The sequence below is a fragment of the Paracoccus sulfuroxidans genome, assembly GCF_007830335.1.
Lineage (GTDB): Bacteria > Pseudomonadota > Alphaproteobacteria > Rhodobacterales > Rhodobacteraceae > Paracoccus > Paracoccus sulfuroxidans.
The window spans coordinates 168,112-223,067 of the sequence record NZ_VLKU01000002.1 but is presented as its reverse complement, the minus strand read 5'-3'; the positions used below and the strand labels follow the sequence as shown (position 1 = coordinate 223,067).

The window sequence follows — 54,956 nt, the reverse complement described above, 5'->3', positions numbered from 1 at the left end:
CCGCAGGGCAAGGCGACCTTTCGGCCTGACAGCCTGCGGCGTGCGGTGGAAAACCTGATCGGCAATGCCGTGCGCTATGGCAGCCGGGCCGAGGTCTCGGGCGCGCTTGGACCGGGGTATTTCCGCATCTCGGTCGAGGATGACGGTCCGGGCATTCCGGCCGAGAGGCGCGAGGAGGCGATGAAGCCCTTCACCCGTCTGGATCCGGCGCGCAACCAGAACCAGGGGCAGGGCGTGGGCCTGGGGCTGGCGATTGCCGTCGACATTGCCCGCGCGCATGGCGGGCAGTTGCGACTGGGCGAGGGGCAGCATCTGGGCGGGCTTCTGGCCGAGATCGTCATTCCCCGTTAAGGCGCGCATTCCCCGCAAATTGTTGCGGCAGGGCGCGCTGCGGGCTAAGCGTGTCTGCAACGAGACAACAAAGCAGAGGTTCCGCATGCGGGCATTCGTTTTTCCGGGGCAGGGTGCGCAGGTCATCGGCATGGGGCGTGAGCTGGCCGAGGCCAGCCCGGCCGCCGCAGAGGTCTTTCGCGAGGTCGATGACGCTCTGGGTGAGAAGCTTTCCGATCTGATCTGGAATGGCGATATCGAGACCCTGACGCTGACCCAGAATGCCCAGCCTGCGCTGATGGCGACCTCGATGGCCGCGATGCGCGCACTAGAGGCCGAGGGCTATGCGATCACCGATGCCGATTTCGTCGCCGGGCACAGCCTTGGCGAATATTCCGCGCTTTGCGCGGCAGGCGCGCTGAGCCTTGCCGATACCGCGCGTCTTTTGCGCCTGCGCGGCACCGCAATGCAGGAGGCGGTGCCCGTCGGGCAGGGCGCGATGGCGGCGATCCTGGGGCTGGATTTTGCGACGGTCGACGAGATTGCCCGCAAGGCCGCCGGGGATGAGGTCTGTCAGGCCGCCAATGACAATGATCCGGCGCAGGTCGTGATCTCGGGTCACAAGGCGGCGGTCGAGCGGGCGGCGGCTTTGGCGAAGGAACAGGGAGCAAAACGTGCGCTGATGCTGCCGGTGTCGGCCCCCTTCCATTCGGCGCTGATGCAGCCCGCTGCGGCCGTCATGGCCGAGGCGCTGGCCGGGGTGGAGATTCAGGCGCCTGCGGTGCCTTTGATCGCCAATGTGCGCGCCGAGCCCGTCGTTGAGCCCGGTGCGATCCGGCGCCTGCTGGTCGAGCAGGTCACCGGCTCGGTCCGCTGGCGCGAGTCGATCGAGTTTCTGTCGGGGGCCGGTGTGACCGAATATTGGGAAATCGGCGCGGGCAAAGCCCTGTCCGGGATGATCAAGCGGACGGCGAAAGAGGCTGTCACGCGCAACATCGCGACGCCTGCGGATATCGCGGCCCTGAAGGAATGAACCGGGAAGGAAGCCGGGGGCGCTGCCCCCGGACCCCCGGGGTATTTGAACAACAAAGAAGATGAGGCGGGAATGTTTGATCTAACGGGCAAGAAGGCGCTGGTGACCGGGGCCTCGGGCGGAATCGGCGGTGCGATTGCCGAAGCCCTGCATGCTGCCGGGGCGGAAGTGACCCTGTCGGGGACCCGTGAGGCCCCCTTGCGGGAGCTGTCGGACCGGCTAGGGTCGCGCGCCCATGTGGTCACGGCGAATCTGTCCTCGGCCGAGGAGGTCGAGGGGCTGCCGAAGGCTGCCATCGCGGCGATGGGGTCCCTGGATATTCTGGTCAACAACGCCGGGATCACGCGGGACAATCTGTTCATGCGCATGTCCGATGAGGAATGGCAGCAGGTGATCGACGTGAACCTGACCTCGAGCTTTCGGCTGTGCCGGGGCGTTCTGCGGGGCATGATGAAAGCCCGCTGGGGTCGGATCGTGAATATTTCCTCGGTCGTGGGTGCGACCGGGAATGCGGGGCAGGGGAACTATGCGGCGGCGAAGGCCGGGCTGGTCGGCATGTCGAAAAGCCTGGCCTATGAGGTCGCCTCGCGGGGAATCACCGTGAACTGCATCGCGCCGGGCTTCATCGAGACCGCGATGACCGAGAAGCTGAACGAGGATCAGAAGTCGCGCCTGCTGACGCAGATCCCGGCGGGGCGCATGGGAACGGCTGAGGAAATCGCCGCTGCCGCCCTGTTCCTTTCCAGCGCCGAGGCGGGTTACGTCACCGGCACGACCGTGCATGTGAACGGCGGCATGGCGATGCTGTGAACATGGTTTATGCGGGTTGCAAGATCACGGTCTCGTGCTATATCCCGCGAATAAGGCTGCAGGGGAACCGCCCTGGGCTGTCGTCGGCGCTTGTGCCGGCACATCTGGGCGGATGCCCGCGAAAATGAGGAAGTGACATGAGCGATATCGCTGATCGCGTGAAAAAAATCGTCGTCGAGCACCTGGGCGTTGACGAGGACAAGGTGACCGAATCCGCGTCCTTCATCGATGATCTTGGCGCCGACTCGCTGGACACGGTTGAGCTGGTCATGGCGTTCGAGGAAGAATTCGGCATCGAAATCCCGGACGACGCAGCTGAAACCATCCAGACTTTCGGCGATGCCGTGAAGTTCATCCAGGGCGCTGTCTAAGACCTCGCTGGATTTCTGACAGGGCGGCGGCATCCGAGAAGGAGGCCGCCGCTTTTTCATGTCTGGCTGTCAGGCCGCGTGGAATTGCAAAAGGCCGGGACATGTCCCGGCCTTTGTCGTTTTTCCCGTGTGCAGGGCTTATTTCGGCAGCTGCGCGGTGATGCCTTCGACGTAGAAGTTCATTGCCGACAGATCCTCGTCCTTGGCGGTTTCGCCTTCGGCCAGCCAGTCGCTGCCGTCCTGCTTTTTCAGCGGGCCGGTGAAGGGGTGCAGCTCGCCCTTGGCGATGGCGTCGCGGACCTCCTCGGCCTTGGCCTTCACCTCGGCGGGGACGGCGTCGGTGATCTCACCGATCTCGACCTCGCCATCGCCGATGCCCAGCCAGACGCCTTCGGATTTCCAGGTGCCGTCCAGCGCCGCGCCGACGCGCTTGATGTAATAGGGCTCCCAGTTGTCGATGATGGACGAGACGCGCGGGCTGGGCTTGAAGTTCGCCATGTCCGAGGCCTGACCAAAGCCGATGGCGCCGGATTCGGCGGCCTTGGCCAGCGGTGCGGTCGAATCGGTGTGCTGCATGAAGACGTCGACGCCTTCGGCGAAAAGGGCGGCGGCGGCGTCAGCCTCTTTCGCGGGGTCGAACCAGCTATAGGCCCAGACGACCTTCATCTCGACCTCGGGGTTCACCTTTTTCGCCGCCAGATAGGCCGAGTTGATGCCCTGAAGCACCTCGGGGATCGGGAAAGAGCCGATATAGCCGATCTTGTTTGATTTGGTCATCAGGCCCGCGATGGTGCCGATCACGGCGCGGCCTTCATAGAAGCGCGCGTCATAGGTCGCGACGTTGTCGGCGCGCTTGTAGCCGGTGGCGTGCTCGAATTTCACGTCGGGGAATTTCTTCGCGACGTTCTGGACCGCGTCCATGAAGCCGAAGCTGGTCGCGAAGATCAGCTTGTTGCCGGCCAGCGCCAGCTGGGTCAGCGCGCGTTCGGCGTCCGCGCCCTCGGGGACGGATTCGATATAGGAGGTCTCGATCCGGTCGCCATATTCCTTCTCGATCGCGAGGCGGCCCAGATCGTGCTGATAGGTCCAGCCGCCGTCGCCGATGGGGCCGACATAGATGAAGCCGACCTTCAGCTTCTCGCCCTGCGCCAGCGCGGGCAGCGCCGAGACGGCCATCAATGCGGCGGCGCTGCCAAGTAGGGTTCTGCGTTTCATGGGATTCTCCTGTCGGACTTGGGGCGCCTTATCGCAGCGCATGGAACGGCCGTCCCAGCGAGCCGGGGGCAGCACCCCCCGCCGAGCGGCCGAATTTCTGCTGGGCCGAGATCAGCACCAGCACAAGGATCGTGGCCAGATAGGGGGCCATGCTGAGAAGCTGGACGGGCACCGAGACGCCCGCCGCCTGCAGGCGCAGCTGCAACACCGTGACGCCACCGAAAAGCCACGCCCCGGCCAATGCGCCGCGCGGGTCCCAGCGGGAAAAGACGACGATGGCCAGTGCGATCCAGCCCGCGCCTGCGGTCATCCCCTCGGTCCACTGCAGCACGGTCGCGATCGAGATATAGGCACCGCCCAGACCCGCCATGGCCCCGCCGAAGGCGATCGCCAGCACGCGGATGCGGCGGACGGGATAGCCAAGCGCATGGGCGGCATCGTGGTTTTCGCCGACCGCGCGCAGGACCAGCCCGGCGCGGCTGCGGTTCAGGAACCACCAGACCAGCGGCACCGCGATCAGCCCCAGCCAGATCATCCAGTTCAGCCCCAGCGGCCCCATGGGCATGCTGGGGGCCTTGGTGCCCTCATAGGGCTTGCCGAACATTGCGGTCAGACCCAGCCCGAACAGCGTCAGCGCGAGCCCCGTCGCCACCTGATTGGTCAGCAGATACTGGCTGAGCCCGGCGAAGATCAGCGAGATGGCCGTGCCGCCCACCGCCGCCGCCAGAAAGCCAAGCGCCGGACTGCCCGAGGCATGGGCGGCGGCAAAGCCCGCCAGCGCGCCGCAGATCATCATGCCCTCTACGCCGAGGTTCAGAACGCCCGCGCGCTCGGCCACCAGCTCACCCAGCGAGGCGAAAAGGATCGGGGTCGCAGCTCCCAGCAGCATCAGGAAGACGGAAAGCGGATCGATCATCAGCGGACCCTCCGGATGCGGAAGCGGGTCAGGATGTCGAACCCGAGGATGAAGAACAGCAGCATGCCCTGAAACACCTGCACGCTGGCGGCGGGCATCTGCATGGTCAGCTGCGCGAGTTCCCCGCCGATATAGGTCAGCGCCAGCAGAAGGCCTCCCAGCAGGATGCCCACGGGATGCAGGCGGCCCAGAAAGGCCACGATGATGGCGGTGAAGCCGTAGCCCGAGCCGAAGTTCTCGGTGATCTGGCCGCCGGGTCCGGCAGCCTCGAAAAGCCCCGCCATGCCCGCCAGGGCGCCCGAGAAGCCAAGGCACAGTGCGACCAGCCAGCTGGGCTTCACCCCGGCAAAGCGGGCGGCGCGGGGCGCGGCACCTGCGGTGCGGATGTGAAAGCCCAGGATATGACGCGAGACGATGAACCAGGTGGCGATCAGCGCCACGCCCGCCGCGACCACACCCCAATGCAGGCCGGTGCCCGCGATGAGTTCTGGGTTTGAGGCGGGTTCATATTGCTGCAGGTTGCGCGAGCCGGGAAAGCCGAAGCCCTCGGGGTTTTTCAGCGGCCCGAAGGACATCCAGGCGGTGATGCGCTGCGCGACATAGACCAGCATCAGCGAGACGAGGATCTCGGAAGCGCCGAACCAGTTGCGCAGAAGGGCGGGGATCAGCCCCCAAGCCATGCCGCCAAGCGCGCCTGCCGCGATCATCGCCGGAAAGATCCAGATGCCTTCATTGGGGTAGGTAGCCAGTGCCACCGCCGCGCCGCAGATGCCGCCGATGATGTACTGACCCTCGGCCCCGATGTTCCAGATGCCCGCGCGGAAGCCAAGCGCCAGACCGCAGGCGATCAGGATCAGGGGGCCTGCCTTGACCAGAAGCTGCGGGCGGGAATAGCCCGCCGCCGTGCCGAACAGCGGGTCCCAGAAGATGGTGCGGATCGCCGCCAGCGGGTCGAAGCCGAGTGCGGCAAACAGGATGCCGCCCGCGATCATGGTGGCCAGCACGGCCAGCACCGGTGTTGCGATCTGCCAGCCCAGAGAGGCCGAGGCGCGCGGCTCAAGCCTCAACATGCGCGACCTCCATCCCATGCGCGCCACCCAGCATCAGGCCGATTTCCTCGATGGTCAGGCCCTCGGTCGCGCGGGGTGGCGACAGCCGCCCGTCGTTCAGGGCGGCGAAACGGTCGGAGAGTTCCAGCAATTCGTCCAGATCCTGACTGATGACGATGACGCCCGCGCCTCCACGGGCTAGGTCCAGCAGCGACTGGCGGATGGCGGCGGCAGCGCCCGCATCCACGCCCCAGGTCGGCTGGTTGACGACCAGAACGCGGGGCTTTCCCAGCACCTCGCGCCCGATCACGAATTTCTGCAGATTGCCGCCCGACAGCGCGCCCGCTGCCGTGCCGGGGCCGGGCGTGCGGACGTCGAAGGCGGTGATCACGGCTTCGGCAAAGCGGCGCGCGGCCCCGGGGTCAATGAGGCCGCGACGGACCAGCCCTTGCCGGTTCGCGCCGGTCAGCAGGGTGTTTTCGGTCAGGCTGAATTCGGGCACGGCAGCATGGCCCAGCCGATCCTCGGGCGCGGCCAGAAGCCCCGCCTGACGCCGCGTCTCGGGGCCTTTGCGCGACAGATCCTGCCCTTCCAGAAGAACCGTCCCGGCGGGCGACAGCGCCTCGCCCGACAGTGCCGACAGCAGTTCTTCCTGGCCGTTTCCGGCGACACCGCCAACGCCCAGAATTTCACCTGCCCGCAGTTCCAGCGAGATGTCCTGAAGGCGTGTCCCCTCGGCCGTGGGCGCGTCCAGCGACAGGTGCGAGACCTCAAGCACCGGCGCTCCGGCCTGACGATTGCTGCGGTCGACGGTGCGCATCTCGGCCCCGACCATCATCGCGGCCAGCGCCCGGGCAGAGTGGTCGCGCGGCGTGACGGTGTTCACCACCTTGCCATGGCGCAGGATGGTGGCGCTGTCGCAATGGCTGCGGATTTCTTCCAGCTTGTGGCTAATGTAAAGGATTGCAGTCCCGGTCCCGGCCAATTTGCGCAGGGTGGCGAAGAGGATCTCGGCCTCTTGCGGGGTCAGGACGCTGGTCGGCTCATCCATGATCAGCAGGCGCGGGGATTGCAGCAGGCAGCGCAGGATCTCGACCCGCTGACGCTCGCCCGCGGACAGGGTCGCGACGCGGCGGTTCGGGTTCAGGGGCAGCCCATAATCGCTGCTGGTCTGGGCGATGCGGCGCGAAAGCTCACGCCGGGGCGGCGGGTTCTCCATGCCAAGGGCGATGTTTTCCGCCACCGTCAGCGCATCGAACAGCGAGAAATGCTGAAACACCATCGCAACGCCTGCGGCACGGGCGGCGCGCGGGTCGGCGGGCAGATATTCCGCGCCCGAAAGCTGCATCTGGCCGTCGTCGGGCCTGACCAGCCCATAGATCATCTTCACAAGGGTCGATTTGCCCGCGCCGTTTTCGCCCAGCAGGGCGTGAATTTCGCCCGCAGAGACCGCGAAGCTGACATCATCATTGGCGCGCACGCCGGGATAGCTTTTGCCCAGGCCGATGGCCCGGAATACCTCGGTCACGATTGCGCGCCTTTCCCTCAACCCTGCCTTCTTATTAGCGGAATTCCGCCCAGAGACAATTGCACAGTTAGGCAGGTCGCGCCTAGATATCGTCCATGGCCGACACCTCACCACGATTCATTCACCTTCGCACCCATTCCGAGCATTCGCTGCTGGAGGGTGCGGTTCCCGTCAAGAAACTGATCGGCCTGGCCGAGCAGAACGGCATGCCTGCGGTCGCGCTGACCGACACCAACGTGCTGTTCGCCGCGCTGGAGTTTTCCGTCAAGGCGCTGGAGACCGGCATTCAGCCCATTGTCGGCTGCCAGATCACGCTGGAAGCGGGGGGCGTCACCGGCCCCGTCGTGCTGCTGACGCAATCGGCCGAGGGCTGGCTGAACCTGATGGAGCTGTCGACCTGTCTTTACCTGCGCGACGACGGCTCGCTGCCCCATGTCACGATGGAGGAGATCGCGCGTCTGTCCGGCGGGCTGATCTGCCTGACGGGCGGGGCGGGCGGCCCGATTGGCCAGCTGGTCGCCGCCGGGCGTCAGCAGGATGCGGGCGATCTGGCCCGCGATCTGGCCGAGGCCTTTCCGACGCGGCTTTATATCGAATTGCAGCGCCACCACGATGCCGAGGGCGCGCCTCTGGCCGCCGAGGTCGCGGCGGAAGGCGGCATGATCGACATCGCCTATGCGCAGGATCTGCCGCTGGTCGCGACCAATGATGTCTATTTCCCCAAGCCCGATCTTTATGACGCGCATGACGCGCTGATCTGCATTGCCGAGCGCGCCTATGTCGACCAGACCCAGCCGCGCCGTCGCCTGACGCCCGCGCATCACTTCAAGACGGCGGCCGAGATGGCGGCGCTGTTCGCCGACCTGCCTGAAGCCATCGAAAATACCGTCGAGATCGCCCGCCGCTGCGCCTTCGCTGTCAGCAAGCACAAGCCGATCCTGCCGCGCTTTGCCGATGACGAGGTCGAGGAATTGCGCCGTCAGGCCTGGGACGGCCTCAAGGCGCGTCTGGCCGTCATCCCGCACGCCACCTCGGTCGAGGAGTACGAGGCGCGGTTGAAGTTCGAGCTGGATATCATCGAGCAGATGGGCTTCCCCGGCTACTTCCTGATCGTCGCCGATTTCATCAAATGGGCCAAGGATCAGGGCATTCCGGTGGGACCGGGCCGGGGCTCGGGCGCGGGCAGTCTGGTGGCCTATGCGCTGACCATCACCGACCTTGATCCGCTGCGCTACAGCCTGCTGTTCGAACGCTTCCTGAACCCCGAACGCGTCTCGATGCCGGACTTCGACATCGACTTCTGCATGGACCGGCGCGAGGAAGTCATCCGCTACGTGCAAGAGAAATACGGCCGCGACAAGGTCGGGCAGATCATCACCTTCGGTGCGCTGCTGTCCAAGGCCGCCGTGCGCGACGTGGGCCGGGTGCTGCAACTGCCCTTCGGGCAGGTGGACCGGCTGTCGAAGATGATCCCGGTCGAGGGCGTGAAGCCCGTCAGCGTCACCAAGGCGCTGGCCGATGAGCCGCGCCTGCGCGAGGCCGCGCAGGAAGAGGTCGTGGCCCGGCTTCTGGATTACGCGGCGAAGGTCGAGGGGCTTTTGCGCAACGCCTCGACCCACGCGGCGGGCGTGGTGATCGGGGACCGGCCGCTGCACAAGCTGGTGCCGCTTTATCGCGATCCGGCCTCGGATATGCCCGCGACGCAATACAACATGAAATGGGTCGAGCAGGCCGGTCTGGTGAAGTTCGACTTTCTGGGCCTGAAGACGCTGACCGTCATCCAGAACGCCGTCCAGCTGATCCAGGACAGTGGGCGGCACCTGCATATTGCGCCCGACGGGAGCAATCTTTACCAGCCGCCGGACGGCGGGATCGACCAGATCAACGCCATCCCGCTGGACGACACAGCCAGCTATGACCTGTTTGCCTCGGCCCGCACGGTGGCGGTGTTCCAGGTGGAAAGCTCGGGCATGATGGACGCGCTGCGGCGCATGCGCCCGACCTGCATCGAGGATATCGTCGCACTGGTCGCGCTTTACCGTCCCGGCCCGATGGAGAACATCCCCACCTATTGCGAGGTGAAGAACGGGCTGCGACCCCTTGAATCCATTCACCCTTCCATCGACCATATTCTGGCCGAGACGCAGGGCATCATCGTTTATCAGGAACAGGTGATGCAGATCGCGCAGGAGATGGCGGGCTATTCGCTGGGCGGGGCCGACCTTCTGCGCCGCGCCATGGGCAAGAAGATCGCCGAGGAAATGGCCAAGGAGCGGCCGAAGTTCGTCGATGGCGCTGTCGCACATGGAGTCGAATCGAAGAAGGCCGGAGAGGTCTTTGACCTTCTTGAGAAATTTGCGAACTACGGCTTCAACAAATCGCACGCGGCGGCCTATGCGGTCGTCAGCTATCAGACCGCATGGCTGAAGGCGAACCACCCGGTCGAATTCATGGCCGCCGTGATGAACTGCGACATGCATCTGACCGACAAGCTGGCGGTCTATAAGCGCGAGGCCGACCGCATGGGGATCGAGACGGTGGCGCCTTGCGTCAACCGCTCGGCGCCCTCGTTCACCGTGCGGGATGGCAAGATCATCTATGCGCTCGGCGCGCTGAAAGGTGTGGGCCTTGAGGCGATGCGGATGATCACCGATGCGCGCGGCGATGCGCCCTTCCGCGACATGAACGATTTCGCCCGCCGCGTGGACATGCGCCGTGTGGGCAAGCGCCCGCTGGAGATGCTGGCCCGCGCCGGGGCCTTCGACGCGCTTGAGCCCAGCCGGGCCAAGGTTCTGAAATCGCTTGATGGTCTGGTCGCCTGGTCCTCGGCGGTGCAGGAGGCTGCGGCCTCGAACCAGTCCTCGCTATTTGGCGGCGGTGAGGATCTTCCGCCGCCCCGCGCCGTGGTCGCGCCGGTCTGGCTGCCGACCGAGAAGCTGGCGCAGGAACATGCAGCGGTGGGCTTCTATCTGTCGGGCCATCCGCTGGACGACTATCAGACCGCGCTGCGCCGCAAGGGCGTGCAGACGCTGGCCGAATTGCAGCAGGCGGCGCAGGACGGCGCGCTGGTCGCCTCGATCGCCGGAACCGTGGCGCATAAGCAGGAAAAGAAATCCGCCCGCGGCACGCGCTTTGCCTTCGTGGGCCTGTCCGATCCGACCGGGCTTTACGAGGTCACGGTGTTCTCGGACACGCTCGACGCCCATCGCGAACATCTGGAGGCCGGGGAAAACGTCGTTCTGCAGGTGCAGGTCGAACCCTCGGGCGATCAGGTGAAGATGCTGGCACGCTCGGTCACGCCGCTTGAGGCGGCGGTGGCGGATGCGGGCGCGGACCGCTTGGCGGTCACGATTGCCGACCTGCACCCTGTGCCCGAAATCGCTGCCGCCCTGCAGCGCATCCAGTCCGAGATCCGCGCCTCGTCCCGCGCCTGCGGCCCGATCAGCCTGCGCTACCGGCGCGGCGATGAGATCGTCGATATCGAGATCGCCGAAAATGCACCCCTGACGACGCCCGCGCGGCAGATCCTGCGGGCCATCCCCGGCGTGCTTGAAATCGTTGACGAATAGGGGTTGGCAAGAGGGCGGCCCCAAGGCTTAATCGCCGCGTTGTTGACGATCACCGGAGGTTTGCATGAGGTCGCCATTTATCAATCAGGGCACCACGCCGTCGAATGATGGCACTGTAACCCGCTTTGTCTCGCCCGAGGTGCAGACGAAAGGCTGGTACAATCCCGCAAAGCCGGTGGTTTTCGTCAACGGGATGCAGAACACCGGGCAGGACCATGCAGACAACGCCAATGCGCTGTCGCTGATGGTCGGTAGCCCCGTCTATGGCGTCTATAACCAGTCGGCCAGTCTTGTGGGCGATCTGTTCCAGTGCCTGACCGACAAGATGCGGCTCTCTGGCATCCAGTCGCAATCGGCGGGGGGGCAGACCGATTGGTACAAGGTCACCGAAGTGCTGTTCCAGATCGAGCGCAAGCTGCGGCCCGGCATCACCAAGGAAGATTTCGTCTATGAAATGCTGGGCGGCAATCAGGCGACCAAGGCGCTTTACGCGCTGCTGATCGGCGCGCCCGAGGCGAAGCTGGGCTGCCCGATCTATTGCCACAGCCAGGGCAACCTCATCACCTCGAACGCGCTGACGGGCGTCATGCTGGCGCGCGGCCCGGGGGCGATCGCGGGGCTGGAGGTGCACAGTTTTGGCTCTCCGGCGCGGTGGTGGCCAGCGGGACTGAACCGGCAAAGCTATTCCTTCACCTTCGACATGGTGGCGTTTCTGGACGTGCGCGGCGACTGGAGCAGCTCCTCGGTTGGGTACCGCTTCTCGCATGGCAAGAACCCGTTCACCCATGGCTTCCTTTACTATGCCGCCCATGACCCCGAGTTCATCATCAACCGCTTCCGCACCGGCGGCTGGGGTATGACGCTGAACATGGATGAAAAGGGGCTGGCGAAGTTCTGCGTGGACCTGCGCAACAACACCGACCGGCTGAAGCGCATTTTCACCCAGCTTGAGAACCATCACCAGACCGACAGCGACGATGTGGCCGTCCATTATGTCGAGATGCTGGGCGACAATGATCTGAAGGTGCTGCAGCAGACCGACCCGGATTTCGTCACGCAGCTGATCCGGCTTCTGCGCTCTGGCATCGTGGCTCCGGATGAAAGCCGCGCCGTCAGGCGGTTGCGTGCCGTTCAGCCCAACAGCTGAGCCGAGATAGCGGCGGGCGCGAGCAGTCGCGCCGCCGCTTCTGCGAAAAGGCTCAGGCGTCGAACAGATCCAGCGTGCGCGCCAGATCCTCCCACGCCAGCCGGAAGCGGGTGTCGCCGCCCTCGGCGACCAGCAAGCCATAGCGCTGGTTCAGCCGGTCGGTCATCTGCTTCAGGGTCGCTGCGACCCGTTGCGGCGGCTGGATCGGGATGACCGCCGCCCCGTCCGGCGCGACGGTGATCCCGTGGACCAGATGGCTGCCCTCGACCCCGATGATGCTGGCGGCCCCGGCGCAGGCCTCGATCAACTCATCAACGGTGACCTGCATGGGGTCGATCACGCGGAAACCCCGGTCCTTCGCCAGCCGCTCGGCCAGCTCCCCCTCATTTTCCAACAGGCGCTGATCGCCCGAGGTGCCGCGCAGCAGAAAGACCCCGGGCAGGGGCGAGATGCTGCGTCCTTCCAGCAGGCGCGCCCGCAACCGGCGCGCGCGCGCCGCCTTGCCACTGTTGTTCGGCGTGTCATCGAACAGCGTGAGGCTGGAGAAATGCACATCGCCCGTCAGCCGCTGGGGACGCATGTCCAGCAGTTCCTTGTAGCGGCGGCGGTGTCCTGTTGCCTCGGACGCCTCGGTGGTCAGGGGCGCGCCCTCGGCCAGCGCCAGATCATAGGTCAGCGGCGCATCCATCAGCCAGCTTCCGAACCAGCGGTTGCTGGCCCAGGTCTCATAAAGCGGACCGCTGGCCTCACTGCGCGGGCGCTGCGCCAGGCCCAGCCGCCGTTGGCGCGGGCGCAGGTGATATTCGCCGCCGCCGTGATAGAGCACCCCGTCGATCAGATCGACGTCGCGCAGATGCCAGGCCAGCGTCGGCCCTTCATGCGCGACGCCCGTCCGGGTCAGCACGTTGATCGTGTCGCTTTTCGAGGCGAACATCGTGTCGGCGATCCGTTCGACCTGACCGGGCAGGGCGAGTGCGGGTGGAAAGGGCATGGCCTCGGCTGCAGAAAGCTCGACCCGTTCGGCCTTGGGGCCAAAGAATTCGGGCTGCGGAAGGCGGGCAAGACGGCGCAGGCGTGCGCCGAAGGGGCGGAAGGGTCCCAGCATTGCGGTGTCCAGTCAAAGCAAGTCGTGAGGGGATCAGCTCTGCTCGACCAGAACCGGCTGGAAGAACTGCTTGCTGCGCGGCCCGGTGGTGATCGGGTCGATCATCTGGACGCAGGTGCGGTAATGCGCGGTCTGGCGATGTGCCTCAAGCGCGTCGGGACCGGCGAAGATTTCATAGATCGAGAAGCGGTTCTCATCCGAGGGATCGCACAGAAGATCAAAGCGCAGGTTGCCGGGTTCGCGGCGCGTCCCTTCGCGGTTGATGCGCATGGCTTCGATGAAGCGGTCCCGTTGGCCGGGGACGACTTCGACACTGACAAGCTGGATAAGCATGCAGGATAACCTCGTCACATGAGTGCAGAATCAAGAACCGTTTCAACGTGCATACAGGAATAATCCCGAAGACTTAAGGATGCATTGCCGCGTGCCGCCGCGTTCTGAACGAAAGGACAAGTCGGGGGTGACCCCCGCGCACCCGCATCGGGCAAATCTGCGGCCCAAGTCTGGTATTGCCCCGGCCTTATCCCTAGACAGGCTGCGCGGGAGCGGGGATTTCCGCATGCCGGAGGAGTGATATGGCCATCTCATCGTTCGAGGCGCGGCTGCGTCGGCTGGGGCTTGACCGCTATATGATGCTGCTGATCCTGACGGTCGTGCTGGCATCCTATCTGCCCGCAAGGGGAGAGTTCGCCCGCGTGCTGTCGCAGGTCACCTATTGGGCGGTGGCGCTGCTGTTCTTTCTGTACGGCGCGAAGCTTTCGACCTCGACGATCATCGCCGGGATGACGAACTGGCGGCTGCAGTCCAGCAGTATGGTCTGCACCTATGTCATGTTCCCGCTGCTGGTGCTGGCCATGGTGCCGCTGACCGGCCTGATCCTGTCGCCCGCCTTCGCCATCGGGCTGCTGTATCTGGGGTGCCTGCCTTCTACGGTGCAAAGCTCGATTGCGTTCACCTCGGTCGCGGGCGGGAACGTCGCGGGGGCGGTCTGCGCGGCCTCGGTGTCAAACCTCGTAGGCGTGCTGCTGGCGCCTTTGCTGTTCGCGCTGCTGCTGAGCTCCGACAGCGGTGTCCATATCGACGGCACGGCGGTCTGGAAGATCTGCCAACAGATCCTGCTGCCCTTCGCCCTGGGCCAGCTTTGCAGGCCGCTGCTGGGCGGGTTCCTGAACAAATACAAGCTGCCGACGATGATCGTTGACCGGGGCTCGATCCTGCTGATCGTCTATTCGGCCTTCAGCGCGGGCGTTGTCAACGGCATCTGGAAGCTGGTCGGGCTTGAGGAGCTGCTGGCGCTGATCGCCGTTGTCGCGCTGCTGCTGGCGGCGGTGATGATCCTGACCACGGTGCTGGGGCGCGGGATGGGCATGAACCTTCCCGACCGGCTGGCGCTGTTCTTCTGCGGCTCGACCAAGTCGCTGGCGACCGGCCTTCCGATGGCGGGCATCCTGTTTCACGGGCAGGATATCGCGATGATCGTGCTGCCCCTGATGCTGTTCCACCTGATGCAGCTTTTCGTCTGCGCCATCATCTCGCAACGTGTGACGGCAGCCTGATGACGGCGACGGAGGGGCCGCGACAGCGCGGTCCTTTCCGTCGATCCTGTGACCTCGACTCGGCCCTAGAAGATGCCGGTGACGTAAAGCAGGATAATCACCACAATCGGAACGCCCAGCAGCCAGGCAACGATACCCTTCATCTTGAACTCCCTTGTTTGTCGGTAAGGGCTCAACGCCTTGAAGGCGAAGAAGTTCATTGCGGGTATCAGATGCCGGGCCTCGCCTGTCAGTCCTCGAGCTTCACCCGGCGCGGCACGCCGGTCTCATCAATGGCGACGAAGGTGAAATTCGCCTCGGTCACCTTTTCGCATTCATCCGATTCGCGCGGGCGACGCCAGGCCTCGACATGGATCTGCATCGAGCTGCGGCCGACATGCAGAAGCTCGGTGAACAGCGACACCTCATCGCCGATCTTGACCGGGCGGTGAAACTTCATCCCCTCGACCGCGATGGTCGCGGCGCGTCCGCGTGCGGTCAGCGCCGCCACGCTTCCGGCGGCAAGGTCCATCTGGCTCATCAGCCAGCCGCCGAAGATGTCGCCCGCCGGATTGGTGTCCGAGGGCATGGCGATGGTGCGGATCGTCGGATTGCTGAGATCGCGGTTCTGCTTGTCGGGCATGAAGGGCCGGGCCTTTCCTAGCTGGGTTGCAGCGCAGGAAAAGCGCAAACCCTCGGCAGCGCAATGGGTTTGATGCCGATGCCTGACCAAGCGCCTAAGTGCTTGGTCTGAGACGGGTCAAGCGCGGGCCGGGCTTTGCGCGACCTGAGGGCCGGTTTGGGCATAGCGCCGCGCCAGAACCGCGCCCAGCATGATCTGGATCTGGTTATACAGCATGATCGGCAGGACGATCATCCCGAAGCCCGTCGCGCCTGCGAACAGCACCTGCGCCAGCGGCAACCCCGTTGCGAGGCTTTTCTTCGAGCCGCAGAAGACCGCCGCGATCTCATCCTCGCGCGAGAGGCCCAGCATGCGCGCGCCGCGCGTGGTGAACAGGATGACGATCAGCAGGATCAGCGTGCAAAGCCCTGCGGCAATCGCGAGCCCACTGACGGGCAGCACGTCCCAAAGCCCGGCCTCGACCGATTGCGAGAAGGCGGAATAGATGATCAGCACGATGACCGACTGGTCATAATTCGAGAGCCAATCCTTGCGCCGGGTCAGGAACCCGCCCAGCCAGCGATGCGCGAGTTGCCCGAGGCCGAATGGCAGCAGCAGTTGCAGGCAGGGGTCGCGCAAAGTGTGGCCCAGATCCATCGCGGCACCGGCCCCCGAATCGATCAGCAGGCTGACCAGAAGCGGCGTCAGCAGCAGCCCGAAGACGTTCGACCCGGCCGAGTTGCAGACGGCTGCGGGCACGTTCCCGCGCGCCATGGCGGTAAAGGCAATCGAGGACGACACCGCCGAGGGCAGCACGCCCAGATACAGAAACCCCAGCACCAGATCGGGGGGCATGATGCTGGCCGGGACCAGCCGCAGCGGCTGCACGATGATCGGGAACAGGATGAAGGTCGTGCCCAGAATGAAGGCGTGCAGCTGCCATTGCTTCAGGCCCGCCATGATCGTGCGCGGTGACAGCGCCGCGCCATGCAGGAAGAACAGCATCGCCACGCCCAGCGTCCCCAGCGTGTCGACCAGATCGCCGAAGCCTCCAGTCGCGGGCAGCAGCGTCGCCAGCACGACGGCGGCGATCATCAGGATCAGGAAGGGGTCTAGGCGCATCGGGGTCTCCGCTTGGCATCTCTGGCTTGCGTGTTCTGATAGCCGAGCGCAGAATTGGTCTGCAAATTGGTCTGGAGAAAGCCCGATGACGACCGCCCGACGGGCCAGCACATCAGAGATCGCCTTGGCGCTCTCCGCCCGGATCGAGGCAGGGGAGTGGCGGCCTCAGGACCGGCTTCCGCCCGAGCGGGATCTGGCGCGTGAGCTTGGTTGCAGCCGGGAAACCATCCGCGCCGCTTTGGCCCGCCTGCAGGCCGAGGGCCAGATCTGGCGGCAGCAGGGCAAGGGCACCTTCGTCGGCCCCGGCCCGGCGCTGGTCGGGCGCGACCCCCGGCAGGTGATTGACAGCGCCAGCATCCGCGACCTCATCGAGGCGCGTCTGGTCTATGAGCCCGCGCTGGCCGCAGCGGCGGCGGAGCGGGCGACCGATCAGGACATCAGGCAGATGGCCGAACTGGCCGGGCAGACGGGGCGCGCGCCGGACTGGCGCGAATATGAGCGGCTGGACAACGCCTTCCACCAATCGGTCGCGCAGGCCAGCGGCAACCCCCTGCTGCTGGCGATCTATCTGAACCTTGTGGCCGCACGGGGGCGGGCGCAATGGCAGCGCAATCATGATGCGGTGTTCCGCAAGGCCCGGCGGCTGGAATATGCGCTGGCGCAGGGCCGGATGCATCTGGATGTGGTCGAGGCGATTGCCGCCCGCGACGGGCAGGGCGCCCATACTGCCATGGCCCGGCATCTAGCGGCGATCCGCGATCTGGTTCTGGATCAGCCTTAGGCTAGTGGTGGTGATGGTCGCGCGCGGCGTAATGCGCCACGGCGGCAGCCATCAGGGCCAGCAGGCCAAGTGCGAACAGCGGCACGCCAATGGCGCTGGCCAGCCAAATGGTGAAGGCCGCAGAAATGATCACTGCGGCAAGCAAAAGCAGGAAATGAGGAAGTGGCATGATCTCCTCCGGTTGTGACGACTATGCCGGAAGCCGGGGGCGATTCAAAGACCCCTGAAAGTGTAACGGCGGGTCTGCGCCAAAGGTTCCCTTGTCACCGCGAGCGGTTGGGTGAGCCGAGCGAAATTTTCTGGCAAATGTTCACTAAATGTTCTAGTCTGGCGGGATGACATTGCCGCCGCGAAACCCGGATGAGATCCTGAAGGCAAGGGGGGCTGACAGCCGCCCTGCGGTTCGCTTTGACCCCTATCATACCGAACGCGAACATGACGGCTGGGACATCCCCGAAGAGCAATCGCTGTTGGAAACCGAGGTCCGCATCGAGCGCGCGCGCAGCATCCTGACGCGAAACAGCTCTCCGGACATTCCCTTCGATCGCTCGGTCAACCCGTACCGGGGGTGTGAGCATGGCTGTATCTATTGCTTCGCGCGCCCCTCTCATGCCTATCTGGGGCTGTCGCCGGGCTTGGATTTCGAAACCCGCATCATCGCCAAACCCGATGCGCCACAACTGCTTGAGGCGGCCATCTCGAAACGCAGCTATCAGGTCGCGCCCATTGCCTTCGGGACCAATACCGATCCTTACCAGCCCATCGAAAGCAGGATGCGGATCATGCGCGGCTGCCTTGAGGTGCTGCACGCCTGGAACCACCCGCTGTCCATCGTGACGCGCGGGGCGGGGGTGATGCGCGACGTCGATCTGCTGGCCCCGATGGCGGCGCAGGGGCAGGTTTTCGTCGGCGTCTCGATCACCACGCTGGACACGGAACTGTCCCGCGCGATGGAGCCGCGTGCGCCCGCGCCCGCGACCCGGCTGAAGATGATCCGCGCGCTGGCGGATGCGGGCGTGCCGGTGCGGGTGATGGCCGCGCCGATGATCCCGGTCCTGACCGCGCATGAGCTGGAGGCGATCCTTGCGGCGGCGCGAGAGGCAGGCGCGACCTCGGCCAGCACGATCCCGCTGCGGCTGCCGCTGGAAATCTCGCCGCTTTTTCGCGACTGGCTGGAACGGCACCAGCCGGGCAAGGCCCAGCATGTGATGAACCGCATTCAAGAGATGCGGGGCGGGCGCGACAATGACCCGCGCTTTGGCCATCGGATGCGCGGCGAGGGTCCCGAGGCCGAACTGCTGCGCCAGCGCTATCATCTGGCCTGCAAGCGGCTGGGTCTGCAGGGGAAATCCAAGCCGCTGGATTGCAGCCGTTTCGGGCCGCCTGCGCGGGCGGGCGACCAGCTGTCGCTGTTCTAGCCCTTATTCCTCGGCCTGCGCCATGGCGTGATCCATCCGCTTCGAGATGGTCTCGGCCGTCGGGCGTGGTCCGCGCGGCTGCTGGTCCAGCGCGTCGCGCATCGCCGCCAGATGCTGGGGCGTGGTGCCGCAGCAACCGCCGATCAGCCGCACGCCCAGATCGCGGGCCAGCACGGCGAATTCGGCCATGACGCTGGGGGTCGCGTCATAGATCAGCCCGTCATCGTGATAGCGCGGCACGCCCGCATTGGGCTTGGCGATCATCGGACGCTCGCTGCCGGCGGCGGCAAAGCCCGCGACGGCCTGCAAAAGCTCGGTTGGTCCGGTGCCGCAATTCGCGCCATAGGCGACGGGGGGACGGCGCAGCCGCTCGACAAGCGACGCGAGTTGCATGGGCGTCACGCCCATCATCGTCCGCCCGCCTGGCTCGAAGCTCATCATGCCGCACCAGGGCAGGTCGACCGCGCGGGCGGCCTGCGCGGCGGCGCGCAATTCCTCTACCGCGCTGATCGTCTCGATCCACAGCAGATCCGCGCCGCCCGCCTTCAGCGCCTCGGCCTGTTCGGTGAACATGGCGGTGGCATCGGCCTCGGTCAGGCGGCCCATCGGGGCCATCAACTCTCCGGTCGGACCCATCGAGCCCGCAACCAACACCTCGCGCCCGGCGGCATCGGCAGCCTCGCGTGCCAATGACGCGGCGCGGTGGTTCAGCGCGGCCACCTTGTCGACCGCGTTCGACAGCCGCAGGCGGCTGCGGTTCGCGCCGAAACTGTTCGTCAGGATCAGATCCGCGCCCGAGGCGACCATGGCCTTGTGCAGGTCAAGCACCTTGCCGGGGTTGGTCTCATTCCACAGATCGGGCGCCTCGCCGGGAGCAAGGCCCATATTGTAGAGATTCGTGCCCGTCGCACCATCGGCCAGCAGCCAGGGGCGCGTTTCGAGCAGGAGGGACAGGCGATCTGCCATGCTATGTCCTGTTCTTCCACAAGGCGGCCGGACATCATCCGGCAACCGGCATCGTGAACCGAAGCCCCCGCGAACGGGGGCCCCATGACCATTATCACCCGTTGCGGGACCGGATCATACCCATGATTTCCTTGGTCTGTTCAAGGATCGGATGGGCGATGGCATCGGCGCGGTCGGCACCCTTGCCCAGGATGCGGTCGATCTCGGCCGGGTCGGCCATCAGCTCGTTCATGCGCGCGGTGATCGGGGCCATGGCCTCGACCGCGACATCGGCCAGCGCGGGCTTGAAGGCACCGAAGCCCTGACCCTCGAAACGGGCCAGAATGTCGTCCGCCGCCTCGCCGGTCAGCGCGGCATAGATATTGACCAGATTACGCGCCTCGGGCCGGTCCTTCAGCCCTTCCATGGTGGCGGGCAGGGGCTCGGCATCGGTGCGGGCCTTGCGGATCTTCTGGGCAATCGCATCGGCATCATCGGTCAGGTTGATGCGGCTGGCGTCCGATGGATCGGATTTCGACATTTTCTTGCTGCCGTCACGCAGGCTCATGACGCGGGTGGCCGTGCCCTCGATCAGCGGTTCGGTGATCGGGAAGAACTCGGTGCCGTAGTCATGGTTGAACTTGGCCGCGATGTCGCGGGTCAGCTCCAGATGCTGCTTCTGATCCTCGCCCACCGGCACGGCGGTGGCGTGATAGGTCAGAATATCCGCCGCCATCAGCGAGGGATAGGCCAACAGACCAAGGCTGGAGTTTTCGCTGTTCTTGCCCGCTTTGTCCTTGAACTGCGTCATCCGGTACATCCAGCCGACGCGCGCCACGGTGTTGAAAAGCCACGCCATTTCCGCATGAGCCGAGACCTGGCTCTGGTTGAACAGGATCGATTTTTCCGGATCCACGCCCGAGGCGATGAAGGCGGCGGCGATCTGGCGGGTGTTGTTGCGCAGCGCCTCGGGGTCTTGCCAGACGGTGATCGCATGCAGGTCGACGACGCAATAGATCGTCTCGATCCCGGTGTCCTGGTAACCGGCGAAGCGTTTCAGCGCGCCCAGATAATTCCCCAGTGTCAGTCCGCCGGAGGGCTGGATCCCCGAGAAAATGCGCGGAGCGAAGCTCTTGGTCATGTCAGTACCTGCTTGGAAATTCCCGGTCGCTGGCTTACGCCTTGACGGGCTTGGGCGCAACCGCCCACAAAATTCTGGACTGGACATAGGGACCCATATGCGACCCGGTTACGACGAATCCCCGATCAACCCGTTGCCCCCGATCATCTGGGTGCTGGTTCTGCCGATGTTTGCCGCCGAGGCGCTGTTCGGGCTGGCGGACCTTGGCTTCCTGGGCGGGCAGGGCGGCGCCACCGGCGTGATGCGCATGACCGCGATCGAGCGCACCGCCTTCGTCCCCGAGATGCTGCTGCGTGCCCTGCAGGTCGGGTCCTTCGACGTGGCGCAGCTGTGGCGCATCGTCACCTATCCGTTCATCCACTGGTCCTTCCTGAACGCGGCCTTTGTCGTCGCCTTCACGCTGGCGCTTGGCAATCTGGTCGCGCGGCAGTTTCAGGTCTGGGCGGTGATCGTGCTGTTCTTCGGCTCGGCCATCGGCGGCGCGCTGGTCTATGCGCTGGTGCGCTGGATGCTGCCCGGCATGATGTTCGAGCCGCTGGTCGGCGGCTATCCCGCCGTCTACGGGCTGGTCGGTGCCTTCACCTTCCTACTGTGGATTCGGTTGGGGCAGGAAAACGCCAACCAGATGCGCGCCTTCACGCTGATCGGCATGCTGCTGGTGTTCCAGCTGGCCTTTGCGATCCTGTTCCAAAGCAACAGCAAGTCCTGGATCGCCGAGGTCGCCGGTTTCGGCACCGGCTTCCTTCTGTCCTTCGTCGTCGTTCCCGGCGGGGTGGCGCGCGTGCTGCGCCAGCTGCGTCAGCGCTGACGCCTCAGCCCCGCCTTCAGATCGGCGGGGCGAATGGCCCCAAGCCCGATGGCGGCCGCCCCATAGGCCGCCATGCCCGCCGCGACCAGCGCGGCCAGCGCCAGATAGCGCGTCCCGGGTTCCATGAGCGCGTCGCCCAAAAGCTCCATCACCCCCCAAAGCACCAGCCCCATCACTGCCGATGCCGCGATGATGCGGGGCAGGCGGTGGCGCAGGCGGTCATCAAAGGTTGCGGCCTCGCCAAAGGCGCGGGTCCCGCGCCAAAGCTGCCAGGCCATGGTCCAGCCCGCGATGGTCGTGCCCCATGCGGCGGCGGAAAAGCCGATCAGCGGCGACAGCCCGATCGCCAGCACCGCATTCACCACCATCGACCAGACCGCGAAATGGAAGGGTTTGCGGGTATCCTCGCGCGCGAAGTAAAGCGGCTGCAGCACCTTTTGTAGCACGAAGGCCGGCAGGCCGATGCCATAGATGGCCAGCGCCACCGCCGTCGGCCCGACGTCGCTTTCCAGATAGGCCCCGCGTTTGAAGAGGACCGAGATCAGCGGATAGGCCGCCACCACCAGCGCCACCGCCGCAGGCACTGTCAGGAACAGCGCGAATTCGGTGGCGCGGTTATAGGCGTGGCGGCCTCCGACCGTGTCCTCGGCCTTCAGGCGGCGCGAGATATCGGGCAGCAGCACGATGCCGATGGCAATGCCCACGACGCCCAGCGGAAGCTGGTAAAGCCGGTCTGCGTTCGTCAGCCACGAGATCGCGCCGTCGAAGAATGAACCCACCTGACGACCGACCAGCAGGTTGACCTGCACGACGCCTCCGGCCAGCACGGCGGGGGCGGCGACCGCGAGCAGGCGCCGCATATCGGGGCTGAGACGCGGGCGGCGCAGGCGCAAGGGGAACCCCATGCGTTTCGCGGCCCACCAGACCGTTGCGAGTTGCGCGATGCCCGAAATCGGCGTCGACCAGGCCATCGCCAGCCCCATGTCCCAGCCGAAACGGTCGGCCAGCACCATGGCGATGATCAGGATGAAGTTCATCAGGACCGGCGCGGCGGCGGCAGCGGCAAAGCGCCCGCCCGCGTTCAAAAGCCCTGACAGCAGCGCGGTCAGCGAGATGAAGAAGATATAGGGAAAGCAGATCCAGCCATAGAGAACCGCCAGATCATAGCGCTCATCCCCGGCAAAGCCCGCCGCCATCGCCAGCACCAGCCAGGGCATGCACAGCGTCGCGATGATCGAGACGATGAAGACCGTGAAGGCCAGCCCCGAGAATGCCTCTTCGGCGAAACCGCGCGGGTTGTCATTGTCCTCTAGCCGCTTGGCGAACATCGGCACGAAGGCGGTGTTGAACGCGCCTTCGGCGAAGAAGCGGCGGAACATGTTGGGCAGGGTGAAAGCCACGATATAGGCCTGCGCCACCGGGCCCGAGCCCAGATAGGCCGCAATCATCATGTCGCGGACAAAGCCCACCACGCGGCTGGCAAGGGTCCAGGCGCCAACGGAAAGAAAGCCGCGGATTAGTCTGATCGGTTGCATCTGTTGGTCCTGCTGGTCTCAGATCCCGGCGCGCGCGGCGCCCTCGCGGATGGCCTCGCGCAGGCGCTTTTCCAGCGTCTCGCGCTTCAAGGGCTGCTGCAGCTTCAGGCCGAACATGTCCTTGACATAGAAAGTGTCGACCACCTGCGCGCCGAATGTGGCGATCACGGCGCTGGCGATCTGGATGTGGTTGTCGGCCAGCGTCCGCGTCAGGTCGTATAGCAGGCCCGGGCGGTCGCGGGTGTCGACCTCGATGACGGTGAAGACGTCGCTGGCTTCGTTGTCGAAGGTGATATGCGTCGGAAAGCGGAACTGGCTGTCGCGCTTGCGCGGCTTGTCACGCTCGGACAGCGCATCCCGCGCCACGATCTTGCCCTTCAGCGTGCGGTCGATGGTGTCGCGCAGACGCGGCAGGCGGTCCGCCGAATAGGGGCGGCCGTCATGGTCCTGCAGCCAGAAGACGGCCGTCGCGAAGCCGTCCTTGGTGGTATAGGTGCGCGCGTCGACGATGTTCGCGCCCACCAGCGCCAGCGCCCCCGCCAGCCGCGAGAAGATGCCCGGATGGTCGGCCAGCACGAAGGCCGCGCGCGTGGCGTCGCGGTCATCGTCGGGATGCAGATCGATGCGCACGGTGTCATCGGGGATGTCGCGCAACAGATCGGCAAAGACGCCCTGCGTGTCGGTGGGCAGGCCCGACCAATAGCTGTCGTAATGCCGCGAAAGCTCGGCCTTGATGGTCTTCGGCTCCCACCCTTTGGCGATCAGCAGATGCCGCAGCGAGCGTTTCGCCTCACCCATGCGCTTGTCGCGGTTCAGCTCTTCCAGCCCGTTTTCCAGCCCGCGCGCGGTTTCCTCATGCAGGCGGCGCAGCAGCATGGCCTTCCAGTTGTTCCAGGTGCCGGGGCCGACGCCGCGAATGTCGCAGACGGTCAGCACGGTCAGCAGGTCCAGCCGCTTGCGCGTCTTCACGGCCTTGGCGAAATCCCGCAGCGTCCGCGGGTCCGAGATGTCGCGCTTCTGCGCCACATCCGACATCAGCAGGTGATTGCGGATGAGCCATTCGATCGTCTCGATCTCATGCGCGGGCAGGCCGAAACGGGTGCAGATCTTGCGTGCCAGCCGCGCGCCCAGGATCGAGTGATCCTCGGTCCGGCCCTTGCCGATGTCATGCAGCAGCACTGCCAGATAGATGACGCGGCGGTTGATCTTGCCCTTCATGATCTGGGTGACCAGCGGCAGATCCTCGGTCTTGCTGCCGCGCTCGATCTCGGCCAGCGCGGCCACGCATTGGATCAGATGCTCATCCACGGTGTAGTGGTGATAGACGTTGAACTGCATCATCGCCACGACCGGCGCGAATTCGGGGATGAAGGCACCCAGCACGCCCAGCTCGTTCATCCGGCGCAGGCTGCGTTCGGGATTGCCGTGTTTCAGCAGCAGATCAAGGAAGATCCGCACGGCCTCGGGGTTCTGGCGGATCTGGTCGTCGATCAGATCCAGATGCGAGGCGACCATCCGCATCGCCTCGGGATGGATCAGGATGCCGGTGCGCAAAGCCTCTTCGAAAAGGCGCAGGATGTTCAGCGGATCGGCCAGAAAAGTGGCCTCGTCGCTGACGTTCAGCCGACCGCGATCCTCGACGAAACCGGGCTTGATGCGGCGGCGACGGCGGAACAACATGTTCAGCATCGGCGCCTTGTAGAGATGCCGGTTCTCCAGCGCGACCAGGAAGACGCGGGTCAGCTCTCCGACGCGGGTGGCGTGCAGGAAGTAATCTTGCATGAAGATCTCGACCGCGCGGCGGCCGCCGCTGTCCTCATAGCCCATGCGGCGAGCAACCTCGACCTGCATGTCGAAGGTCAGCTGATCGACCGGACGGCGCGCGATCAGATGCAGGTGGCAGCGGACTGCCCAGAGGAAATCCTCGGCCTGCCAGAAAGTCAGGTGCTCCTCGCGGGTGAAGAAGCCCAGATCGACCAGCTCGATGGCGCGGTCGACGCGGTGGATGTATTTGGCGATCCAGTAAAGGGTCTGCAGGTCGCGCAACCCCCCCTTGCCCTCTTTGACATTGGGTTCCAGCACATAGCGCTGGCCGCCCTGCCGCTTGTGGCGCGCCGAGCGTTCAGCGAGCTTCGCCTCGATGAATTCGGGAATGGAATTGTCGAACAGCTCGGACCAGAGCCGCTCGCGCAGCGTCTCGGAGGTGGTGGCAAAGCCGCAGACCAGCCGATGCTCCAGCAGGCTGGTGCGGATGGTGATGTCGCCCGCGCCCAGTCGCAGGCAATCGTCGATGGAACGCGTGGCCTGCCCGACCTTCAGCTTCAGGTCCCAGAGCATGTAAAGCATCGTCTCGACGACGCTTTCGATCCGCCCCGTCATCTTCCAGGGCGTCAGGAACAGGATGTCCACATCGGATTGCGGGGCCATTTCGGCCCGGCCATAGCCGCCGACGGCGAGGATCGCCAGACGCTCGGCCTCGGTGGGGTTGGTGTGGCGGTAAAGGACGTTCGTCGCGACATGGTGGACTGCGTTGACAGTGGCATCGGTCAGGGCGGCGAAGGCCCGCACCGTCTCGCGTGCGGCGCGGGGGTGGCCTTCGAAGCTGGCCACGATATCGGCCATCACCTCGGTCCGCGCCTTTTGCAGGTATTCGACGGTGATGCGGCGGACGTCGCGCGCATCGCCTGCGTCCTGCAGCAGCTGTTGCAGCTGCGGCAGGAAGGCGTCAGGGTCGATCAACGAATGCGCCCCGGGGTGACCCGGGGCGAGTGAGCGCGTGCTGTCGGACGAGGCGTCGGTCAAGATCAGAACCCGAAGCCACCGAAGCTTTTCGGTGCCGGATCAATGATGACCATCTGGTTGTTGCGGATCGTGGCAATCGCCAGCGCCCGCTGGTTCGAGCCGTCGCGGCGCAGGCGGAAGGCGCCGGTGATGCCGTTGAAGCCTGCGTTCTGCGTCAGCCCCGAGGTCGTCAGAGCATTGCGATTGCCGCTGCGCACCTGTGCGGCGATGGCCGCGACGCCGTCATAGGCCAGCGAGCCCAGATCATGCGGGGCCTCGCCATAGGCGCTGCGGTAGCGCTGGTCGAACTGGGCCTTGCGGGCATTGTCGGGGATAGCGAACCAGCCGCCCTGAACGCCCGGCAGCTGCATGCGTGCCGCAGGCTGGTCCCAGCGGGTCAGGCCCATCAGCTGCACCGTCGCCGAGGAAATGCCCGCGCCGCTCAGCTTGTCGGTCAGGTAGGGCAGGACCGCGCCCTGGTTTGCGGTCATGAAGATCGCATCGACATTGCCGGAAGCAGCGGCTGCCGCGACATTCGGAATGATGCTGTCGATGCCCGATTGCGAAACGGGGTGCATCGCGCTTCCGGCCAGCGTGGCGCGGTTGCGCTGGATCGCGCGCTCGATGGCGCGGGCGCCGACCTGACCTGCGGCATCATCTTCGGCCACCATCAGGATGCGGCGCTTGCCGTTCTTGACGCTGTAGCCAACCAGACGGTCCGCGATATTGTCGAAGGTGTTGCCCAGCACGAAGACGTTGCCGCCCGCGATGTCGGTGTTGTTCGAGAATGAGAGCACGTTCACCCCTTGCGAGGCGACGGCGCTGCCGACCGCATTGGCGGAATCGGCGAAAAGCGGGCCCAGAATGATCTGCGCGCCATTGGCCACCGCCTCATTGGCGCGTGCGACGGCGGTCGCGGGGTCCGAGCCTGCGTTATAGACCTTCAGGTCGATGGTCGCGCCCTGCGCGTCCGAGGCGGCCATCTTGGCCGAATTCGTCAGCGAGCGCGCGAGCCAGTCCAGATCGCCGCTGCCGGTGCCGCCGGGCACCAGAAGCGCCACCTGCACCGGTTTCGAGGGATCGATGGTGCGGCCGGATTCAGGCCCGCCCGCTCCGATCGGCTCGCAGGCCGCCAATGCCATCACCGACAGGACCGCGCCGCCGCGCATGACGGGTCGGCGCAGGTTGAAGGCTTTGCGGATCGTATGAAAGATACTCATTCCGTTGATTCCCTGTTGGTCGAGGCAAGTGACTTAACCCGGGCAGATTATTGGCATAAGGCGTTCATGGCAACGTGCCGAACCAGCAGGAAGAGGTGGCGAAATGGCCGAAAGTCATGACAATTCCGAAACGGCGGCCCGTCCGGTCGCGGCCTCGGTGCTGGCAACACGGCCTCAGCCGGGCCTCTATCTGCTGGCGACCCCCATCGGCTCGGCCCGCGATATCACCCTGCGGGCGCTGGATTTGCTGAACTCGGCCGATGTGCTGGCAGCCGAGGACACGCGCAACCTGCGCCACCTCATGGACATCCACGGCGTGCCGCTGCGCGGGCGGCGGATCCTTGCCTATCACGATCACAACGGCGACCGGCAGCGCCCGGCGATTCTGCAGGCGCTGGAGCAGGGGGCGAGCGTGGCCTACGCCTCGGATGCAGGCACGCCGCTGGTCGCCGATCCCGGCTATCGCCTCGCCCGTGACGCGGCTGAGGCGGGGCACAAGGTCCACGCCGTTCCCGGCCCGTCGGCGGCACTGGCGGCACTGTCGGTCTCGGGCCTGCCGAGCGACCGCTTTCTGTTCGTGGGCTTTCCGCCTTCGGCCGCAGGCGCGCGCAAAAGATGGATCGAAAGCTGGGCCGCGACCGACGCCACGGTGATCGCGTTCGAAAGCCCCAAGCGCGTTAAGCAACTCTTGGCAAATATCTGCGAAACTGAACCGAATCGGGCTACGGTCATCTGCAGGGAGCTGACGAAGAAATTCGAGGAAGTCATTCGCGGCACCGCATCTGAGGTGCTGGAGCGGATCCCCGAAGAAGGTTTGCGCGGGGAAATTGTGGTGCTGTTCGGGCATCCGGAAATTGTTGCACCAGATGAAGAGGTCATTCGCGCCGAGCTGGCGCGGCTGATGCAGCATATGTCGGTCAAGGACGCCGCAAGCGACGTGGCGGCCGGGTTCGGGTTGGCAAGGCGCGACGTCTATGCGCTGGCGATTACGTTGAAGGACAAGGAATAGGGGCGAACATGCAGGCGATGGCGGTCTTGGAGAGGGTGAGCGGTGGTCGCAGGGCTGCGGTACCGGACCGGATGCGCCAGCAGCGCGGCATGGTGGCCTTTCGTTCCGGGATGGCTGCCGAGGCAGGTGTGGCGCGACACTATGAAGACCGGGGCTACCGGATTCTTGCGCAAAGGTGGCGGGGCAGGGCAGGTGAGATTGATCTGGTCGTGCAGGACGGCTCGACCATCGTGTTTGTCGAGGTGAAGAAAGCGGCATGGCATGCACTCGCGGCCGAGCGCATCGATCGGCGCAAGATGGACCGCCTGTGTCAGGCGGCGGAAGAATATTGTGGTCGCCTGCCGACCGGACAATTGACCGAGATGCGCTTTGACGCGGCTCTGCTCGATCAGATCGGCATAATCGAAGTGATCGAAAACGCATTTGGGCTGAACTGAAGCGGCGGGGTTGCAATGGCCCGCAGCACGGGCCACAAATCCGGCAGAAAATGCTGGAGTATGTCCCATGGGCCTGAATGTCGCGCTGCAGATGGATCCCGTTGAAAACGTGTCGATCGATGGCGACAGCACGTTCAGGCTGGGGCTGGAGGCGCAAGAGCGGGGACACCGCCTGTTCCAGTACACCGTTGAGAATATGAGCTATGTCGAAGGTCGCATCCTGGCCAAGGGGCGGCCGATCACGCTGCGCCGGGAAGAAGGCAATCACGTCACCTTCGGGGATGAGGTGGAAGTCGAACTGACCGAATTCGATGTGGTCTGGCTGCGGCAGGACCCGCCATTCGACATGAGCTATATCACCAACACCCATCTGCTGGACCGCGTCAGCAATGAGGTGCTGGTCGTCAATGACCCTTTCTGGGTCCGCAACAGTCCTGAGAAGCTGCTGGTTCTGGACTTTCCCGACCTGACCCCGCCCACGCTGATCACCCGCGACATCGCTCAGATCCGCAAGTTCCGTGCGAAACATGGCGATATCATCGTCAAGCCGCTCTATGGCAATGGCGGTGCGGGTGTCTTCCACCTGCGGCCTGAAGATCCCAATCTGTCGTCGCTGATGGAAATGTTCACGGCCATCAGCCGCGAGCCGGTGATTGCGCAGAAATACCTGCCGGCGGTGGTCAAGGGCGACAAGCGCGTGATTCTGGTCGATGGTGAGCCGGTGGGCGCGATCAACCGCGTCCCGGCCTCTGGTGAGGCGCGGTCGAACATGCATGTCGGTGGACGCCCGGAAAAAGTCGGCCTGACCGAGCGGGAGCGCGAGATTTGCGCCATCATTGGCCCCGTCCTGCGCGAGAAGGGACTGCTGTTCACCGGGATCGACGTCATCGACGGCTGGCTGACCGAGATCAATGTGACCTCACCCACCGGTATTCAGGAGCTTGAGCGGTTCGACGGCACGAATGCCGCCGCCCTGATCTGGGACGCTGTTGAACGCCGCCTTGCAGCAAGGCGCAGTGCGGCGGTTTAACCGCTCGTCAGGAAGGGCAGGCGATAGGAAATCGCCTCGGCCAGATGCGGGCGTCGCACGGCCTCAGATCCGGCAAGATCGGCGATGGTGCGGGCGGTGCGCAGAACCCGGTGATAGCCGCGCGCGCTGAGCCCCAGCTTTTCAGCCGCGCGCATGACCAGATCTCGCCCTTCGGCGTCGAGTGGGGTAATCTGGTCGAGCAGGCTTCCGGTCGCATCGGCATTGGTGCGCACCTGCGCATGGCCCGCAAATCGCTGAGACTGGATCTCGCGCGCCGCCGCCACGCGTTCCGCGACGGTTGCGGAGCTTTCTCCGTCGGGGGGCAACTCAAGCTCGGCAATGGTGACGGCGGGGACCTCAATCCGAATGTCGAAACGGTCCATCAACGGGCCCGAGATCCGCCCCAGATAATCCGCCCCGCAGTTTGGTGCACGCGCGCAGGACCGCGCCGGATCGGTCAGATAGCCACAGCGACAGGGGTTCGCGGCGGCGACCAGCAGGAAGCGGCTGGGATAGCGCACATGGGCGTTGGCCCGGGCGACGGCGACCTCTCCGGTCTCGATGGGCTGGCGCAGCGTTTCGAGGACGTGGCGGGGGAACTCGGGCAGTTCGTCCAGAAACAGCACGCCATTATGCGCTAGGCTGATTTCCCCCGGCAGGCTGCCCCGACCGCCGCCGGTGATTGCGGCCCGGGAGGCGCTGTGATGCGGGTCGCGGAAGGGGGCATCGCGGGTGATACCGCCATCCGACAGAATGCCCGCCAGCGAATGGATCATCGAGGTTTCCAGTGCCTCGGCCGGTGTCAGGGGCGGCATGATCCCCGGCAGGCGCGAGGCCAGCATGGACTTTCCCGCCCCAGGAGGCCCCGACATCAGAAGATGATGTCGGCCAGCTGCTGAAATCTCAAGCGCCCTGCGGGCGCGTTCCTGTCCGCGTACCTCCGCCAGATCGCCGCAGGTCCGGGGGGAGGAGACCTCGCCCGCTGTCGCCGGGGGCAAGGGCGCGCGATCGATCAGGTGATCGATCAGGTCCTTCAGGCTTCTGGGGGCAAGGACGGGAACCGAGGCGACCCAGGCTGCTTCCGGTCCGCAGGCGTGCGGGCAGACGAGCGCGCGGTCTTCCTCGGCAGCCGCCATGGCGGCGGGCAGGGCACCGTTGACCGCGACCAGCCGCCCGTCCAAGGCCAGTTCGCCCAGCGAGACGATGCCTGCCAGCGCCTCATGCGGGACAATCTCCAGCGCGGCCAGCACCGCCAGCGCGATGGGTAGATCGAAATGCGATCCCTCTTTCGGCAGGTCCGCAGGCGACATGTTCACCGTGATCCGCCGATTCGGCAGGGCGATGGACATGGCGCTGAAGGCGGCCCGCACCCGCTCGCGCGCCTCGCTGATGGATTTGTCGGGCAGGCCGACGATGGCGAAGGCCGGAAGGCCTGCCGATACGGTGCATTGCACTTCGACCAGACGCGCGTCGATGCCGTCGAAAGCCACGGTATAGGCGATTGCCAAATTCTGCCCCTGCTCTTGCTTGAGGAAAGGTTAACGAGGCGGTCTTAAAAATCGGTTAACGCCTGTCGGTGGCGGCTTTGCTTGTCGGGCGGCGCGCATCGGCATATGTGCAGGGCAGGCACATGACAGGAGGACCTTCATGCTGGGCAAGCGCATTCTGCTGATCGTCGGTGGCGGGATTTCCGCCTTCAAGATCCCCGAACTGATCCGCGCGTTGCGGCGCGAGGGCGCGCAGGTGGTGCCGGTGTTGACGCGGGCAGGGGCGGAATTCGTGACGCCGCTGACGCTTTCTGCGCTCTCCGAGTCGCCCTGTCATACGGAACTGTTCGATCTGACACGGGAAGCCGAGATGGGGCATATCCAGCTGTCGCGCGCCGCTGATCTGGTGGTTGTGGCGCCCGCGACTGCCAGCCTGATAGCCAAGATGGCGACGGGGCTGGCCGACGATCTGGCCTCGACCCTGCTGCTGGCGACCGACAAGCCGGTGCTGGTCGCGCCTGCGATGAATGTGCGCATGTGGCAGCATGCGGCGACGCAAAGAAACTGTGACATGCTGGAGGCGGACGGCATCCATTTCGTCGGCCCGACCGATGGCGACATGGCCTGCGGCGAGTTCGGCCCCGGCCGCATGGCTGAACCCGAGGCGATTCTGGCCGCGATCCGCCAGCATCTGTCGCCTGAGGCTCCGCTGCGCCTGCCGCCTGAGGCGGTGGTGGCGCTGCCCTCGCGCGGGCCGCTGTCGGGGCGGCATATCATCGTGACCTCGGGGCCGACGCATGAGCCGATCGATCCGGTCCGCTATATCGCCAACCGCTCCAGCGGCCAGCAGGGCACGGCGATTGCGGCTGAATTGCGCAAGCTGGGGGCGCGGGTCAGTTTCGTCACCGGCCCGGCGGAAGTGCCGCCGCCGGAAGGCGTCGAGGTCATCGCGGTCACCACGGCGCGTGAGATGCGTGACGCGGTCGAGGCGGCGCTGCCTGCCGATGCTGCCGTAATGGCCGCTGCCGTGGCCGATTGGCGCGTCAGCAATGCCAGTGCGCAGAAGATCAAGAAGGATGGCTCGGGTCAGTTCCCGGTCCTTGAGTTCGCCGAGAACCCCGACATTCTGGCCTGGATCAGCAAGCTGGCGAAGGACCGCCCCCATCTGGTCGTGGGCTTCGCCGCTGAGACCGACGATGTTCTGCATCACGCCCAGCAGAAGCGGCAGCGCAAAGGGTGCGACTGGATCGTGGCCAATGACGTTAGCCCCTCGACCGGCATCATGGGCGGGCATGAGAATGCGGTGATACTGATCACCGCCGAAGGCACGGAAAGCTGGCCTCGTCTTGAAAAGACCGAGGTCGCCCGGCGTCTGGCCGAACGCATCGCAAACAAGATGAACAATCCCGCGCAAACCGATGAAAGTGCAGAAGATGATTTGCCAGGAGACAGCGTATGAGCCGGGTCTATCTGGACTGGAACGCGACCACGCCGCTGCGGTCCGAGGCGCGCGACGCGATGATCGCGGCCAGTGAGATCGTCGGCAATCCCTCCTCGGTCCATGCCGAGGGGCGGGCGGCCAAGACGGCGCTCGAGCGGGCGCGGGAAGAGATCGCTACGGCGCTTGGGGCGGAAGGGGCGGATGTCATCTTCACCTCAGGGGCGACCGAGGCGGCGGCACTGGCGCTGGCCGGGCGCGGGCCGGATGAGGGCGCATTCCACTGCGCGGCGGTCGAGCATCCGGCGGTTCTGGCCTGGTGCAAGCCCACGCTTGAGGTCGGTCATTCGGGTGCGGTCACCGTCAGCGATCCGGCAGCCTCGGCGCTGCAGATGGCCAATTCGGAAACCGGCGTCATGCAGGAACTGCCGCAGGGGCTGGCGCTCAGCGATCTGACACAGGCCTTCGGCAAGGTCCCCTTCGCGTTCAACTGGCTGGGGATCGAAGCCGGGATCGTCTCGGCCCACAAGCTGGGCGGGCCGCGCGGCATCGGCGCGCTGATCCTGCGCCGCGGGACCGAGATCGAGGCCCGCATCCGGGGCGGCGGGCAAGAGCAGGGACGCCGCGCGGGGACCGAGAATCTGATCGGAATCCTGGGGTTTGCAGCGGCGGCAAAAGCGGCGCAGAATGATCTGGATCAAGGAATCTGGGAAAAAACGGCTGAACTGCGTGATAAACTGATGGCCGCTCTGGAAACCGGGGCGGAAATGGTTACATTCCCTGGGCGCGAGAGCCGTCGCCTGCCGAACACCCTGTCCATTCTTACGCCCGGATGGCGGGGTGAGACTCAGGTCATGCAGATGGACCTTGCAGGTTTTGCCGTTTCGGCGGGCTCGGCCTGTTCTTCGGGAAAGGTACGGGCCAGCAGCGTGCTGACGGCAATGGGGATCGCGCCGGAAAGGGCGGGCGATGCAATACGTGTCTCGATCGGGCCGACGACGTCCGAACGGGACGTGAAAAGCTTTGCAGATGCCTGGCTGTCCGCGTGGCAGCGCTGGCGCGGCAGGAATGAAGGGCGGGCAACCGCAGGAAGGGTTTAAGATGGCTGATCTTGGCACTGACGCTTTGGAAGTCCGCGACGGCGTGGATCGCGAAACGGTCGAGACCGTCCAGAACATGGGGTCGTATAAATACGGCTGGGAAACCGAAATCGAGATGGAGTATGCCCCGAAGGGCATCAACGAGGATATCGTCCGTCTGATTTCCGAAAAGAATGAAGAGCCCGAGTGGATGACGGAATGGCGCCTCAAGGCCTTCCGGCGCTGGCAGGACATGACCCTGCCGACCTGGGCCATGCTGGATATTCCGGCCATCGACTATCAGGACCAGTATTACTACGCGCGTCCGAAAAGCATGTCGGTCAAGCCGAAGTCGCTGGACGAGGTTGATCCGAAGTTGCTGGCGACCTATGAAAAGCTGGGCATTCCGCTGAAAGAGCAGATGATCCTGGCTGGCGTCGAAGGCGCCGGCGACACGCCCGCCGAGGCGCGCAAGGTCGCGGTCGATGCGGTCTTCGACTCGGTTTCGGTCGGGACGACCTTCAAGGATGAGCTGGCGAAGGCCGGCGTGATCTTCTGTTCGATCTCGGAAGCGGTGCGCGAGCATCCCGAGCTGGTGAAGAAATACCTGGGCACGGTGGTTCCGGCGTCGGACAACTTCTTCTCGGCGCTGAACGCGGCTGTCTTCTCGGACGGATCGTTTGTCTACATCCCGCCAGGCGTGCGCTGCCCGATGGAGCTTTCGACCTATTTCCGCATCAACGCTGAAAACACCGGGCAGTTTGAGCGCACGCTGATCATCGCCGACAAGGGCAGCTATGTCAGCTATCTGGAAGGCTGCACCGCGCCCAAGCGCGACGTGGCCCAGCTGCACGCGGCTGTCGTGGAAATCGTCATTCTGGAGGACGCCGAGGTCAAATACTCGACCGTCCAGAACTGGTTCCCGGGTGATGAGGACGGCAAGGGCGGCATCTATAACTTCGTGACCAAGCGCGCCGATTGCCGCGAGGCCCGCGCCAAGATCATGTGGACGCAGGTCGAGACCGGCTCGGCGATCACCTGGAAATACCCCTCCTGCCTGCTGCGCGGCGAGGAAAGCCAGGGCGAGTTCTACTCGATCGCGATCACCAACAACCACCAGCAGGCCGACACCGGGACCAAGATGATCCATCTTGGCAAGAACACCCGCTCGCGCATTGTTTCGAAAGGAATTTCTGCCGGTCACGCGCAGAATACCTATCGCGGTCAGGTCTCGATGCATCCGAAGGCCACCAACAGCCGCAACTATACGCAATGCGACAGCCTGCTGATCGGCGACAAATGCGGGGCCCACACGGTCCCCTATATCGAGGTCAAGAACAACTCGAGCCGGGTCGAGCACGAGGCCACCACCTCGAAGGTCGATGACGATCAGCTGTTCTACTGCCGCGCCCGTGGCATGGACGAGGAAGAGGCGGTGGCGCTGGTCGTCAACGGCTTCTGCCGCGAGGTGCTGCAGGCCCTGCCCATGGAGTTCGCCATGGAGGCGCAGTCGCTGGTCGCGATTTCGCTGGAGGGCTCGGTCGGATGATCACGACCACCACGCCCTCGATCGAAGGTCGCCGCATCACCGCCTATCATGGCGTCGTGGTGGGCGAGACGATCATCGGGGCGAATATTTTTCGCGATCTCTTTGCCGGGATTCGCGACATCGTAGGCGGCCGGTCGGGCGCCTACGAGACTGCATTGGCGGACGCGCGCCGCACCGCAATTCGCGAGATGCAAGAGCACGCGACCGAGCTTGGCGGCAATGCCGTCGTCGGAGTGGACCTCGATTACGAGGTTATCAACAATATGCTGATGGTGTCTGCCTCCGGTACGGCCGTCACGATTGAATAGGGAAAACTATGCTGGAAATCAAAAACCTGCACGCCGAACTTGAAGATGGTGGCAAGCAGATCCTGAAAGGGGTCAACCTGACGGTGCCGGCGGGCCAGGTTCATGCGATCATGGGCCCGAACGGTTCGGGCAAGTCGACGCTGTCCTATGTCCTCTCGGGCCGCGACGGCTATGAGGTGACCGAGGGTGAGGCGACGCTGGACGGGCAGGCCCTTCTGGACATGGAGCCGGAAGAGCGGGCCGCCGCTGGCCTGTTCCTGGCGTTCCAGTACCCGGTCGAGATCCCCGGCGTCGGTAACCTGACCTTCCTGCGCACCGCCGTGAACGCACAGCGCAAGGCCCGTGGCGAGGAAGAACTGACCGCCGCCGAATTCCTGAAAGTCGTGCGTGAGAAGGCGAAAAGCCTGAACATCGACGCCGAGATGCTGAAGCGTCCGGTCAACGTCGGCTTCTCGGGGGGCGAGAAGAAGCGCAACGAGATCCTGCAGATGGCCATGCTTGAGCCGCGCATGTGCATTCTGGACGAAACCGACTCGGGTCTGGACGTCGACGCCATGCGGCTGGTGGCCGAGGGCGTGAACGCGCTGCGTTCGCCCGACCGCGCTTTCTTGGTCATCACCCACTACCAGCGCCTGCTGGACCACATCAAACCGGATGTCGTCCACATCATGTTCGACGGTCGCATCATCAAGACCGGCGGCCCCGAGCTGGCGCTTGAGGTCGAACAGAACGGCTATGGCGAACTGCTGGCGGAGGTCCAGTGATGTCCACGACAACGCTTGCCTCGGCGAAGCCGGAAACGGCCCCGCAAGAGCCGCTGGCGCTGCGACTGGCCGCGCTGGATCTGCCGGTCGGCGGCTTCACACGCGCCGCACGTGCCGATGCGCTGACCCGTTTGCAGGCCATGGGCCTGCCGAAGGGGCGCGACGAATACTGGCGCTACACCAACCCGGCCGCCTTCAACCAGCCGCAGCCCAACGCGCTGCCGGTCGATGAATCGGTTCTGGATTCGCCTCTCTTCACCAGCATCGACCGGCTGCGGCTGGTCTTTGTCGACGGTCGCTTCGATGCGGCTGCCTCGGACGAGCTGAAGGGCGAGGGGCTTGAGATCGCCTCTCTGGCCACCGCTGATGCGCAGGCCGATCACTGGGCCGCAGGTGTCTATGGCAAACTGGAAACGGCGGGCCAGACCCCGGTCGCGCGCCCCTTTGCCGCGCTGAACACGCTGGCAGCAACCGATGGCGTGCTGATCCGGGTGACCGGCAAGGTCTCGCGCCCGGTGCATCTGGTCTATCGTCGCAGCGATCCGCTGGCCGACGTGCATCTGCATCATGTGCTGAAGCTGGAGGCCGGGTCGGAACTGACCCTGCTGGAAACCGGCATGGTCGGCGCACGTTCGAATGCGGTGATCGAGGCGGATCTGGCCAAAGGCGCGCAGCTGCACCACATCGCGGCCAAGCGCGCGGGCTATCAGAAGGTCGGCATCAGCCAGATCTTCGCCCGCGTCGATGCCGAGGCGCTGTTCAAATCCTTCAACCTGCAGGTCAACGGCACCTTGATGCGCAATGAAAGCGTGCTCGAGATCGTCGGCGATGATGCCGTGGCCCATATTGCGGCGGCGGTTCTGGGCGACGGTCGCGTCGGTCCCTTCCATCAGGACGACACCGTTTTCATCACCCATGCGGCCGAGCGGTGCGAAAGCCGTCAGGTCTATAAGAAGGTGCTGAAAAGCGGCGCGCGCGGCGTGTTCCAGGGCAAGATTCTCGTCAAGCCCGGTGCGCAGAAGACCGACGGCTATCAGATCAGCCAGGCGCTTCTTCTGGATGACGACAGCGAGTTTCTGGCCAAGCCCGAACTTGAGATCTATGCCGATGACGTCAAATGCAGCCATGGCTCGACCACCGGCGCGCTGGACGAGACGGCGCTGTTCTATCTGCGCTCGCGCGGGGTTCCGAAAGAGCGGGCGACCGTTCTGCTGGTCCTCTCGTTCCTGGCCGCTGCGCTGGAAGAGGTCGATGACCTCCGCCTGCGCGACGAGATCTCCGAGCGTCTGGACGAGTGGCTGACCAGCCGCGCAAGCGAGCTGGACCCCAGCGGAAACGGAGCTTCTGCGAAAGCATGACCCAGGCGGGTATCGTTCCGCGCATCCTGCAAAGCTGGCGCCGCCCGGGCAAGGTGATCACCTCGCTTCGGGGGGCGCCTGACCGGGTTCTGATCGTGATCCTGATGCTGGCGATGCTGATGTTCCTGATCGCTCAGGCGCCGGGGCATGCGCGCGCGGCTGAGTTGGATCCCTCGATCCCGCTGGGCGCGCGGATGGGCGGGGCGCTGCTGGCCGTCATGTTCATGATGCCGCTGTTGGCTTATGGGCTGGCGGCGCTGGTCCCTGTGCTGGCGCGACTGCTGCGCTGGCGGATTTCGCCGCTGGATTCGCGGCTCGCGCTTTTCTGGGCGTTGCTGGCGGTCTCGCCCGCGATGCTGCTGGCGGGGATGACGGCGGGTTTCGTCGGCCCCGGCCCTGCGCTGACGCTGGTTCAGGCACTGGCTGGCATCGCCTTTCTGGTGATATGGGGGGCCGGATTGAAAGCCGTCGCGGAGAAGGCATGAACTTCAGCAATCTGGGTGATCTGGTCGTCCTGTCGGTGCGCAACCCCGCTGCCGCCTACCGCGTCCTGCAAGGGCTGGGGCTTCCCCTTTTTGCCCGCTGGATGGTGATGGTGCTGGCGGCCTCGCTGGCCGCGCTGCTGGTGGCCCTGATCTCTTATCTGATCCCGTCCGGGACGGATGATCTGGTCACCGCCATCAGCATGCAGCCCATCTCTTATGCGGGGATGCAGCTTCTTGGCATGCTGATCATGACTGCCGCGATCACCTTCCTTGGCCGCGCCTTTGGCGGCACCGGCACATTCCCCGACGCCATGCTGATCATCGGCTGGATCGAGATGCTGATGGTCGCCTCCTCGGCGCTGCAGATCGTTCTGGCGCTGGTCTTTCCGGCGGCGGCGCAATTCGTCGTTACGATCTCGATCGCGCTGGCGCTCTATCTGCTGGTGACGATGACCAAGGCGCTTCACGGCTTTCGCAATATGGGGAAGGTCATCCTGGGCTTCATGGCCTCGCTTTTCGGGCTGGCCATTCTTCTGACCATCGTTTTGACCGCGCTAGGGGTAACCCCGGAGGTTCCGGCATGAGTTTTGATATCCAGAAGGTCCGCAAGGACTTCCCGATCCTCTCGCAGAAGGTGAATGGCCGACCGCTGGTCTATCTGGACAGCGGCGCCTCGGCCCAGAAGCCGCAGGTGGTGATCGACGCGATCTCGCAGGCCTATTCGGCCGAATACGCGAACGTCCATCGCGGGCTGCACTATCTCTCGAACCTCGCGACCGAGAATTATGAGCGTGTGCGTGCCATCATCGCCCGCTTTCTGCATGCCCCACATGAAGATGAGGTGATCTTCACCTCGGGCGCGACCGAGGGGCTGAACCTCGTCTCTTACGGCTGGGCCGCGCCGCGTCTGCAGGCGGGTGATGAGATCGTGCTGTCGGTGCTGGAGCATCACGCCAATATCGTGCCCTGGCATTTCCTGCGCGAGCGTCAGGGCGTCGTGCTGAAATGGGTCGAGCCCGAGCCTGACGGCAGCCTGCCGCCCGAAAAGGTGCTGGCCGCCATTGGTCCCAAAACGAAGCTCGTTGCCGTGACACATATGTCGAACGTGACCGGCACCGTGGTCGATGTGGGCGCGATCGCGCGCGGCACCGATGTGCCCGTGCTGGTCGACGGCTCGCAGGGTGCGGTGCATATGCCGGTCGATGTCGGCGCGCTTGGTGTCGATTTCTACGCGATCACCGGGCACAAGCTTTACGGGCCCTCGGGGTCCGGCGCGATCTGGATCTCGCGCGCGCGTCAGGCCGAGATGCGGCCCTTCATGGGCGGCGGCGACATGATCCGCACCGTGACCCGCGACAGCGTCGACTATGCCGATCCGCCCCTGCGGTTCGAGGCAGGCACGCCTGGCATCGTCAACCAGATCGGCCTCGGCGTCGCGCTGGAATACATGATGGACCTCGGCATGGAGAACATCGCCGCGCATGAGCGCAGCCTGCGCGACCTTGCCCGCGACCGGCTGCGCAGCCTGAACTGGCTGAGCGTTCAGGGCGATGCGCCCGACAAGGGCGCGATCTTCTCGATGACGATGGAGGGGGCGCATGCGCATGACATCTCGACCATCCTCGACAAGCGCGGGATTGCCGTCAGGGCAGGGACGCATTGCGCCATGCCGCTGCTGGAGTTCTTCAACGTCACCGCAAGCGCGCGGGCCAGCTTCGGCATGTACAACACCGCCGAGGATGTCGACGCGCTCGTCGACGGGCTGACTTTCTGCCGCGAGCTTTTTGGCTAAGCCCCATTGCGAAGGCCATTGTTTGCGTTTAAGCAACTCTGGCGCTGCACCCGTAGCTCAGCTGGATAGAGCGCTGCCCTCCGAAGGCAGAGGCCAGAGGTTCGAATCCTCTCGGGTGCGCCATTTCAGAACAGAACTATGAACGCCGAACGCCGCCGTTTCTACGCTTGAAGCGGCGACCAGCGTTCGCAGCAGTTCCGACTTCGATCCCATGATGCGAACCTCGTCGTCGGCAACCTCGACACGCTGCGCCAGCGCGCGTAGATGGTCGCGGCGGTAGCCGCCATCGTTGAGCCTGATCCGTTCACGGGCTTTGCGGGCAAACCCCTTGAGCATATCGGGGGTGACGCCCTGATTGCCTGAACTATCGAGCGCGAGCTGCGTGCGCTCCGCGTCGGCGGCGGCTTGATCCCGCAATGCCTTGAGGCTCACCATGCGTTCCTTTGCCATGGCGTCGTCCTTGGCCACCATGCCGGCTTCGATGGCGTCAAAGAGACGGCCGAGCCGCTGGTCGGCTTCCGTGATTCGCCTTTGAAGCTCGGCAAGATGCTCGCGGCGGCGCTCGGTGCGTTCCTGTCGGCGGTCGATGACGCTGGCAAGGACGGTTTCCAACCGCTTGGGCAGGAGCAGGCGGTTCCCGATATAATCGGCGACCGTATGGTCCAGCTTGTCCATGGGGATCGTGCGACCCTTGCAGCCGGTCTTGCCCTGCCGGGCCTTGGTCGAGCAGGTATAGTAGCGGTATGTCGCGCCCGTGCTGCCTTGGCCGGTGCGAAGCGTCATCGCTCCCCCGCACTTGGCGCAGAAGCAAATGCCGGTCAGGAGCGTCGGGCCGCTGGAGACACGTGCAGGCGTCACCATGGGATTGCGGGACTTGAGGCGGGCTTGCACCGCGTCGAACGTCTCGCGCTCGATTAGGGGCGGCACCGCCATGATGGCGACCTCGCTCTCCGGCTTCTTCTCCCGATCCTTGTGCGAGCGGGTGTTGAACCTGTGCTCGCCGATATAGGTGGTGCGGGTCAGGATGGCGTGGATTTGCGCCAATCCCCAACGCCCTCCGTCGCGGGTGAAGAAGCGGCGCTCGTTGAGATAGGTGGCGATGGCCTTGACGCCCATCGCGCCGGACGTGCCGTCTCCTTCGAGGAACAGGCGATAGATCAGCCGCACGGTGTCGGCGTGCAGCGGGTCGATCTCCAGCTTCTTCTTGATCTTCGATCCGCGCTGCTCGGCCGCGACGATGCGATAGCCGATGGGCGGCCGTGCGCCGTTCCAGAAACCCTGCCGGGCATTCTCGTTCATGGCGCGCAGGACGTGCTTGGCGTTCTCCTTGGACTGGTATTCGTCGAACAGCGCCATGATCTGCCGCATCATCTGGTGCATGGGATCGTCGCCCATTTCCTGCGTGATGGACACGAGCTTGACGCCGTTCTTCGCCAGCTTGCGAACGTAGAACTCCATCTCGAAGTGATCGCGGAAGAAGCGCGAGAAGCTATGCACCACGACAATGTCGAAGGGCGCGGGCTTCGACGTGCCCGCCTCGATCATGCGCTGGAATTCGGGGCGCTTGTCGTTGGTGGCGGTTGCGCCCGGTTCCACATAAGTCTCAACGAGCTGATAGCCGCGCTGCTCGCAATAGGCTTCGCCCTGCCGCTTCTGGTCGGGAATGGAAATATCATGCTCCGCCTGCCGGGCAGTCGAAACGCGCAGGTAGAGCGCGGCGCGGGCGGTAGTGGTTGGGCTGTGAATGTTCATGGTCGGCCTCCCATAGCTTTCTTCATCTTGGGGTGGTCGATCAGGGGCAACGCCAGCTCCACGCGGTCATGCACCACCTTGGGCGCGAGCTTACGCCCATGCCCCGGTTCGAGTCGCACAAGACCGTAGTTCTCCATGGTTTTCAGGGTGCGTGACAGATTGGAGCCGGCCCGGCCGGTGATTTCCGCCAGTTCCTCCAGCGATGCCGGGGCTTTCTCGGCGATGATGCGCAGCAGTTCGCGGTTGCCGGCCGACAGCACCTTGGCAAAGGATTCGGTCGAGGTGAACCACACCTTCGGATCGCTGGGCGCAGGTTTTTCCTCGCCGCGCGCGATCCGCATGGTGCGGGCCTTCATTTCTTCATAGTCGGCAATCCCGACTTTCAATGTGGTCATAGGGCACCTCGTTCCTTCAATACCGCGTCCACGGCCTGCCAGAAGTCGGCCAGCAGCGTGGCCGCATCCTCGTAGGCGTAAGGCTTCACGGTCTGAAAGCGGTGCCGATGGTCCATCGGCGCGCCGCGCCTGCCTCGGCCGACCGGATGGGCATTGTCGAAGCCGACCAGCCGTTCGCCCGAAGGCTCGTGAAGCGTGAGCGAATAATCGAGGCCGTGCGGCTTTTCCGGCGAGGCCGGAACGCGGGTGACGACGAACTTCACCCAATGGCCGCCCTCGGGATCGACAAAGAGCATCTGTCCGTCGAGGTCCAGAAGCGTGTCGAGGCTTGGATCACGATCCACGCTCACGTCTTTTTCCTATCAGTTTGTGATAGGTATTGCAAGCTGTCATTCGGCTTTCTCGGGTTCAAGAGTTCGTCGAACACATCGCCGAACCAACGCTCGAACACGTCAATCTCGGCTTCGGTGACGGGAATGTCTTCGGGCCAGTCGTCGGTGACACGCATCCTCTGCCCATCCGGGCCGAGAAGTGGCATGTTGCCGGCTCGCGTCCGGCCGTCGGGCGTAGGATCGTCGGCGTAGTCGAAAAGATCGTCGGGAAGTGGTTCGGGGATCGACTGTCGCGGTCGCCCTCTCCGGGCGCGGCGGCGCTCTGCGCACATGGAATCCTCCTTGGTTCTGTTGGAATCCGAGGCGCTCAAGGCCCCGGAATTAGGCGAACCATGGAGGGCAGTCGGCGGCCTGTAGCGTGCCGCATTTGCGCCTATGCGCTGGCGGCACCCCTGCCGGGATGGGACTCAGTTGGCGGCTCGCCGTGCCTTGGCGAAGCCGCGATCCGTTGCGATGAACCGCTCCAGCATCGGCACGATGAGCCTGACGGGATCGGCGGCGGGCTGGCCGCTCTCGCGGGCCAGCACCTCGGCATAGGCGACCAGATCGCGGTGAAGTGGCGCAGGCAGCTCCACGGTGATCTTCACGGGCTTGTCGTCGGGCAGCGGGCCGAGTTTCAGCTTGGTCATGGTCAACCTCCTGCCGGTTCGAATACAAGGTCGCGGGTGACGATGATCCTGACCGGGAAGCCGGGCCGGATGGTCAGCGTCGGTGCGACCTGCAACTGGCGCTGGACGATCTGCTGCCCCGCCTGATTGACGGTATCCTGCGCCCCGTCGCGGATGGCCCGGATAAGCCGGTCCTCGTCGCTGGTCGCCAGTTCCGTGCCGACTGCGAGCAGCGTGGACAGCCCTGCGGCCTTCATCAGATCCCACCAGTGGTAATCCACGCCATCCTCAAGCCCGGCGTAACCGGAAGCGTCCGCACCCGGCAGACGCTCAAGGACGATGGAACGGCCGCCCGGCAGGATCAGGCGGTTCCACACCAAGAGCACCCTTCGCTGGCCGAAGGTCACGCCGTCATCGTATTGGCCGATGATGCGCGTTCCCTGCGGGATCAGCAGCAGCGACCCGGTCGGGCTGTCATAGACGTTCTCGGTCACTTGAGCCGTGATCTGGCCCGGCAGGTCCGAACGGATGCCGGTGATGAGCGCGGCCGGAATCACGGCCCCGGCCTGAAGGATGTAGGGCGATGCCGGCGGCGCGACACGATCCGGCGCGACAGTCTGCCGGTCCACGGGTCCATTGAGGAAAGCCGCGTGCCGGTCCTGCGTCGCGGGCTGTCCGCCGAGGCCAAGACCGGCAAGGCTGGGCATGGCCGTCCCTGCCGGCGATCCCGTGCGCGGGCCGGACTGGAAGAACACATTGCTTAAGCGCGCGGCTTCTTCCTCGGCGCGGCGGCGTTCCTCGGCGGGATCGACGGCGGGCGTCGCCATCGTAGGCGGTGCGACGGGCTGCCCTCGGTTCTGCGCGTCGAGGATCGGACGGCCCAAATCTCCGGGCAGCGCGGGGCCGAGCACCGGCCCGCTATAGTCGCTTGGCAGACCGGCGAGGCCGTCCGCCGTGGGCCGGTTCTCGGTCGAGTAGAGTTCGCCGCCGTCCGGCCCTCCGTCGCGGGTCTGGAGCGCATAGATGAGTGCGCCGCCGATGCCGAGCAACGCAACCGCGCCGACGCCCGCCAGCATCTTGCGGGACAGGCGGGTGACGCGCGGCGGCTCGGCGCGCAGCCGCATGGGGGCTGCGGTTTCGGTGATGGTGTTGTCGGTCATGACGGGGAGCCTCCGGTCGCGCTGGCGGGCTGCGCGTCGGCGGCCTGCGTCGGGTTGGTGCGGACGATCCTGACGACCTGCTGGCGGCTGCCAGAGCCAAGGCGCAGCTCGGCCGCGCCGAACAGGCGGTCCACGATCAGGACGTTCTGGTGGACTCGGCTGTTGACGATCTGCGGCTCGCCGTTCGCGCCAAGCACGAAGATGGGCGGCATCTCGCCCTGCACGATCCCGGCCGGGAAGACGACATAGACGCGGCGGCCATCGTCGAAGACGGAGACGGGCCGCCATGGCGGGCTATCGCCCTGCACCTGCAAGGCGTAGCGATAGTTCCGCGCCGCCTCGGCGGGGATGATCGGGGCTGTCGGAACGGTGCGGCGCTGGCCGGGCGTCGCGGGATAGGCCCAGGCGACGGCGGGCATGTAGAGCGATTCCCGGGCGCGCAGCTCGATCATGTAGGTGCGCCGGTCGGTGGTGACGACAAGGTTGGTGGCGATGTCGGGTCGCGTCGGCTTCACGAGGATATGGACGCGGCGGTTCGCGCCCGAACCGGATTCCGTGTCGCCGATGATCCAGCGGGCGGTGTCGCCCGCCGCGATTGGCCCCGCGCCGGTCAGGCTCTCGCCCGGCTCCAGCGCGATCGTCGTGATCTGCCCGACTGCGGCATAGACCTGATAGAGCGCGCCTTCCGACCACGGATATATCTGGATGGCGTTGTAGTAGCCTTCGCGGCGCGGCTCGACGCGGGCGGCTGCATTGGCGTTCTCGACGCGGCCGGTCGGCGTGCCGGCAGCCGTACCGCCCCGCGCCACGGTCCATGCCGGGGGCACATGCAGCGGCCGGGGCGTGTTGTCGACTGCTGCCGCCTGCACGGTCGGCAGCGGCGGAACGCTGGCGTCATAGCTGAATTGCGGCATCCGATTGGTGGCGCAGCCGGTCAAAGCGATTGCCACGACCGTCACAAAAATAGCATACGATAGCGGCTTTAGGATTAGTAGTGAGGAACTGACAGGATGGATACTGTCCCGACGATTGTTGCCCGGTATATCGACGCCTACAACACGATGAATGTTCAGGCGATGCTCGACTGCCTGTCGGGCGACGTTCGGTTTATCAACAGATCGAACGGAGAAGTGACGAACGAGACGCATGGGATTGAGGCATTTCGCGCGTTGGCGGAACAGGGTGTTGAATTGTTTGCGGAAAGAGAACAGACAATTCTCGACTGCATCGCCATTGAGGACCGTGCAGCGGTGCGCATCGGCTATCGCGCCAAGGTCAAGGCCGACCTGCCCAACGGCTGGAAGGCTGGGCAGAAGATCGAGATAGCGGGCACCTCGTTCTTCATGATCTCCAAGGGAAAGATCAGCGAGGTGATTGATGCAAGCTGACGTTTTCATTGGCTCATCTCCCGCGACCACGAAATTGCATTGACGTAGATTCCCAGCGGATTGGCGCGCAGGCGCTCGGCGTCGCGCGGCGGCTGGATGACGATAGTGAGGATGGCCGTCCATCGTTCCGTGGTGGAAAGCTGGCCGTTCTCGAAATGCCTTTCCGTCCACGCGACGCGGAAGCTGTTGGGCGAGGCCCGGATGACGCTGGACACCTCGACGGCGACCTGTTGGCGGCCGACCTTGGTGAAAGGGTCATTGGCGCGGGCGTAATCGTTCAATGCCGCCGCGCCGCGATCCGTGGTCCATTCATAGGCGCGAAGCCAGTTCTGGCGGACGATGATCGCGTCGGCCGGGATCGCGCGGACCTGTTCGATGAAGCGGCCGAGATGGAAAGCAATCTGCGGATCGGTCGGGCGATAGTCGGCATTGGCTGGCGCGACGGTCTGCGCTTGACCGAGATTGTCCACCTGCACGACCCAAGGCACCACGGTCCCACGCGCGGACTGCCAGACCAGCGCAGAGGCGAAGCCGGCCGAGAGGATCAGCGAGCCGAAGGCCATGAGCCGCCAGTTCCGCGCCTGCACGCGGGCCGAGCCGATACGCTCGTCCCACACTTGCGCGGCGCGCTGATAAGGCGTCTCGGGTTCCGGCGTCTTGCCGTAATGAGTTGCTGGTCGTTTGAAGATGCTCATGAGCGGTCACTTTCGGAAAGATTGATGGAGGAACCGGAGCCGTGGCTGTCGCCGGAGCGCACCGCATGGGCGGCCATGGTCGTGCCGTGGTTGAGGGCTTGCGAACGCTGCATGCGCTGCGCCCAGGCCGGAGGACCGGCGGATGGTGCCGGCGATGCGGGCGCAGCATCGCTCCCGCCGACCGTTCCCATGGTGGAGCTGCCGCCGCTTGCGCCGAATCCGGCCTTCGAACCTTCGGAGAAGCTGGATTTGACGGATTCGCTGGCCCGCGCGGCGGCGCGTTTGAGGGGTGAGATGGCGGCCGAACCTGCTGCGCGGCCGACGCCGCCGAGACCGGAGGCGACGCCTGCCGCGCCGGACTGGCCAAGCGATCCGACGCTATAGGCGGCGGTCGCCGCGCCCGCGGTGGCCGCGCCGCCGCGGACGGCCGCGGCCCCGCCGGACAGGGCAGCGGCACCACCTTTGGCGGCGAGCATGGCCCCGCCGCCAGCGGCGACGGCTGCACCTGCGACCGCAAGCCCGGTTCCCACGGCAGCACCCGCGCCGAGCTGCGGGCCGCCCGAAACGATGCCGTTTGCTATGCCGGGGCCGAAGATGCCGAGGCCGAGCAGCGACAGAGCTGCCAGCACAATCGCCATGGCGTCGTCGATGGTCGGGGTCGCCCCGCCGAAACCGGCCGTGAATTGCGAAAACAAGGTGCTGCCGATACCGATGATGACGGCGAGCACCAGAACCTTGATGCCGGAGGACACCACGTTGCCCAAGACCTTCTCGGCCATGAAGGCGGTCTTGCCGAACAGGCCGAAGGGGATGAGGACGAAGCCGGCAAGCGTGGTCAGCTTGAACTCGATGAGGGTCACGAAAAGCTGGATGGCGAGGATGAAGAAGGCCAACACCACGAGCGCCCATGCGAACAGCAGGCACGCGATCTGGATGAAGTTCTCGAAGAAGGCGATCCAGCCCATCAGGTCGGAAATGGAGTCGAGCAGCGGGCGGCCGGCGTCGAGGCCGGTCTGCGCTACGCGGCCCGGCCGCGTCAGACCGGTGACAGAAAAGCCGGTGCCCGACGCCATGAGACCGAGGCCGGCGAAGCTCTCGAAGACGATCCGGGCGAGGTTGTTCCAATTGCCGATGATGTAGGCGAAGACGCCCACGAAAAGGGTCTTCTTCACCAGCCGAGCGATGATGTCGTCATCTGCGCCCCATGCCCAAAAGAGCGCGGCAAGCGTCACGTCGATGACGATCAGGGTGGTAGCGATGAAGGCGACTTCGCCAGACAACAGCCCGAACCCGCTGTCGATGTAGCGCGTGAATACGCCGAGGAAATTGTCGATGACGCCCGTGTTTCCCATGGTCAGCGCGCCTCGCTGCGGTCACGGCCGAGGAAGCGGTCGCGGGATTCAGCCCATGCGGCGAGGCAGTCGGTGTCGCTCGCCGCCGCCTCGCCGAGTTGCTGGCAACGGCGCAGGGTTTCGCGCAGGGGATCGGCCGGGGGCTGGAGGGCCGATGCCGGCCGTGACGCGGAAGGCTCGTCCTTCCGCGTCATGTCGATTGCGGTCACTGTCAAGGCAATCGCAACGAACACCACGGCCCCGAGCCGGACCAGCATCTTGCCGTCCATGGCGAGCCTCCCGGTCAGTTGTTGCCGTTGTTGAACATCTGCGCGTTACCCGGCTGATAGCCGCTGCCGGGCGTCAGGAAACGCTCGCGCTGGATGCGGCCCTGTTCGGCGGCGGTCGCGCGCTCGGCTTCGGTCAGCGCGTCGGCGCGGCCGTTCGCCGAGATGACCGCGATCAGATCGGAAAGCTGCTGTGACTGGAGCGCGAGAAGCTGGTTGCCGGCCTGCGTGGCTTGCAGCGCGCCGGTCGCGCCTTGGCTCTGGCCGACAAGCGCGGCCATCTCGGCGCGGTTGCTGTCGATGTTGCCGACCGCACCCGCCTGCACGCGCATTGCGTCCTGCAAGCCGCCGACCGTGTTCTCCCACCGGCTGCGCGCATCGGCGACAAGCTGGGCGTCGGTCGTCGAAAGCGAGACGTTGCCGTATTGCTGTTGAAACGCTTGGTCGATCTGCCCGACCTCGAACGCGATGTTCTGCGCTTGGCTAAGAAGCTGCTGCGTCCGGCTCACGTTCTGCTGGAGCTGCTGGAGCGACGAATACGGCAGGCTCGCCAGATTGCGGGCCTGATTGATGAGCATCTGCGCCTCGTTCTGGAGGCTGGTGATCTGGTTGTTGATCTGCTCCAGCGTGCGCGCTGCCGTGAGCAGGTTTTGCGCGTAGTTGCTCGGGTCATAGACGATCCGGCCGAAACCGAATTGCGCATGGGCCGGGCTTGCCAGCATGGGCGACAGCGCGACGGGCACTGCGAGCGCCAGCGCGAGGGCCGAAGCCCCGACAAACTTGGGATAGGTCATGGAAGAATCTCCTGTGTGGGGTGGGTATCGAGCCGGGCCGGCGCGGCGGATTCCGGCCGGTCGGCAAGATTGGTGAGGTTGGGGATCAGCTCGGCCGCCCACTCGACGCCGCGCGCGCGTAGCCATGCGGCGAGGAAGCCGTCGCGGCCGTGTTCGGCGACGATCTGTGCAATGAGCGTCTGGTCGGATTTGGCGGATGCGGCGCAGAGCGCGAGGCCGATTTCGGACAGGCCAAGCTCGAACAGGCGATTGCCGCGCCTCGACTGGCAGTAGTAGTCGCGCTTGGGCGTGGCCCGTGCGAGGATTTCGATCTGCCGGTCATTCAACCCGAAACGCCGGTAAATCTCGGTAATCTGCGGCTCGATGGCGCGCTCGTTCGGCAGCAGAAGCCGCGTCGGGCAGCTCTCGATGATCGCGGGCGCGATGTTGCTGCCGTCAATGTCGGACAGGCTTTGCGTGGCGAAGATGACGCTGGCGTTCTTTTTGCGGAGCGTTTTCAGCCATTCGCGGAGCTGGCCGGCGAAACCCTCGTCGTCCAGCGCAAGCCAGCCTTCATCTATGATGAGAAGCGTCGGCCGCCCGTCGAGCCGGTCGCCGATGCGGTGGAACAGGTAGGACAGCACGGCCGGGGCCGCTCCAGTCCCGACAAGGCCCTCGATCTCGAACGCCTGCACATCCGCCGAGCCGAGATGTTCGGCTTCGGCGTCGAGCAGCCGGCCATAGGCACCGCCGACGCAGAACGGCCGGAGCGCCTGTTTCAGATCGTTGGATTGCAGCAGCACCGCAAGGCCGGTGATGGTGCGTTCCTCGACCGGGGCCGAGGCCAGCGAAGTCAGCGCCGTCCAAAGATACTCTTTGACCTCGGGCGTGATGGCGATGCCTTCCCGCATGAGGATGGCGGCAATCCAGTCCGCCGCCCATGCGCGTTCATAGGTGTCGTGGATGCGGGCGAGCGGCTGGAGCGAGACGGACGCCTCGGCCCCTTCTGTCAGCCCGCCACCAAGGTCGTGCCAGTCGCCGCCCATGGCGAGCGCGGCGGCGCGGATGCTGCCGCCGAAGTCGAAGGCGAAGACCTGCGATCCGGCGTAGCGCCGGAACTGCAAGGCCATAAGGGCGAGCAGCACGCTCTTGCCCGCGCCCGTGGGGCCGACGACAAGGGTGTGCCCTACGTCGCCGACATGCAAAGACAACCGGAACGGGGTTGAGCCTTCGGTCTTTCCAAAGAGCAGAGGGGGCGCACCGAAATGCTCGTCCCGTTCCGGCCCCGCCCACACCGCCGACAGCGGGATCATGTGGGCGAGATTCAATGTGCTGATGGGCGGCTGGCGGACATTGGCGTAGGCGTGTCCGGGCAGGCTGCCGAGCCATGCGTCAACCGCGTTGACGCTCTCGGGCATGGCGGTGAAGTCGCGCCCCTGAACGATCTTCTCGACCAGGCGCAGCTTCTCGTCGGCTAGGCGCGGGTCGGCATCCCATACGGTGACGGTGGCCGTGACATAGGCCATGCCCGCCACGTCCGCGCCGAGTTCCTGCAAGGCCATGTCGGCGTCGAGCGCCTTGTTGGCCGCGTCGGTGTCCACCAGCGCGGACGCCTCGTTGGTCATCACCTCTTTCAAGATCGCGGCGATGCTCTTGCGCTTCGCAAACCATTGGCGGCGGATGCGGGTCAGCAGCCGCGTCGCGTCGGTCTTGTCGAGCAGGATCGCGCGCGTGCTCCACCTGTAGGGGAACGGCAGGCGGTTCATTTCGTCGAGCAGGCCCGGCGTCGTCGCGGTCGGGAATCCCACGATGGTCAGCACGCGCAGATGCTTGGTCCCAAGGCGCGGCTCCAGCCCGCCGGTCAAGGGCTGGTCGGCGAGCAGCGCATCGAGGTGCATGGGCACCTCGGGCACGCGCACGCGATGCCGGTTGGTCGAGATGGTGGAGTGGAGATAGGTCAGCGTCGCGCCATCATCCATCCAACGGCACTCGGGCATGAAGCCGTCGAGCAAAGCCAGCACGCGGTCGGTGCGGTCGATGAAGCCGCGCAGCAGCTCCCACGGGTCCACGCCGGTTTTCTCGCGGCCCTCGTAGAGCCATGCCTCAGTGCGGGCGGCTTCCTCGGCCGGGGGCAGCCAGAGGAAGGTCAGGAAATAGCCCGACACGAAATGCGTGCCTGCTTCCTCGAACCCGGCTTTGCGCTCGGCATCGACCAGCGCCGATGCCGCATCGGGAAAGGTGCTGTCGGGATAGGTCGCGGCCTCGCTGCGCTGCGCCTCAACAAAGATGCTCCAGCCGGAGCCGAGGCGGCGCACGGCGTTATTGATGCGGCCGGCGACGGCGACCAGCTCGGCCGCGACGGCGGAATCCAGATCGGGACCGCGAAACTTCGCGGTCCTCTGAAAACTGCCGTCCTTGTTCAAGACGACGCCGGAGCCGAGCAATGCGGCCCATGGCAAATAGTCGGCGAGCCGGGCGGCGGTGCGGCGATATTCGGAAAGGTTCATCATGGCCGCGCCCTCACACCGCCAGATGGCCGGGGACGCGCAGATGCCTACGCCCGACCTCGACGAATTGGGGATCGCGCTTCGCCGCCCATACGGCTGCGAAATGGCCGATTGCCCAAATGGCGATGCCGACCAGCCAGAGGCGCAAACCGAGGCCCACGGCTCCGGCCAGCGTTCCGTTCATGATGGCGATGGAGCGCGGTGCGCCGCCGAGCAAAATATGCTCGGTCAGCGCCCGGTGGACCGGGACCGTGAAGCCCGGCACCGCGTCGAGCAGTTCGAGGCCGCCCGCCATCAAACGAGCGCCCCGCCGCCGAACGAGAAGAAAGACAGGAAGAAGCTCGATGCGGCGAACGCGATGGACAGGCCGAAAACGATCTGGATCAGGCGACGGAAGCCGCCGCTGGTATCGCCGAACGCGAGGGTCAGGCCCGTCACGATGATGATGATGACGGCGATGATCTTGGCGACCGGCCCCTCGATGGACTGGAGGATTTGCTGCAAGGGCTGTTCCCATGGCATCGACGAACCGGACGCATGGGCGGCCGGGGCAAGCATGAGGCTGATGGCAAGGGCAGATGCGGCGGTCGTGGCGAAGCGATAGCCGCGCGTAAGGGTGCGGATCATGAAGATTCTCCTGTGCTGGTGGGGATTGCCGAAGGGATGGGATGCGTGATGCGGTAGTCGCCGTCCGGCCCCAGCCCCTCGACGCGGGCAAGCTCGGCCAGCCGGCGCGCGGAACCGCGCCCGGAAAGGACGGCAACAAGGTCGATAGTCTCGGCGATCAGCGCACGCGGGACCGTGACGACAGCCTCTTGGATGAGCTGTTCAAGGCGACGAAGCGCGCCGATGCCGGTGCCGGCGTGAATGGTGCCGATCCCGCCGGGATGGCCCGTGCCCCATGCTTTGAGCAGGTCGAGGGCTTCCGATCCGCGCACCTCCCCAATCGGGATGCGGTCGGGGCGCAGGCGCAGCGAGGACCGCACAAGGTCCGACAGGCTGGCGACGCCATCCTTGGTGCGCAGCGCCACCAGATTGGGCGCGGCACATTGCAGCTCGCGGGTGTCTTCGATGATGACGACACGATCCGCGCCCTTGGCGACCTCCGCCAAAAGGGCATTGGTGAGCGTGGTCTTGCCGGTGGAAGTGCCGCCCGCCACCAAGATATTGGCGCGGGCTGCGACGGCTTCGCGCAGCGTTTCCGCCTGATCGGCAGACATGATGCCGGCGGCCACATAGTCGTCGAGCGTGAACACCGCGACGGCAGGTTTACGGATGGCGAAGGCCGGCGCGGCGACCACGGGCGGCAAAAGGCCCTCGAACCGTTCCCCGCTCTCGGGCAGCTCTGCCGAGACGCGGGGGCTGCGGGCATGAACCTCTGCGCCGACATGATGCGCGACCAGCCGCACGATGCGTTCGCCATCGGCGGCGGACAGGCGTTCGCCCGTGTCGGAAAGCCCTTCGGACAGCCGGTCCACCCAAAGGCGACCGTCCGGGTTCAACATTACCTCGACCACGGCCGGGTCTTCGAGCAGCCGGGCAATGGCGGGGCCGAGCGCGGTGCGCAACATGCGCGCGCCGCGCTGGATCGCTTCCTGTCTGTGGTGGTTGGTGGTCATGTCGGCCCCGGCTTCTGGCGGGGCGCAACAGGCGGTCCCCGGATCGGGGTCGATTAAGAAAGCCCGGAATTGGGCCGGTTCAACAAGTATCTAAGCGGCGGCGGCAATCGGCGGCCATCGGCGGTAAATAGGACGGGTCCGAATACTTATTCTTGATCGCCGTTGCTCTCGGATTCGTCCGGCAACGGATCGTCGGGAAGTGAGTCGATGTCGCGCGACAGCTCTTTGAGGAACCTGTCGCCGGTCGCCAGACGCCGGCCGAGATTCTGCTGCCTTTCCACCTCTCCTTTTTGCTACCGAAGTTGCGATCAGGCTTGTCGCACGTTATTGATGGTCATGCCCTATGTTAAAAATGACGACGTTCTCGTGAGGTATGAGACGTTTGGTGATGAAACGAACCTGCCTCTTGTCCTGATCTTTGGCATCAGCATGACCTGTGAGGACTGGTTAGAACTTGGCTACATCTCAGGATTGGCTAAGGAATTTCATGTCGTATGTGTCGAACCTCGCGGGCACGGGCTAAGCACATGCCCCACGAATTCGTCCTCTTACGCATTGCCCAAAATGGCTTCTGACATTGAAACGGTAATCAACACCCTAGATCTAGTAAATCCATTAGTCTGGGGATACTCGCTCGGCGCAAAAATAGCGCTCGCTGCCGCCGTTCAAAATCCAGAGGCTTATCGAGGATTGATTCTTGGGGGGTTCGAGCTTCACTCTGAAGTCGATTTGGCGACAGATATGGTTGCCGAAACATTTTCCAGTGGAGCACAAGCTTGGCTTGCTGTTTGGATGCAAATGTTCGATGTGCCGGACGGCATGGCCACCCGTCTTGCTCGCGTCAACACCAACGCACTTCATGCATTACGCACCGCTGAAGCTGAATGGCCGCCCTTGGGTGCGGCTTCTGAGTCGTTCACTGCGCCAGTTTTACTTTATGCAGGCGAAAAGTGCTTTTTTCGGAATGCAACAGCCGCCGCCGTCGCACATTTCCCATCAGCACGGTATCTCGAACGCCCTGGGCGAAATCACTTTGATCTGATGCCTGATAGCGCGTGGATAACCGGAGAGGTAGTTCAGCAATTCGGAAGCTCTAGATAACATTGATGCGTTGACGGAGAGAAGTAGGCGAACCTAGCGCCGCGCATAGCGACTATAGTCGGTGCAATAATCTTCATCAGCGCTCCTGCGTTGGATGATTGTTCAACCCCGGAAGACCTTCTTCAGGCCCAACATCTCTCGTAATCTCCTTCAAGAACCTGTCGCCCGTCGCCAGACGCCGGCCGAGATTCTGCATGAATCCTTCAAACCGTTCCGCACCTTTCGCGCGGGCAGCAGATTGCGCGGCTCCTGAAAGCGGCGGCGTGATGGTCATCCAGAAATGGATGAACTGCGCGACCGTCTCGCCGAGGACGGCGAGATCTAGGTCGAGCGTGTCGATCTGGCGGCCGAGTTTATCCAAGCGGCGAGACATGGCGGCTTCAAGCTGGTCGTCGGCATCGCCGGACAGGTAGGACATGACCGCCGCCTCCACGATGGCGGATTTCGAGACATTGCGGCGCAGCGCCGCCGAGCGGCGCAGCGCCATCGCCTCGATCTGCGGGATGAGCGCTGGGTCGAAATAGAGATTCAGGCGGGTGCGTGTGGTCATAGGCGTGTCCTCAAAGCTCGATTCCATCATCGGGGTTCATCGCCACCTGCCGCGCCACCATCCTCATGCGCTGGCGGATAGTGCGGGCCTTGGCCGCGTCAACATCCGGCTCGTCGTCCAGAATGTCGAACTCCTGTTCGGGGGATGGCGGCGGGGTGACGATTTCCTCATGCTCGGGCAATTCCGGCTCGCGGCGGATGCCGGCGTTGGCCGGATCGCCCTCGGTCGCATCTGCGGCGACCGTTGCGGAACGGCTTCCCGCCGCGACCACGCGGCCGGACCAGTCATCGGCGGATGGGCTGGGCGCCAGCGGAGCGGCGACCAGATCGGGCGGGGTCAGGATGCGTTCCTGAAACCGCGCATCCTCGAAATAGCGGGCCTTGGTTGCGCGGATCGGCGGCGTGCCCGCGACCATGACGATTTCGTCGGTTGGCGGAAGCTGCATGATCTCGCCCGGCGTGAGCAGCGGCCGAGCCGTCTCCTGCCGTGAAACCATCAAGTGACCTAACCACGGTGCAAGGCGATGGCCGGCGTAGTTGGTGGAATCGCGCAACTCGGTCGCGGTGCCAAGCGCGTCGCTCACCCGCTTGGCCGTCCGCTCGTCATTCGTGGCGAAGCTGACGCGGACGTGGCAGTTGTCGAGGATGGCGTTGTTCGGCCCATAGGCGCGCTCGATCTGGT

Annotated in this window: 57 protein-coding genes, 1 tRNA gene and 1 pseudogene (2 of these 59 only partly in view); 25 read left to right on the top strand and 34 right to left on the bottom strand. The window is 65.0% G+C overall.

Annotated features, from left to right (window positions below):
- The 4 genes from IQ24_RS03590 to IQ24_RS03575 all read left to right on the top strand — a co-directional run.
- Nucleotides 1–351 carry the final stretch of an ATP-binding protein gene (locus IQ24_RS03590; protein ID WP_145396349.1) on the top strand. Its footprint begins 990 nt before the window's first position, so 351 of the gene's 1,341 nt are visible here — the last part of the coding sequence; the start codon falls outside the window, past its left edge; its stop codon occupies nt 349–351.
- A gap of 85 nt (nt 352–436) precedes the next feature.
- Nucleotides 437–1,363, top strand: coding sequence for an ACP S-malonyltransferase (gene fabD / locus IQ24_RS03585; protein WP_145396348.1), 927 nt, complete (start codon nt 437–439; stop codon nt 1,361–1,363).
- A 72-nt stretch (nt 1,364–1,435) separates the two neighbouring features.
- Entirely contained in the window at nt 1,436–2,173 is a 738-nt protein-coding gene (gene fabG / locus IQ24_RS03580; protein ID WP_145396347.1) for a 3-oxoacyl-ACP reductase FabG, read from the top strand.
- Between the two features lie 137 nt (nt 2,174–2,310).
- On the top strand, nt 2,311–2,544 hold the full coding sequence (locus IQ24_RS03575; protein ID WP_028720942.1) for an acyl carrier protein: 234 nt from the start codon (nt 2,311–2,313) through the stop codon (nt 2,542–2,544).
- 138 nt (nt 2,545–2,682) lie between these two features.
- Here the strand turns inward: IQ24_RS03575 and IQ24_RS03570 are convergent, their stop codons facing one another.
- From IQ24_RS03570 to IQ24_RS03555, 4 genes are read right to left on the bottom strand one after another with little or no spacing between them, the layout of a single operon-like run.
- Nucleotides 2,683–3,759 carry a BMP family ABC transporter substrate-binding protein gene (locus IQ24_RS03570; protein ID WP_145396346.1) on the bottom strand — a complete coding sequence of 359 codons (1,077 nt, stop codon included), beginning with the start codon at nt 3,757–3,759 and terminating at the stop codon, nt 2,683–2,685.
- A gap of 28 nt (nt 3,760–3,787) precedes the next feature.
- The gene (locus IQ24_RS03565) at nt 3,788–4,675 is read right to left on the bottom strand and encodes an ABC transporter permease (protein WP_145396345.1); all 888 of its coding nucleotides are present in this window, start codon (nt 4,673–4,675) and stop codon (nt 3,788–3,790) included.
- Entirely contained in the window at nt 4,675–5,745 is a 1,071-nt protein-coding gene (locus tag IQ24_RS03560; protein ID WP_145396344.1) for an ABC transporter permease, read from the bottom strand. The genes IQ24_RS03565 and IQ24_RS03560 overlap by 1 nt, the downstream gene beginning before the upstream one ends.
- A complete protein-coding gene (locus IQ24_RS03555; RefSeq protein ID WP_145396343.1) occupies nt 5,732–7,252 on the bottom strand; it encodes an ABC transporter ATP-binding protein in 1,521 nt (506 codons plus the stop codon). The genes IQ24_RS03560 and IQ24_RS03555 overlap by 14 nt, the downstream gene beginning before the upstream one ends.
- Before the next feature lie 95 nt (nt 7,253–7,347).
- Between IQ24_RS03555 and dnaE the strand changes: the two genes are divergently transcribed.
- Nucleotides 7,348–10,821 carry a DNA polymerase III subunit alpha gene (gene dnaE, locus IQ24_RS03550; RefSeq protein ID WP_145396342.1) on the top strand — a complete coding sequence of 1,158 codons (3,474 nt, stop codon included), beginning with the start codon at nt 7,348–7,350 and terminating at the stop codon, nt 10,819–10,821.
- 64 nt (nt 10,822–10,885) lie between these two features.
- The gene (locus tag IQ24_RS03545; protein ID WP_145396341.1) at nt 10,886–11,968 is read left to right on the top strand and encodes an AGE family epimerase/isomerase; all 1,083 of its coding nucleotides are present in this window, start codon (nt 10,886–10,888) and stop codon (nt 11,966–11,968) included.
- Between the two features lie 52 nt (nt 11,969–12,020).
- Here IQ24_RS03545 and IQ24_RS03540 read toward each other — a convergent pair whose 3' ends face one another.
- Together IQ24_RS03540 and IQ24_RS03535 are read right to left on the bottom strand one after the other, a co-directional pair.
- Nucleotides 12,021–13,073 (bottom strand): glycosyltransferase 61 family protein, encoded by a 1,053-nt coding sequence (locus IQ24_RS03540; protein ID WP_145396340.1) that lies wholly within the window; start codon nt 13,071–13,073, stop codon nt 12,021–12,023.
- 33 nt (nt 13,074–13,106) lie between these two features.
- Complete coding sequence (locus IQ24_RS03535; RefSeq protein WP_145396339.1) at nt 13,107–13,406, bottom strand: antibiotic biosynthesis monooxygenase; 300 nt, start codon at nt 13,404–13,406, stop codon at nt 13,107–13,109.
- Between the two features lie 242 nt (nt 13,407–13,648).
- Between IQ24_RS03535 and IQ24_RS03530 the strand changes: the two genes are divergently transcribed.
- Entirely contained in the window at nt 13,649–14,629 is a 981-nt protein-coding gene (locus IQ24_RS03530; RefSeq protein ID WP_145396338.1) for a bile acid:sodium symporter family protein, read from the top strand.
- Nucleotides 14,630–14,694: 65 nt separating this feature from the next.
- On the opposite strand, the gene IQ24_RS20480 is transcribed toward IQ24_RS03530, so the two are convergent.
- The 3 genes from IQ24_RS20480 to IQ24_RS03520 all read right to left on the bottom strand — a co-directional run bounded on the left by IQ24_RS20480 (nt 14,695) and on the right by IQ24_RS03520 (nt 16,352).
- Nucleotides 14,695–14,829: a hypothetical protein gene (locus IQ24_RS20480; RefSeq protein WP_277872853.1), complete on the bottom strand. Its 135-nt coding sequence runs from the start codon at nt 14,827–14,829 to the stop codon at nt 14,695–14,697.
- A gap of 29 nt (nt 14,830–14,858) precedes the next feature.
- Nucleotides 14,859–15,251, bottom strand: coding sequence for an acyl-CoA thioesterase (locus tag IQ24_RS03525; protein ID WP_145396337.1), 393 nt, complete (start codon nt 15,249–15,251; stop codon nt 14,859–14,861).
- 117 nt (nt 15,252–15,368) lie between these two features.
- Complete coding sequence (locus IQ24_RS03520; RefSeq protein WP_145396336.1) at nt 15,369–16,352, bottom strand: bile acid:sodium symporter family protein; 984 nt, start codon at nt 16,350–16,352, stop codon at nt 15,369–15,371.
- Nucleotides 16,353–16,437: 85 nt separating this feature from the next.
- On the opposite strand from IQ24_RS03520, the gene IQ24_RS03515 reads away from it, so the two are divergent.
- Nucleotides 16,438–17,133 carry a FadR/GntR family transcriptional regulator gene (locus IQ24_RS03515; protein WP_145396335.1) on the top strand — a complete coding sequence of 232 codons (696 nt, stop codon included), beginning with the start codon at nt 16,438–16,440 and terminating at the stop codon, nt 17,131–17,133.
- A gap of 1 nt (nt 17,134) precedes the next feature.
- On the opposite strand, the gene IQ24_RS20185 is transcribed toward IQ24_RS03515, so the two are convergent.
- Nucleotides 17,135–17,302: a hypothetical protein gene (locus tag IQ24_RS20185; RefSeq protein WP_199756472.1), complete on the bottom strand. Its 168-nt coding sequence runs from the start codon at nt 17,300–17,302 to the stop codon at nt 17,135–17,137.
- 166 nt (nt 17,303–17,468) lie between these two features.
- On the opposite strand from IQ24_RS20185, the gene IQ24_RS03510 reads away from it, so the two are divergent.
- On the top strand, nt 17,469–18,551 hold the full coding sequence (locus IQ24_RS03510; RefSeq protein ID WP_145396334.1) for a PA0069 family radical SAM protein: 1,083 nt from the start codon (nt 17,469–17,471) through the stop codon (nt 18,549–18,551).
- Between the two features lie 3 nt (nt 18,552–18,554).
- Here the strand turns inward: IQ24_RS03510 and bmt are convergent, their stop codons facing one another.
- Nucleotides 18,555–19,517, bottom strand: a complete 963-nt coding sequence (gene bmt, locus IQ24_RS03505) for a betaine--homocysteine S-methyltransferase (protein WP_145396333.1) — start codon at nt 19,515–19,517, stop codon at nt 18,555–18,557.
- A 94-nt stretch (nt 19,518–19,611) separates the two neighbouring features.
- Nucleotides 19,612–20,637, bottom strand: coding sequence for a tryptophan--tRNA ligase (trpS, locus tag IQ24_RS03500; RefSeq protein WP_145396332.1), 1,026 nt, complete (start codon nt 20,635–20,637; stop codon nt 19,612–19,614).
- A gap of 97 nt (nt 20,638–20,734) precedes the next feature.
- On the opposite strand from trpS, the gene IQ24_RS03495 reads away from it, so the two are divergent.
- Entirely contained in the window at nt 20,735–21,445 is a 711-nt protein-coding gene (locus IQ24_RS03495) for a rhomboid family intramembrane serine protease (RefSeq protein WP_145396331.1), read from the top strand.
- Here the strand turns inward: IQ24_RS03495 and murJ are convergent.
- The 3 genes from murJ to IQ24_RS03480 are packed head-to-tail and all read right to left on the bottom strand — an operon-like array spanning nt 21,436 to nt 26,981.
- Nucleotides 21,436–22,980, bottom strand: coding sequence for a murein biosynthesis integral membrane protein MurJ (gene murJ / locus IQ24_RS03490; RefSeq protein ID WP_145396330.1), 1,545 nt, complete (start codon nt 22,978–22,980; stop codon nt 21,436–21,438). The two genes, IQ24_RS03495 and murJ, sit on opposite strands and share 10 nt — an antisense overlap.
- Nucleotides 22,981–22,998: 18 nt before the next feature.
- Entirely contained in the window at nt 22,999–25,782 is a 2,784-nt protein-coding gene (locus tag IQ24_RS03485) for a [protein-PII] uridylyltransferase (RefSeq protein ID WP_145396329.1), read from the bottom strand.
- 2 nt (nt 25,783–25,784) lie between these two features.
- Complete coding sequence (locus IQ24_RS03480) at nt 25,785–26,981, bottom strand: penicillin-binding protein activator (protein ID WP_145396328.1); 1,197 nt, start codon at nt 26,979–26,981, stop codon at nt 25,785–25,787.
- A gap of 103 nt (nt 26,982–27,084) precedes the next feature.
- On the opposite strand from IQ24_RS03480, the gene rsmI reads away from it, so the two are divergent.
- The 3 genes from rsmI to gshB all read left to right on the top strand — a co-directional run bounded on the left by rsmI (nt 27,085) and on the right by gshB (nt 29,457).
- Nucleotides 27,085–27,990, top strand: a complete 906-nt coding sequence (gene rsmI / locus IQ24_RS03475; RefSeq protein WP_145396327.1) for a 16S rRNA (cytidine(1402)-2'-O)-methyltransferase — start codon at nt 27,085–27,087, stop codon at nt 27,988–27,990.
- A gap of 8 nt (nt 27,991–27,998) precedes the next feature.
- Nucleotides 27,999–28,427, top strand: coding sequence for a YraN family protein (locus IQ24_RS03470; protein ID WP_338419453.1), 429 nt, complete (start codon nt 27,999–28,001; stop codon nt 28,425–28,427).
- A 67-nt stretch (nt 28,428–28,494) separates the two neighbouring features.
- On the top strand, nt 28,495–29,457 hold the full coding sequence (gshB, locus tag IQ24_RS03465) for a glutathione synthase (protein ID WP_145396326.1): 963 nt from the start codon (nt 28,495–28,497) through the stop codon (nt 29,455–29,457).
- Here the strand turns inward: gshB and IQ24_RS03460 are convergent.
- A complete protein-coding gene (locus tag IQ24_RS03460) occupies nt 29,454–30,965 on the bottom strand; it encodes a YifB family Mg chelatase-like AAA ATPase (RefSeq protein WP_145396325.1) in 1,512 nt (503 codons plus the stop codon). The genes gshB and IQ24_RS03460 overlap by 4 nt on opposite strands.
- Nucleotides 30,966–31,104: 139 nt before the next feature.
- Here IQ24_RS03460 and coaBC point away from each other — a divergent pair, with 139 nt between their 5' ends.
- From coaBC to IQ24_RS03410, 10 genes are all read left to right on the top strand, one after another.
- Complete coding sequence (gene coaBC, locus IQ24_RS03455) at nt 31,105–32,403, top strand: bifunctional phosphopantothenoylcysteine decarboxylase/phosphopantothenate--cysteine ligase CoaBC (protein ID WP_145396324.1); 1,299 nt, start codon at nt 31,105–31,107, stop codon at nt 32,401–32,403.
- Nucleotides 32,400–33,482: a cysteine desulfurase family protein gene (locus IQ24_RS03450; protein WP_145396323.1), complete on the top strand. Its 1,083-nt coding sequence runs from the start codon at nt 32,400–32,402 to the stop codon at nt 33,480–33,482. Before coaBC ends, IQ24_RS03450 begins: the two co-directional genes overlap by 4 nt.
- 1 nt (nt 33,483) lies before the next feature.
- Entirely contained in the window at nt 33,484–35,010 is a 1,527-nt protein-coding gene (gene sufB, locus IQ24_RS03445; protein WP_145396322.1) for a Fe-S cluster assembly protein SufB, read from the top strand.
- Complete coding sequence (locus IQ24_RS03440; protein ID WP_145396321.1) at nt 35,007–35,318, top strand: heavy metal-binding domain-containing protein; 312 nt, start codon at nt 35,007–35,009, stop codon at nt 35,316–35,318. The genes sufB and IQ24_RS03440 overlap by 4 nt, the downstream gene beginning before the upstream one ends.
- An 8-nt stretch (nt 35,319–35,326) precedes the next feature.
- Entirely contained in the window at nt 35,327–36,082 is a 756-nt protein-coding gene (gene sufC / locus IQ24_RS03435; RefSeq protein ID WP_145396320.1) for a Fe-S cluster assembly ATPase SufC, read from the top strand.
- Entirely contained in the window at nt 36,082–37,440 is a 1,359-nt protein-coding gene (locus IQ24_RS03430) for a SufB/SufD family protein (RefSeq protein WP_145396319.1), read from the top strand. The genes sufC and IQ24_RS03430 overlap by 1 nt, the downstream gene beginning before the upstream one ends.
- Nucleotides 37,437–37,925: a hypothetical protein gene (locus tag IQ24_RS03425; RefSeq protein ID WP_145396318.1), complete on the top strand. Its 489-nt coding sequence runs from the start codon at nt 37,437–37,439 to the stop codon at nt 37,923–37,925. The genes IQ24_RS03430 and IQ24_RS03425 overlap by 4 nt, the downstream gene beginning before the upstream one ends.
- Nucleotides 37,922–38,509: a Yip1 family protein gene (locus IQ24_RS03420; RefSeq protein ID WP_158637474.1), complete on the top strand. Its 588-nt coding sequence runs from the start codon at nt 37,922–37,924 to the stop codon at nt 38,507–38,509. The genes IQ24_RS03425 and IQ24_RS03420 overlap by 4 nt, the downstream gene beginning before the upstream one ends.
- A complete protein-coding gene (locus tag IQ24_RS03415) occupies nt 38,506–39,717 on the top strand; it encodes a cysteine desulfurase (protein ID WP_145396316.1) in 1,212 nt (403 codons plus the stop codon). The genes IQ24_RS03420 and IQ24_RS03415 overlap by 4 nt, the downstream gene beginning before the upstream one ends.
- Nucleotides 39,718–39,763: 46 nt before the next feature.
- Nucleotides 39,764–39,840 (top strand) — tRNA-Arg (locus tag IQ24_RS03410).
- 576 nt (nt 39,841–40,416) lie between these two features.
- Here the strand turns inward: IQ24_RS03410 and IQ24_RS03405 are convergent.
- The 7 genes and pseudogenes from IQ24_RS03405 to trbG form a co-directional block, all read right to left on the bottom strand.
- Nucleotides 40,417–41,469: pseudogene (locus IQ24_RS03405) on the bottom strand (recombinase family protein); the annotation flags it as partial.
- The gene (locus IQ24_RS03400; RefSeq protein ID WP_029074249.1) at nt 41,466–41,864 is read right to left on the bottom strand and encodes an HVO_A0114 family putative DNA-binding protein; all 399 of its coding nucleotides are present in this window, start codon (nt 41,862–41,864) and stop codon (nt 41,466–41,468) included. The gene IQ24_RS03400 and the pseudogene IQ24_RS03405, both read right to left, overlap by 4 nt.
- Nucleotides 41,861–42,214 carry a toxin-antitoxin system TumE family protein gene (locus tag IQ24_RS03395; RefSeq protein ID WP_029074250.1) on the bottom strand — a complete coding sequence of 118 codons (354 nt, stop codon included), beginning with the start codon at nt 42,212–42,214 and terminating at the stop codon, nt 41,861–41,863. Before IQ24_RS03395 ends, IQ24_RS03400 begins: the two co-directional genes overlap by 4 nt.
- Complete coding sequence (locus IQ24_RS03390; RefSeq protein ID WP_029074251.1) at nt 42,211–42,528, bottom strand: hypothetical protein; 318 nt, start codon at nt 42,526–42,528, stop codon at nt 42,211–42,213. Before IQ24_RS03390 ends, IQ24_RS03395 begins: the two co-directional genes overlap by 4 nt.
- A 135-nt stretch (nt 42,529–42,663) precedes the next feature.
- Entirely contained in the window at nt 42,664–42,885 is a 222-nt protein-coding gene (locus IQ24_RS03385) for a DUF2274 domain-containing protein (RefSeq protein ID WP_029074252.1), read from the bottom strand.
- A gap of 2 nt (nt 42,886–42,887) precedes the next feature.
- Entirely contained in the window at nt 42,888–44,024 is a 1,137-nt protein-coding gene (locus IQ24_RS03380; RefSeq protein WP_031623920.1) for a TraB/TrbI/VirB10 family type IV secretion system protein, read from the bottom strand.
- Nucleotides 44,021–44,938: a P-type conjugative transfer protein TrbG gene (trbG, locus tag IQ24_RS03375; protein WP_200523655.1), complete on the bottom strand. Its 918-nt coding sequence runs from the start codon at nt 44,936–44,938 to the stop codon at nt 44,021–44,023. The genes IQ24_RS03380 and trbG overlap by 4 nt, the downstream gene beginning before the upstream one ends.
- A gap of 96 nt (nt 44,939–45,034) precedes the next feature.
- Here trbG and IQ24_RS03370 point away from each other — a divergent pair, with 96 nt between their 5' ends.
- Nucleotides 45,035–45,412, top strand: a complete 378-nt coding sequence (locus tag IQ24_RS03370) for a nuclear transport factor 2 family protein (RefSeq protein WP_029074878.1) — start codon at nt 45,035–45,037, stop codon at nt 45,410–45,412.
- Between the two features lie 5 nt (nt 45,413–45,417).
- Here the strand turns inward: IQ24_RS03370 and trbF are convergent, their stop codons facing one another.
- From trbF to IQ24_RS20475, 9 genes are all read right to left on the bottom strand, one after another.
- Nucleotides 45,418–46,107, bottom strand: a complete 690-nt coding sequence (gene trbF, locus IQ24_RS03365; protein ID WP_031623919.1) for a conjugal transfer protein TrbF — start codon at nt 46,105–46,107, stop codon at nt 45,418–45,420.
- Nucleotides 46,104–47,459 carry a P-type conjugative transfer protein TrbL gene (trbL, locus tag IQ24_RS03360; RefSeq protein WP_029074256.1) on the bottom strand — a complete coding sequence of 452 codons (1,356 nt, stop codon included), beginning with the start codon at nt 47,457–47,459 and terminating at the stop codon, nt 46,104–46,106. Before trbL ends, trbF begins: the two co-directional genes overlap by 4 nt.
- Before the next feature lie 2 nt (nt 47,460–47,461).
- Nucleotides 47,462–47,728, bottom strand: a complete 267-nt coding sequence (trbK-alt, locus tag IQ24_RS03355; protein ID WP_031623918.1) for a putative entry exclusion protein TrbK-alt — start codon at nt 47,726–47,728, stop codon at nt 47,462–47,464.
- A 14-nt stretch (nt 47,729–47,742) separates the two neighbouring features.
- Nucleotides 47,743–48,519, bottom strand: coding sequence for a P-type conjugative transfer protein TrbJ (gene trbJ, locus IQ24_RS03350; RefSeq protein WP_029074258.1), 777 nt, complete (start codon nt 48,517–48,519; stop codon nt 47,743–47,745).
- Nucleotides 48,516–51,008, bottom strand: a complete 2,493-nt coding sequence (gene trbE, locus IQ24_RS03345; protein WP_145396315.1) for a conjugal transfer protein TrbE — start codon at nt 51,006–51,008, stop codon at nt 48,516–48,518. Before trbE ends, trbJ begins: the two co-directional genes overlap by 4 nt.
- A gap of 10 nt (nt 51,009–51,018) precedes the next feature.
- Nucleotides 51,019–51,300, bottom strand: a complete 282-nt coding sequence (locus IQ24_RS03340) for a VirB3 family type IV secretion system protein (RefSeq protein ID WP_029074260.1) — start codon at nt 51,298–51,300, stop codon at nt 51,019–51,021.
- A complete protein-coding gene (locus IQ24_RS03335; RefSeq protein WP_029074261.1) occupies nt 51,300–51,632 on the bottom strand; it encodes a TrbC/VirB2 family type IV secretion system protein in 333 nt (110 codons plus the stop codon). Before IQ24_RS03335 ends, IQ24_RS03340 begins: the two co-directional genes overlap by 1 nt.
- A complete protein-coding gene (gene trbB, locus IQ24_RS03330; RefSeq protein WP_200973972.1) occupies nt 51,629–52,576 on the bottom strand; it encodes a P-type conjugative transfer ATPase TrbB in 948 nt (315 codons plus the stop codon). The genes IQ24_RS03335 and trbB overlap by 4 nt, the downstream gene beginning before the upstream one ends.
- A gap of 194 nt (nt 52,577–52,770) precedes the next feature.
- On the bottom strand, nt 52,771–52,905 hold the full coding sequence (locus IQ24_RS20475) for a hypothetical protein (RefSeq protein ID WP_277872851.1): 135 nt from the start codon (nt 52,903–52,905) through the stop codon (nt 52,771–52,773).
- A gap of 55 nt (nt 52,906–52,960) precedes the next feature.
- On the opposite strand from IQ24_RS20475, the gene IQ24_RS03320 reads away from it, so the two are divergent.
- Complete coding sequence (locus IQ24_RS03320) at nt 52,961–53,725, top strand: alpha/beta fold hydrolase (RefSeq protein WP_158581548.1); 765 nt, start codon at nt 52,961–52,963, stop codon at nt 53,723–53,725.
- 76 nt (nt 53,726–53,801) lie between these two features.
- Here IQ24_RS03320 and IQ24_RS03315 read toward each other — a convergent pair whose 3' ends face one another.
- Both IQ24_RS03315 and IQ24_RS03310 read right to left on the bottom strand, forming a co-directional pair.
- Entirely contained in the window at nt 53,802–54,275 is a 474-nt protein-coding gene (locus IQ24_RS03315) for a hypothetical protein (protein ID WP_029074263.1), read from the bottom strand.
- A 10-nt stretch (nt 54,276–54,285) separates the two neighbouring features.
- Nucleotides 54,286–54,956, bottom strand: partial view of a conjugal transfer protein TraG gene (locus IQ24_RS03310; RefSeq protein ID WP_029074264.1) — the end only. Its footprint extends 1,318 nt past the window's final position; 671 of the gene's 1,989 nt are visible here — the last part of the coding sequence; the start codon falls outside the window, past its right edge; it ends in the stop codon at nt 54,286–54,288.

Bases quoted from the DNA above. Each gene is read 5' to 3' on its own strand.
- fabD (WP_145396348.1), top strand. From the start codon at position 437: ATGCGGGCATTCGTTTTTCCGGGGCAGGGTGCGCAGGTCATCGGCATG.
- fabG (WP_145396347.1), top strand. From the start codon at position 1,436: ATGTTTGATCTAACGGGCAAGAAGGCGCTGGTGACCGGGGCCTCGGGC.
- IQ24_RS03575 (WP_028720942.1), top strand. From the start codon at position 2,311: ATGAGCGATATCGCTGATCGCGTGAAAAAAATCGTCGTCGAGCACCTG.
- IQ24_RS03570 (WP_145396346.1), bottom strand. From the start codon at position 3,759: ATGAAACGCAGAACCCTACTTGGCAGCGCCGCCGCATTGATGGCCGTC.
- IQ24_RS03565 (WP_145396345.1), bottom strand. From the start codon at position 4,675: ATGATCGATCCGCTTTCCGTCTTCCTGATGCTGCTGGGAGCTGCGACC.
- IQ24_RS03560 (WP_145396344.1), bottom strand. From the start codon at position 5,745: ATGTTGAGGCTTGAGCCGCGCGCCTCGGCCTCTCTGGGCTGGCAGATC.
- dnaE (WP_145396342.1), top strand. From the start codon at position 7,348: ATGGCCGACACCTCACCACGATTCATTCACCTTCGCACCCATTCCGAG.
- IQ24_RS03545 (WP_145396341.1), top strand. From the start codon at position 10,886: ATGAGGTCGCCATTTATCAATCAGGGCACCACGCCGTCGAATGATGGC.
- IQ24_RS03540 (WP_145396340.1), bottom strand. From the start codon at position 13,073: ATGCTGGGACCCTTCCGCCCCTTCGGCGCACGCCTGCGCCGTCTTGCC.
- IQ24_RS03535 (WP_145396339.1), bottom strand. From the start codon at position 13,406: ATGCTTATCCAGCTTGTCAGTGTCGAAGTCGTCCCCGGCCAACGGGAC.
- IQ24_RS03530 (WP_145396338.1), top strand. From the start codon at position 13,649: ATGGCCATCTCATCGTTCGAGGCGCGGCTGCGTCGGCTGGGGCTTGAC.
- IQ24_RS20480 (WP_277872853.1), bottom strand. From the start codon at position 14,829: ATGAACTTCTTCGCCTTCAAGGCGTTGAGCCCTTACCGACAAACAAGG.
- IQ24_RS03525 (WP_145396337.1), bottom strand. From the start codon at position 15,251: ATGCCCGACAAGCAGAACCGCGATCTCAGCAATCCGACGATCCGCACC.
- IQ24_RS03520 (WP_145396336.1), bottom strand. From the start codon at position 16,352: ATGCGCCTAGACCCCTTCCTGATCCTGATGATCGCCGCCGTCGTGCTG.
- IQ24_RS03515 (WP_145396335.1), top strand. From the start codon at position 16,438: ATGACGACCGCCCGACGGGCCAGCACATCAGAGATCGCCTTGGCGCTC.
- IQ24_RS20185 (WP_199756472.1), bottom strand. From the start codon at position 17,302: ATGCCACTTCCTCATTTCCTGCTTTTGCTTGCCGCAGTGATCATTTCT.
- IQ24_RS03510 (WP_145396334.1), top strand. From the start codon at position 17,469: ATGACATTGCCGCCGCGAAACCCGGATGAGATCCTGAAGGCAAGGGGG.
- bmt (WP_145396333.1), bottom strand. From the start codon at position 19,517: ATGGCAGATCGCCTGTCCCTCCTGCTCGAAACGCGCCCCTGGCTGCTG.
- trpS (WP_145396332.1), bottom strand. From the start codon at position 20,637: ATGACCAAGAGCTTCGCTCCGCGCATTTTCTCGGGGATCCAGCCCTCC.
- IQ24_RS03495 (WP_145396331.1), top strand. From the start codon at position 20,735: ATGCGACCCGGTTACGACGAATCCCCGATCAACCCGTTGCCCCCGATC.
- murJ (WP_145396330.1), bottom strand. From the start codon at position 22,980: ATGCAACCGATCAGACTAATCCGCGGCTTTCTTTCCGTTGGCGCCTGG.
- IQ24_RS03480 (WP_145396328.1), bottom strand. From the start codon at position 26,981: ATGAGTATCTTTCATACGATCCGCAAAGCCTTCAACCTGCGCCGACCC.
- rsmI (WP_145396327.1), top strand. From the start codon at position 27,085: ATGGCCGAAAGTCATGACAATTCCGAAACGGCGGCCCGTCCGGTCGCG.
- IQ24_RS03470 (WP_338419453.1), top strand. From the start codon at position 27,999: ATGCAGGCGATGGCGGTCTTGGAGAGGGTGAGCGGTGGTCGCAGGGCT.
- gshB (WP_145396326.1), top strand. From the start codon at position 28,495: ATGGGCCTGAATGTCGCGCTGCAGATGGATCCCGTTGAAAACGTGTCG.
- coaBC (WP_145396324.1), top strand. From the start codon at position 31,105: ATGCTGGGCAAGCGCATTCTGCTGATCGTCGGTGGCGGGATTTCCGCC.
- IQ24_RS03450 (WP_145396323.1), top strand. From the start codon at position 32,400: ATGAGCCGGGTCTATCTGGACTGGAACGCGACCACGCCGCTGCGGTCC.
- sufB (WP_145396322.1), top strand. From the start codon at position 33,484: ATGGCTGATCTTGGCACTGACGCTTTGGAAGTCCGCGACGGCGTGGAT.
- IQ24_RS03440 (WP_145396321.1), top strand. From the start codon at position 35,007: ATGATCACGACCACCACGCCCTCGATCGAAGGTCGCCGCATCACCGCC.
- sufC (WP_145396320.1), top strand. From the start codon at position 35,327: ATGCTGGAAATCAAAAACCTGCACGCCGAACTTGAAGATGGTGGCAAG.
- IQ24_RS03430 (WP_145396319.1), top strand. From the start codon at position 36,082: ATGTCCACGACAACGCTTGCCTCGGCGAAGCCGGAAACGGCCCCGCAA.
- IQ24_RS03425 (WP_145396318.1), top strand. From the start codon at position 37,437: ATGACCCAGGCGGGTATCGTTCCGCGCATCCTGCAAAGCTGGCGCCGC.
- IQ24_RS03420 (WP_158637474.1), top strand. From the start codon at position 37,922: ATGAACTTCAGCAATCTGGGTGATCTGGTCGTCCTGTCGGTGCGCAAC.
- IQ24_RS03415 (WP_145396316.1), top strand. From the start codon at position 38,506: ATGAGTTTTGATATCCAGAAGGTCCGCAAGGACTTCCCGATCCTCTCG.
- IQ24_RS03400 (WP_029074249.1), bottom strand. From the start codon at position 41,864: ATGACCACATTGAAAGTCGGGATTGCCGACTATGAAGAAATGAAGGCC.
- IQ24_RS03390 (WP_029074251.1), bottom strand. From the start codon at position 42,528: ATGTGCGCAGAGCGCCGCCGCGCCCGGAGAGGGCGACCGCGACAGTCG.
- IQ24_RS03385 (WP_029074252.1), bottom strand. From the start codon at position 42,885: ATGACCAAGCTGAAACTCGGCCCGCTGCCCGACGACAAGCCCGTGAAG.
- IQ24_RS03380 (WP_031623920.1), bottom strand. From the start codon at position 44,024: ATGACCGACAACACCATCACCGAAACCGCAGCCCCCATGCGGCTGCGC.
- trbG (WP_200523655.1), bottom strand. From the start codon at position 44,938: ATGCCGCAATTCAGCTATGACGCCAGCGTTCCGCCGCTGCCGACCGTG.
- IQ24_RS03370 (WP_029074878.1), top strand. From the start codon at position 45,035: ATGGATACTGTCCCGACGATTGTTGCCCGGTATATCGACGCCTACAAC.
- trbF (WP_031623919.1), bottom strand. From the start codon at position 46,107: ATGAGCATCTTCAAACGACCAGCAACTCATTACGGCAAGACGCCGGAA.
- trbL (WP_029074256.1), bottom strand. From the start codon at position 47,459: ATGGGAAACACGGGCGTCATCGACAATTTCCTCGGCGTATTCACGCGC.
- trbK-alt (WP_031623918.1), bottom strand. From the start codon at position 47,728: ATGGACGGCAAGATGCTGGTCCGGCTCGGGGCCGTGGTGTTCGTTGCG.
- trbJ (WP_029074258.1), bottom strand. From the start codon at position 48,519: ATGACCTATCCCAAGTTTGTCGGGGCTTCGGCCCTCGCGCTGGCGCTC.
- trbE (WP_145396315.1), bottom strand. From the start codon at position 51,008: ATGATGAACCTTTCCGAATATCGCCGCACCGCCGCCCGGCTCGCCGAC.
- IQ24_RS03340 (WP_029074260.1), bottom strand. From the start codon at position 51,300: ATGGCGGGCGGCCTCGAACTGCTCGACGCGGTGCCGGGCTTCACGGTC.
- IQ24_RS03335 (WP_029074261.1), bottom strand. From the start codon at position 51,632: ATGATCCGCACCCTTACGCGCGGCTATCGCTTCGCCACGACCGCCGCA.
- trbB (WP_200973972.1), bottom strand. From the start codon at position 52,576: ATGTTGCGCACCGCGCTCGGCCCCGCCATTGCCCGGCTGCTCGAAGAC.
- IQ24_RS03320 (WP_158581548.1), top strand. From the start codon at position 52,961: ATGCCCTATGTTAAAAATGACGACGTTCTCGTGAGGTATGAGACGTTT.
- IQ24_RS03315 (WP_029074263.1), bottom strand. From the start codon at position 54,275: ATGACCACACGCACCCGCCTGAATCTCTATTTCGACCCAGCGCTCATC.